This is a genomic window from Streptomyces sp. NPDC006925 (genome assembly GCF_042869575.1).
Classification (GTDB): domain Bacteria; phylum Actinomycetota; class Actinomycetes; order Streptomycetales; family Streptomycetaceae; genus Streptomyces.
Genome location: NZ_JBIAGB010000006.1, coordinates 143184 through 200854, shown reverse-complemented (window position 1 = coordinate 200854; position 57671 = coordinate 143184). Strand labels below are relative to the sequence as shown.

Here is a 57671-nt window from a genome sequence, read left to right as displayed (position 1 = left end):
CTTCGCCGGAATCCAATCGCAGCGTCAGTCCGTCACCGTCGTCCACCCAGTCGGTCACCTGCGTGCCGAATCGCAGGTCCACCCCGGCGCGTCGGTGGATCCCGCCGACCACCTCGCCGACCCGGGAGCCGAGCACCCGGCGGAGCAGCGGGGCGCTGTGCGTCACCAGCGTGACGTCCATGCCCTGCTGGAGTGCTGTACAGGCCAGTTCGCATCCGACGAAGCCACCTCCGAGGACCACGACACGCCGGGCCCGGGCTGCATGCATGGCTCGCTGAACCGTGGCGGCGTCCGCAAGGGTGCGGATCGTCCGTACCCGGTCGCTGAAGACGGGTGCTTCGGGGAGCCGCTTGGCGTCCACACCGGTGGCGATCACGAGTCCGTCGAACGGGAGGCTCTCCCCGCCCCGCAGTTCGAGGGTCTTGTTGTGCACGTCCAAGCCCACCACCGGCGTGTTCAGCAGCCAGTGCGCATCGAGTGTCTCCGCACCCGAGAACGTCAACTGCTCCGCGCGGACCGTCCCGGCGAGGTACTGCTTGGACAGCGGTGGCCGGCTGTAGGGCTGTCGGTCCTCCTCGCTCACCAGGACCACCTCGCCCTCGAAGCCGCGCTCCCGCAGCCGGGTCGCGGCGCTCAACCCTGCGAGACCACCTCCGGTCACCACGATGCGCTGATGGGTGACGCGGGTCGCGGATCCGCTCCGCGGACGCCGCGGCGGCCTGTCCTTTTTCACGGCTGCGGTGCGCCCGCTGATGTCTATCGCCTGCATCGGGCAGCAGCGCACTGCCTGGCGCGCCTGCGCGGCGTAGTCGGCGGGTACGTTGCGGGTGTAGTGCAGCGAACCGCCGCGGGAGATCCGGAAGACCTCGGGCGCCTCCTGCTGACAGATGCCGTAGATGCGACAGCGGTTGTTGTCCACGCTGATCCGCACGGCTTCCGTCTCGGGCACCAGCGTCGGTCCGTGCGGCGGTACCACGTCGGAGCGAATCGGGGCCGTGTCGATACTCCGGTGCGCTGGTGTGTCCGGACCGGCGCCCGGCACAGGGTGGGCGCCCCACTGTTCCGGCGCGTTGGGGAATCGCTCGACCGGTTGGGAGCCGGGAGACTGCTCAGGTCCGGGAGCGGGCGCTCGATCGGGGAAGAGCGGGTGCGGCGGCCGTGGATACGCCCTCGGCGGCGCGGCTCCGGGCGGAATCTGTGACTGTGCGTCCGGGGAGGGCAAGGTCATCGGTAGACCTCCTCAGCGAGCCGTGCGGCCTCCCGTCGCTGTCTGGATCGAGGCGGGAAGACCCGGATCAGGAAGAGCAGCAGACAGGCTGTCGCACCACCGGCCACCAGCACTGCGACGAGCCCGAGATGGCGGGGCTCCGGGTGCACCGTGAAGACGTGCAGCCATACCAGGAAGAATGCTGCGTAGGCGAACTGATGGAACCTCAACCAGCGGTGGTATCCGAGCCACCGCTGCAGCCAGAGCGCACAGGTGACGGCGACGGCCAGTTCGGTGCCGAGGACTCCGAAACCGACCGGGAGGCGTTGCAGTTCCGCGCTGAAAGGCACGATGAGTTCGCTCGCGCCGATGCTCCAGACAGGCTGGTACAGGAACGTCAGACCGTGCATCGCGCCGAAGATCAGCGCGGAGAGGCCCAGGGCCATATGAGCCCCGTAGGCGGTGGATCGTTTGATGGCCCGCTGCAGGAATCTCAGCCGCAGCAGGAAGCCGAACAATACGGTGGCCACCATCAAGGCGTAGGCGACAAGAGCCGTCACCCGGGCGATCTTGTGCACCCCGTCGTCGTACGGGATGTGCTTGCGATGGGCGTCCAGAGGGGAGCCGGGTATGGCATCCGACATCCCGGCGGCGTGCGCGCCGGGAGCCACCAGAAAGGCTGCCACGAAGAGCAGCACCAGCGCCGTGGCACCCAGCCCGAATGAACGGGGTCTTCGCCAACTGCGGGGGGCCGCTGTGAAAGTTCTTCCCATTTCCGAAAACCTCGATCGAGTCCACCCCCGTCGGATATCCGCGGTGAGAATGCGGGCGGGACGCGGAGGTCCCACAGTGCACTCTCGGTACTTCCGGAGCAGGTCGGATCGCCGTCTGATCGGAAGCACCGGCCACGTGGCTTCGAGACCGTACACCATGCGCACCGGCCCGCAAGTGGCATCGAGGGGATCCGCCGCCGCGCAGCGAGAGGTGCCCTCCCCCATGCAGCCCGGCGCCGCGGAGAACCCAAGTTGATCTGTACACCTGCCGGGTGTTGTGCAATCCTCCTGCGGAATCCCCCGCCGGGGGGTGTTGTTGATTCTTCGACCAATGGCTTTCGAGCGGGTCTCCGCGAAGGAACCGCGAGGGAAAGGTACTTACGGCCCGCCCGGTAGATGCCGGCCTCACCGACCTCCGGAACCGGGCCCGCGGGCTACGACGCCTGTGATGTGCGGCAGTTGCCGAGCCGGGCGCCGGAGATGGCCGGGGCGGACTCCCGTGCTGCCCTCGGCAAGCGACGTACCCGCGCCGCGCAAGTGAGCGGCGGCCCCCGGGCTTCGGGCCATACCTGCGGGCAATACGTCGACGATTGGCCCCCATACGCTGGTTGCTGCGCCGCAGTGGTGCGTTTTCGCAGCTGAGCGCCGGTTCTTCGGCGTTCTGCTGCGACGCGCGGCGGCTGACGAACCGCCTGTTGCCGATCCGGCACCCACAAGGGGCGGAAGGGGACCTGATTCCTCGACGTCGGGCCCGTGCCGGTCTCCTCCTCGCGCGAGCGCCGAACGGCTCCGGGCCACGGTTGGGCACACGACGGCGCATTCGACGTGATCACCCCGGTGTGCGGGCTCAGCGGCCGAGTGCCGTCGTGGAGCCCGGCACAGCCGACTGGGCTTGCTGAGCCGACGGCGCTGCGCTTCGCCGTCCACCGGGAACCCGGCGGAGAGGCGACCGGCTACGCCCTCTACCGCTCCAAGGCGGGTGTGGCACGGGTCATCGAGGTCGCGGCGGCCTCGCGGCAGTCGTACGCCGCCCTGTGGCGCTTCCTCATCGACCTCGACGCCCACGACGGTCTCGTCTACGACGGTGCCGTCGACGAGCCGCTGAAGCATCTGCTGACCGATCCGCGCGCCGTCCGCCCCACGGTGACCGACAACCTCTGGGTCCGGCTGGTGGACATCGACCGGGCGCTGACCGCACGCCGCTACGCGACCCCTCTGGATGTGGTGCTGGAGGTCCAGGACACGTTCTGCCCCTGGAACGCCGGACGCCACCGGCTGTGCGCCGACGGCGACTCCGTCACCTGCGAACCCACCCGGGCCCGCCCCGACCTGCGGCTGACCTCAGCGGAACTGGGCGCGGCGTATCTGGGCGGCACCACCCTGTCGGAGCTGGCCGCCGCGCGGCGCGTCGAGGAACTGCGGCCGGGCGCGGTCGCCGCCGTCTCGCTCGCCGCCGTCTCGCTCGCCTTCCGCGGCGAGCGCGCCCCGTTCCACTCGTCGGGCTGGGCCTTTCCCGCCTTCTGACGGCCGGGTGGCCGACGGCCGGCAGCCCGCGGACGTCCGCCCTGTGGCCGCGCGGGGCGAAGCGGTCCGGCGCGCCGTCCGCACCCCGGAGGCCGCGACCGGTCCGCGCGCGGTGTCAGGGCCGGCTGGGGCGGCTCCGTGGGGCGGCGGACGGTTCGAGCATCGGCTCGAAAGCGGACTCCTCCTCGTCCCGGACCTGGGGGAGGAACCCGTCGGGGACAGTGCGGGCGGCCGCGGCGAGCAGGCGGTCCAGGACGTCCTCCTCGGTGGCCGGGGGGAGTCCGAGTGCGGCCAGGAGACGGTCGCGGACGGCGGGATGGTCCGGATGGTCCTCGACGTAGTCGGAGTTGAGGCCCGGGGGGCGGAGGCCGGCCAGGGCGTCGTGCCAGGACGGCAGGACGATGGCGAGGGTCAGGGCCTCGGCGAGGGACTCGGCGATGAGCGCGGCCTGGCCCTCGGAGTCGGTGTGGAGGACGGGGCGGGGGCCGTCGGACGCGGCGGAGCCACACAGGTAGTGGGTGCCGCCCGCGTTGCAGCCGGCGACCGGCTCCACCGGCAGACCGTTGGGCAGGGCGATCGACTCGATCGGGTCGGTGCGGGCGAGGTCGAACTCGCCGTCGCAGGAGAGGTAGGAGGCGGCCTCCGGGTGCGCGGTGATTCTCCGGAGCAGTGCCTCGTCCGAGAAGGCGGCCGGGTCGAGGGCCCTGGCGAGGGCGGGGGTGAGGGGATGTCCGGCGAGGACGTCGCGGATGGCGTCGAGAGGGACGGGACGTTCGTAGTAGTCCTCGAAGTGCGCCTGGACGGCTTCGGGGGAGCGGTCGGTGAGGAGGTGGAAGAGGAAGCCGGAGCCGTCCGGGTCGTCGGTGCCGGTGGGGAAGGCGATGGACGAACCGGTGCGCCAGGCCGTGTCGCCGGTCTCACGCCACAGGCAGGCGGTGATCCGAGGGGCGTCGAGGCCCGCCTCGTGGAAGGCGGGCTCGTCCAGGAGCGGGCGCAGCGCCGTGGGCACCTCGTCGACGACCCCGGGCCAGACCTGCTCGTCCTCCGTGCCGTACGGGCTCATCTCCGACTCGTGGTCGAAGCCGCGTATGAGCACTCCGGCCGGGGTGAAGAGGACGGCGAAGTCGTCCCCCGAGCCGCTGTCCATGAGCGCCGCCGCCGTGTGGGGACTCCAGTCGGGGTCGAAGGTGTATTCGACGAAGTCCGGATCGTCGCCGAGCGCCGCGTCCAGGACGGCCAGCGCGCGCAGATGGGCACGGAGCTGATCGGGGTGGGGGAGAAGGGCGGCGACCTCGTGCACAGTGCTCATGCCGACATCGAAGCAGCGGCCACTGACAATCCGGCCCGGCCGGGAGGGGCCGGGAGGGGCCGGGGGCCGAGCCGGATGCCGGTGCGGTTGTTCGCTGCGGACTCAGGTCTTCCGCGCGGTGCTCGCCGTGCTGGTCACCTGCGCCGTGCCGGTCACCTGCGCCGTGCCGGCCCGGCGCCGGGCGCGGCGCGGGGCGTCCGAGGCCGAAGCCCTGTGCTCCACGTGCCGTCCGGTCGGCGCGCGGCGCTCGGGAATCGCCCCGGATCGACACAGGCACCCGGCCGCGTCCGGACGGGACGTGCGGTCGAACTGGGCGCCCCGCTCTCGGATTTGTGCCTGTGCGTGAGTACGGTGATCCCCCGCGGTCCCCCGGCCGGGAGGTGCCGGTGGTGTCCGCCCGCCCTCCGGAGCCCGGTTTCCGAACCGGCCGGAGCGCGGGCCGGGGCTGGTGCTTCACGTGTCCGTGGCCGCGGCCCGCTTCAGCCGGGGAGCCCCGACCTCGTCCCCTGACGCGCCCGAATTGGAGGCCACGTGACCCTGAGCCGCGCCCCCGAGAGCGGTCTTGCCGTACGCCGACGACTCCGGGCGGACAGCTCCGCACGGTGCGCGGCAGACCCGGCGCCCGGGAGGTCGGAGTGAGCGGGACCGTCGGCGCGGGCGGCCCCGAGCCGACCTCGGCGGCGAGTGGCGAGCCGGGCCGCCAAGGCCGGCAGCGCAAGGATGCGGCGCCGGGGACCCCGGGCCCGGAGTCCACGCCCCCGGGCCCGGAGTCCACCGACCAGGACTCGAAGGCCACGGCCCAAGGCTCGGAGTCCACCGCCCACACCTCGGAACCGGCGGCCGAGGACGGCGTCTCGGCGGCGGAACGGGAGCTGTTCGGGGGACGACTGCGCTGGGACGACGCGTTCGTCGAGCACGAGGGCTCGGTGGCGCGGCTGCGCTTCGGGCAGATGGCGGCCGCGCTGCCGCGCATGATGGGCGTGGTCCTGCGGGCGGGCTGGGAAACCGACCCGCGCGCGTTGGCCGGGGTGGTGGTGGCGCAGGCCGGCCAGGGCCTGACCACCGCGTTCGGGCTCGTGGCGATCAACGGCGTGCTCGGCAGTCTGTTCGCGAACGGACCGACGGACGACAAGCTGCGGGAGTCGATTCCGGCGCTGGCGCTGCTGGCCCTCGTCTCCGTGGGCATGGCGGTGCTGGCGGCCTGGTCGACGGCGATGTCCGGCCGGCTGGAGCCGCAGGTCGAGCGGGCCGTCTCGCTCCGCTACTACCGCGCGGTCACCCAGGTGGAGGTCGCGGCGACGGAGAAGCCGGAGATCCAACGTCACCTGGAGGCGGGCAAGTTCGGCACGGAGTCGGCGCGGCGCATGCTCAGCCTGTCCGTGGGGGCCTCCAATGTCGTGATCGGCATGGTGGCCGCCGCCGTGGTGCTGGCCTCGCTGCACTGGGCGCTGCTGCCGATGCTGCTGGCCATCGCGCTGCCCAAGGCATGGGGGGCGGTGCGTTCGGCACGCCGGGAGTACACCTCGCGGCGGCACTGGGTGGACCACCGCCGGGCGGTCGCCACCCTCCTCCAGTACCTGACGATGCCGCACGCCGCCGGGGAGATCCGGGCGCACGCGGCGGGTTCGCTGCTGCTGCGCGGGTACGAGGAGATGTCCGGGCTGATGGAGACCGAGCAGTGGCGCCTGGCCCGCGCCCAGGCCCGGACCGACCTGGTCGCGGCGGCGTTCTCCGGTCTGGCGTCCCTGGGCTGCTACGGCGTGCTGTGGTGGCTGCTGACCAGCGGCGGCCTCCCGATCGCGGTGGGCGGCACCGCCGTGGTCGCCATCCGCACCTCCACCGCGCGCCTCACCTCGCTGGTGCAGCAGGTGAACCGGATGTACGAGGAGATGCTCCGGCTCGGCGACACCGAGGAGGCCATCCGGCTGGCGGCCGGGCACGCCATCCCCGCCACCGGGAGGCCGCTGCCCTCGCCGGTGCGGGAGATCCAGGTGCGGGACGTCTCCTTCACCTATCCCGGGGCCACGGTGCCCGCGCTGCACCGGGTGGATGTGTCCGTGCGGCGGGGCGCGGTGACCGCGCTGGTGGGCGCGAACGGCTCCGGCAAGTCCACGCTGGCCAAGATCCTGGGCGGGCTGCTGCTGCCCGACAGCGGTGACGTGTGGTGGGTGGGCCCGGAGGGGGAGCGGGTGGAGGTGCGCGAGGCCGCCCGTGCCGACGTCTTCCGGTCGGTCGGGATGCTCACCCAGGACTTCCCCAACTGGCAGATGACGGCTGCCGCGAACATCGCCGTCGGCGCCGGGGACCGTCCGCGGGACATGGCCCGGGTCCGGGAGGCGGCGCGCGGGGCCGATGTGGCCGACCTGATCGAGGGCCTGCCGCACGGCTGGAACTCCATCGTCCTCAAGGGGTACGAACGCGGCGTGCAGCTCTCGGGCGGTCAGTGGCAGAAGCTGGGCACGGCCCGCAGCCTCTACCGGGGCGCGCCGTTCCTGCTGGTCGACGAGCCGACCTCGGCGCTCGACCCGCACGCCGAGATCGAGGCGTTCGACCGGCTGCGGACGCTGGCCGACAGCGGTGTCGCGGTCGTGCTGGTCACCCACCGGCTCGCCGCGACCGCCTCCGCTGACCACATCTACGTCCTGGACCGCGGGCACATCGCCGAACACGGCACCCACGAAGGGCTCATGGGCCGGGACGACGGGCTGTACCGGGGCATGTTCGACGCGCAGGCCGCGCAGTACGGGCTCACGCCGCTCCCGGAGGCGGCCGTCCCCGCGCCCCGCAGCGGCACGGCTGCTCCGCGGCAGGGTGCCGGGGCGGCCGACTGAAGGTGATTTCACCGGAGTTATGCTCACTTCGCATGGTGATCCAGGACAAGGCGGATGAACGGGAATGCGCGTTTCCGCTGTCGGTGCTGTTGCCACGGTTCACTGAACTGGCGGTTGTGTCGTTGTGTCGAGGTCTCCGAACTCCACGCCACCGGAGTACACGACACGGGCTGTGAAACTCTCAAGTGGCGGATGTGGCTGGTGTGTTGACGCTGCTGATGTTGCTCGATTACGTTCCACGAGGCTCCGGGAGGCCCGGCGTGTACAAGCGCCGATCTCGCGGAGAAGTCATTGCTGACCTCTATCCGGAGGGAACGAAATGAACGAAGAACTGCTCGACGACGAGTTCGCCCTGGACCTGCGTGTGGGGCACACCGCGGTCTCCACCAGCTCCGCCGCCGCGACGAACAACGGCGGTTGCGAGACCTCGCGCACCTCGCTCTGCACCGACACGCTCAGCACGTGCTGCTGAGACGCAACATCTGATGTGCTGACACGCCGCACCTGAGGTGACGCACATCCATGGTGAGCCACGCGGAGGGCCCCGCGGTCCGTGCACAGGGGGTCTCAGAGCCCTCCGTCTGGTTGTTCACCGCGAGAGCTGAGATGCACCGAAGAGGCTGAGAGAGGGAACGGCGGCGCTATGGGGTCCGGCTCGGCGGAGAAAGTGACCGACGAAGAGGCTCTGCGGCTGGCTCGCGAGGTGGCCGACCGGCTCATGGAATCGGCCGGCGGCGCCGCGGAGAAGGCGGACCTCGCGGACGGCGCCCCCGGCATCGCGCTCGCCCTCCGGTACGCGGCCGAAGTCTTCGACGAGGAACGCTACTTCAAATCCGGACAGCTCCTTCTGCGGCGCACCGCCGAGGTGAGTGCCGCATCCCCCCTGCAGGCGCCCGGTCTGTACCTCGGCACCGCGGGTGTCGTCTGGGCGGTGACCGAGTACGCCCGTCTGGAGCCGCGCTACCTCCCGACGCTGGCCACGATGACCGACCAACTCGCCCGGCAGACCCGGGCGATCACGCTGAACCCCGCCGCGGGAAGCGTCGCCTCGCACGACTACGACGTCATCGGCGGCGCGGCCGGCTGGCTCGCCGCGCTCCTCAGGGCCGCGGACCTCCTCGGCGGGCGGGCGACGGACGCCACCCGGCAGGCCGCAGACCGCCTCGTCGACTATCTGGTGGAGCTGACCCGGGACGACGGCGGCCCGCTCAGATGGTTCTGCGCACCCTCGCACTTCCCCACCATTCTGGGCCCCGACGGAGAGCCGACGCCTCTGCCGGGATATGTGAAGCAGTTTCCCGACGGCGTGTACAACCTGGGATTCGCCCACGGGCCGCCCGGCATCCTCGCGGCCCTCTGCCGCCCCGACATCGCCCACGCGACCGGCACCCCTGACCAGGAAGCACGCTCGCTCCGGGTACGACAGGGCGTCCGCGAGCTCGCCCGGACACTCGAAGCGCTGCGCATCGACAGCCTCGACTACCCGGCATGGGCCAACCTCCTGCTGCCCCACCCGGATACCGGGCGCCCCGACACCGGCGCCGAGCAGGTACCGGCCAGGAGCGCCTGGTGCTACGGCCCGCCCGGGGTCGCCGCGTCCCTGCTGCCCGCCTCGGCGGCCTGCGGCGAGCCGGAGCCGACCGATCTCGCGGTGGCCACCCTCCTGGGCGTCGAACGCACCCCGGCCGAGCAGCAGCGCATCAACTCGCCCACCCTGTGCCACGGGCTGGCGGGACTGGTGACCGTCTACGGCCGGGCCGCCGCCCAGACCGGCCTGCCGGACCTGCGGCGCATGCACGACGCATTCCTGTCCCGGATGTGCTCCTACGCGGACCCGGAGCACCCCTACCTCTTCCCCGACTACGACCCGTGGGGAGGGCACGAGCACAATCCCGGCCTGCTGACGGGTGCGGCCGGAGTCATGCTCGCCCTCCTCGGTGCCGTCTCCGACACGGCGGCCGAGTGGGACGAGCTGCTGTTCCTGACACCCAGACCTTCCCGCGTACACCAGCCGGGCGGGACCGGGGCGGAGACGGGACCGGACCGAGGCATGGGGGAGACATGACCGAAGAGAGTGCCGACACCTACCGGGCCAGCGGGTTCTTCATGCTCAGGGCTCCGGCCCTGCCCGCGCGCCCGATGCTCGACCTGCTCAGGTCGCTGCCCGCCGCGGACGGCGCGGCCTCCCGCGCCGACGCCTGGCAGGACGATGACGGCGATCACCATGACTACGCCGACCGGCTCCGCAAGCTGTGGTCCACCCCGGGCGTACCGGACGCCGTGCGGGCTGCCTCGCCCCATCTGGCGGACGCCGTCGAGCGGTTCGACAGCCTCGGCGGCAAGGACCGGCGCAAGGCCGTCCGCGGCCTGAGCCGCTATCTGAACCGGATGAGCTTCCGCGCGACGCCGTTCGGCCTCTTCGCGGGCGTCACCACCGGGGTGTTCGGCGAGGAGCAGCGCACCCGGCTCGGCGACACCGCCATCGGAGCGGCCCGCGCACGAGCGGACTCCGGATGGGTCATGCACCTGGTCAAGCGGCTCGCCTTCGGCGGGCAGCAGCCCAGCGACCTGCGGGTGCGGCGCAACGACCTGCTCCACGTGGCCCGCGGCCGGGTGTGGCTGTCCACCGCCGAGGGCTATGGGCTCGATGCCGGAGCCGAGGCCGCCCGCGCCGGCGCACGCGGCGAGGGAGGCCGGTCCGCGCCCAAGGGCCGACGCTCCGTCAGCGTACGGCTCACCGGGCCGATCCGGTCCGTGCTCGACCACACCCGGACGCCGACGACACTCGGCGACCTCACCGCCCGGCTCACCGAGGACTTCCCGACGGCAGGCACCGAGCAGATCGCGACCCTGCTCGACGGCCTTCTCGACAGCGACATCCTCATCACCGCCGAGCGACCCCGGCTGCTGGTCCCGCCGACCGGCCGGACGGACCGCGACGCCTCGCTGCTGCGCTCGATGCTGCCTCCCGTCACCGACCCCGCCGTCGCCGGGGCGATCGACGGGGTGGAGGCCGCGATCGGCGCGTTCAACGAGGGTGAGATCCCGGTGTCCGAACTGCTGGAGGCGGCGAGCGCGCCGATGCCGGAGGCCGTCGGAGGCCACGCGGGCCCGATGCTCCAGATCGACTCGACGCTGAACCTCGACGCGCCTCTCGTCCTTCCCCGTGCCGTGGCCGACCTGGCGGAAGAGGCCGCCCACGTCTTCCGGCGCGTCGGCGCGGAGGACCGCTATCCGATGCATCTGACGGAGTACGCCGACGCGTTCTCCGAACGCTACGGACACCGCTCCGAGATCCCCCTGCTGGAGGCGCTGACCCCGGAGACAGGTCTCGGCCCGCCGCGCCGATACCGCTCCCCGGGGCAGGCATACCCGCTGCCGGGCGTCGTCCCCCGGGCCGTCGACGGAGCGGACCGGCCGGAGGAGCGGCCCCGGGAGACCGTGCTGAACCGGATGGTCTCCGGAGCGCTGGCCCGCCGGGAGCTGAGCGTCCAGCTCGACGACCGAATGCTCGACGAACTCACCGAGGCATCGGCAGCCGAGGACGACCACCGGCCGCCGATGCCGGTCCTCGACCTGTACCTCGGCCTGCTGCCGCCGGGCCCGGACCGGGAGCGCTGGCGCGCTGTCTGCGGCACCGCCGGCGTGGTGATGGGCGGCAGGACCTTCTCCCGCTTCCACGACCTCTTCGACGAGGAGACCCGCGCTTCGCTGCGGGAGCTGGCCGCCGCCGAGGAACAGCGCCAGGGCGACGCCGTCTGCGCCGAGCTGTCATCGCTGCCCCAGCACGCCCGCTCCATCAACGTCACGATCCGCCCCACCGTGCACACCTGGGAGCTGCCGGTCAACGTCACACCCGGCCGGGAGACGGACCGCGTGATCCGGCTGGACGACGTCCTGGTCGGGGTGGCCGACGGGAAGCTCTATCTGCGCAGCCGCACACTGGGCCGCCGACTGCACGTCACCGACCGGGCGATGCTCAACTGGGCGGGTGCGCCCGACCCCTGCCGGTTCATGCTGGAGGTCTCCCAGGGCCTCTCGGGCACGGTCTCATGGTTCAGCTGGGAGAGCCTGACCTGGACCATGCCGTTCCTGCCCCGCGTCGAACGGGGCGATCTGGTGCTGCGCCGGGCGCGGTGGCGGCTGCGTCCCGGCGACCTCGCACCGCCCCCCGGCGGCGGGGGCGACGGGGAGGACGGCGGGGAGGACGCCGCCGCGGCCGCGTTCGCCGAAGCCGTCCGGGCCTGGGCCGACACGTGGCTGGTGCCCCGCCTGGTCAACCTCACCGACAACGACAACGCCCTGCTGCTCGACCTCACCAGCGCCGCCTCGCTGCGCGAGCTGCGCGACAGCCTGGACCGGGCCACCGAGGACGGGATCACCCTGGAGGAGGTCCTGCCCGCACCGGACGAGGGCTTCCTGCGGGACACCGCCGGCGAACCGTACGCCTCCGAGATCGTCGTGCCGCTCGTCCGGACCGGCGAGGACCCGGGCCCCGTGGCCCGGCACATCCGCCCCCGGTCCGTCCCCGACGCCGCCGAGGAGCCCGGGGTACGCAGCAAGCGGATCGGCAGCGACTGGCTGGCCGTGAAGCTCTACGCCGAGCCGGACGCGCACGACACCCTGCTGGGCGTGGGCCTGGCCGGCCTCACCGGACGGCTGGCCGAACAGTACGGCGTGCCCTCCCCGTTCTTCCTGCGCTACGGCGATCCGGCCCCCCACCTGCGGGTACGGTTCCACATACCCGAGGAGTCCGCGCGTGCGGACGTGCTGCGCGAGGTGACCGCCTGGGCGTACGACCTCGCCCGGGGCGGGTACCTCGCGGACCACACCTTCGTCAGCTACCAGCGCGAGGTCGAACGCTACGGCGGCCCCGAACTGATCGCCGACGCCGAGGAATGGTTCCGGCAGGACAGCGCGGCCGTCGTCCAGCTCCTCCGGCAGCTGCGCGCCTCCGGAACCGGACTGCCGGGGCTGCCACCCCTCGGCCTGGACGCGTCCCAGGAGCGCGCCGCGCTGGTCGCCCTCACCCTCGACCGGCTGTGCGGCGCCCTCGTCCCCGATCCCGAGGCGCGGCACGCCCTCGCCCGCCTCGCGGCGCAGCGCAACGCCGGGGGTGACCTCCACCGCACGGTCGGCCGCGGCCTGTGGACCGCCCGCGCGGACGACGGCCCGGCCCGCGAACTGCTCGACGGGGCCGACGCCGTGTGGCGCCCGGCCGCGGAGCGGCTCACCCGGCGGATGGCCGAGCTGGAGCACAGCGGCCAACTCCAGGCGGACCGCGGCGACATCGTCCTGTCCCTGCTGCACATGCACTGCAACCGCATGGGCCTGCGCCCCTCCGACGAGGCGATCGCCTACGGAGTCTGGCGCCGCCTCCTCGACCGCGCGGCACACGCCCCGGGGTGAGCCCCGGGCGGGGCGGCGGACCGCGGCGTACCCAGGGGACGTCGGCCATCGCCTGCGTCCGGAACACCAGCCCGGGCATCACTCCGCGTAGAGCTCGACCGCTCGGCCGTCGGGGTCCGTGACGGTGTGCCGGCCCGGGGGCAGCGGCGGTGTCAGCTCTCCGCCGCTCACACGGAAGCCCAGCCGCACACTGGAGGCCGGGCGCCGGGCGGTCGCGGGATACAACTCCAGCACGCTGCCGTCGGGCAGTGCGGCCGCGTGGTGCACCGGGCCGGTGCCGTGCTGCTCGCGCACGAAGGAGAGCCCCAGCCCGGCGTAGAACGCGCGGCACTCCTCGAGGCGGTCGGCGTAGACGACCACCAGGGAGATACGGGCAGGGGACGGGGGCATCGCTGCCGTCATGGTGGGTGTCCTTCCGTGAAAGAGCGGGGGACCCAGCCGCTCGCCGCAACCGACGATGCCGGACCGGAAGCCCCCGTACCCACGCATCCGAGCAGCGGAGGGCCCCGCGGTGGGGAACCGCGGGGCCCTCCGCGAGGACCCGTGCCGGGCGATCCCCGGTCTAGCGGATGGACTTGATCAGCTCGCCGTCCGGGGTGTCGCCGCTCAGTTCCCAGACGAAGGTGCCGCCCAGCTTCTGCTTCTCGCCCCAGGCGACCTTGCCCCTGAGGGTCTCGGGAGTGTCGTAGCTCCACCACTCGTCGCCGCAGTACGCGTAGGCCGTGCCGCCGACCGTGCCGTTGGCGGGGCAGCGGGTCTTGAGCACCTTGTAGTCCTCGATGCCCTGTTCATAGGTGCCGGGGGCCGGGCCGGTCGCCGTGCCGCCGGGCTCCTGCTGTGTCACCCCGGTCCAGCCGCGGCCGTAGAAGCCGAGCCCCATGAGGATCTTCTCCGGCGGGACACCGTTCCACAGCAGGGCCGCGATGGAGGACTTGGTGTCGAAGAGCTTCTTGGGGATGCCCTCGTAGTCCTCCAGCGCCGAGTGGGGCGCGGTAGGCCCTTCCTTGTCGAAGGCACCGAAGTAGTCGTAGGTCATCGGCAGGTACCAGTCGACGTACTGGGCGGCCTCCCGGTAGTACCCGGACGCCTGCATCTTCCCGCCGTCGGTGGCGTCGGCGCTGATGGCCGCGGTCACCAGCTTGTCCCCGAACTTGCCGCGCAGTGCCTTCATCAGCTTCGCGAAGGCGCCCTCCCCGCTGGTGTCGCAGCTCAGTCCGCAGGCGTTGGGGTACTCCCAGTCGATGTCGATGCCGTCGAAGAGTCCTTTCCAGCGGGGGTCGTCGAGCAGGTCGTAGCAGGACTCGGCGAATGCGTCGGGGTTCTGGGCAGCCTCGGTGAAGCCCTTGGACCAGGTCCAGCCGCCGAACGACCACAGCACCTTCAGGTCCGGGTGCTTCTTCTTGAGCTTCAGGAGCTGGTTGAAGTTGCCGCGCAGCGGCTGGTCCCAGGTGTCGGCCTTGCCGTCGACGCTCTGGGCGGCGGTGTAGGACTTCTCGTAGTCGGCGTAGCTGTCACCGGCGGTGCACTTGCCGCCCTGGACGTTGCCGAAGGCGTAGTTGATGTGCGTGAGCTTGTCCGCCGAGCCCGAGGTCTCGATGTTCTTGACGTGGTAGTCGCGCTGGTAGACGCCCCAGTTGGTGAAGTATCCGACGTTCTTGGGTCCGCCCGTCTCCGAGGCGTGCGTGCCCCCGGCCAGCCCGGCCCGCTCGTCGCTCCCACCGGAGGTGTCGACCGCGAGCAGCGCGGCGACCACGGCTGCCACGCACAAGCCGCTCAGTAGGGCGAAGAGGGCGCGGCGGCGGAGTCCTCCGGCGGCGGGGTAGAAGTCCTGTCTGCTGTCCGATCCGAGCATGGTCACCTCGCGTAGGGGGCGGGGGAAGGTGCCCGGCGTTCACCCCTGGACACGTGAGAACCACACCGGCCCGTCGATGTCGCGGACCGAGGTCGGTTCTGCCGGCACCGGTTCTAGAAACGGGTGCGGTGACCGTCCGGTTCACTTCCGCACGGGGAGTCGGTGCGCGGCCGGGTGGCGCACGTGGGCGTACTCCGTGCGCTTCCGTGAGGAGTCCGACGGACGGCACGGGGCACGGGGGAGTACCGACCGGTCGTCCCGAGGCGCTCGATCCTGGTGGCCGGTGTGTCTCGTTCCGCAAGCCGTGCCCCGGGCCGTGGTTCCCCGGGCGGTCCGCCAGGAATGCTTCGCCCATGACAGGAGATGACAGGAACAGGCGTTCACAGTCCGGTGACGACGGCGGCTCCTCCAGCGGAAGCGACTCGGACGGCGGCGGAGAGTAGCCGACGGTTCGTCCTCGTCCCTGCGCACCACCGGTGTGTGGGGACGAGGTGTCGCACACCTGGGCGGAGACCTCTGGTGCTGAGGGAGCAGCGGCACTCTCGGCGCTGTCGGTCGCGGAGGCGTCCGGCACGCAACTGAGCCGCCTGCAGTGCCCAACGGCACTGAATTCGAGCGGACTTGGGATGCTCTCTCTCCTCCTCCGGAAGGGAAGGGGGTCCTGTGATGATGTCCGATCTCATGGGGCGGCGGCGGAACGGGGAGCGCGGCGCCAGGGTCCAGCCGTACGTGCACTTCGGCGGCTCAGGTGGGCGCGGGAGGGGACGGAAGCTCCAGGCTCCGCTTCTGGGCGCCGACGGTGGCGGCCGCGACGAAGCTGTTGTCCCCGCCCCGCTGTTCGACAAGCGCAAGCGCGCGGTCCTGCAGATCGCCGGCTCCGACCAGGGCTTCGCTCCCACCCGCTCCCGCCAGTTCACCCCCTTGGCTGCCGGAGTGCCGCTGCTGCTGAAGTGACGCAGGACGGGCGCCGGGACCGGAGCCGACCGGCTCCGGTCCCGGTGCGGTGTTCTCGCCCCCCGGTTGCCGTGCGTGGCCCGGTTCCCGCGGCAGCGTCCCTTCCTCGGTCCCGGGCCCCTGGGTGTCCGGCACTCCCGACGGGCCATGCGCGTCGCGTCCGTCCGTGCGCAGGCGCCGCCGCGGACTACCCCCAAAGAAGTATTTGACGGTTGCCTGCGGGTGCCGCACACTCACCACGTGGCCTTCCCTTCCTCCCGCCCCGACCGCGACATACTCCGCGGAGTCCTGCGTCACCGCGCCTTCCGCGCGCTCACGCTGGGCCGGTCCCTGACCTTCTTCGGCAACTCCATGGCGCCCGTCGTCCTCGCCTTCGCGGTGCTGGACCTCGGCGGTTCCGCGGTGGACGTGGGATTCGTCGTCGGCGCCCGGTCCGTCAGCAGCGTGCTGCTGCTGCTCTTCGGCGGGTTGCTGGCCGACCGGCTGCCCCGGGCGCTGGTGCTCCAGGGCGCCGCCGCGTCCGCCGCGCTGGTGCAGACCGGTGTGGGGCTGGCCGTACTGGCCGACCGGGCGCCGATCGGCGTGCTGCTGGTCCTCAGCGTGGTGCAGGGTGCCGTGGCGGCCGTCTCCGTACCGGCGTCCGCCGCGCTGCTGCCCCGCACCGTGCCGCCGGGCGAGCTGCGGCCCGCCAACGCGCTCTCCCGGATGGGGATCAACACGGGGATGATCGCGGGGACCTCGCTCGGCGGCCTGCTGGCAGCCGTCGCCGGCCCGGGCTGGGGCATGGTGCTCGACGGCGTGGCCTTCCTGGGCGCCGCGGCTGCCTACCGTCTGGCCGGGCGCGTCCTGGCTGGACGCGCCGCCGCTCCGTCGCCCGCGACAACCGCGGAGGTTCTCGACCCCGCGACGGCCGCCGGGACCGCCGAGCGGGCGCGGCCCTGGCAGGACATGCGGCAGGGCTGGCGCGAGTTCGCCTCCCGCACCTGGGTGTGGGTGGTGGTGCTGCAGTTCTTCGTGGTGAACGCGGTCTCGGCGGGCGGTATCCAGGTGCTGGGACCGGCCGTCGCCGACGCGACCTTCGGCCGTACCGCCTGGGGCTTCGTCCTCGCCACCCAGATGGCCGGCGCGCTGGTCGGCGGGCTGCTCGTGGCGCGCTCCCGCTCGCGGCACGCGTTGCGGATCGGCGTGGCCGTCGTGGCCCTGGACGCGCTGCCGCTCGTCGCCCTCGCGGAATCGGCCGATCTGGCCCTGCTGCTGATGGCGATGTTCGCCAACGGCATCGCACTCGAGCAGTTCAGCGTGGCCTGGGACCTCTCGCTCCAGGAGAACGTCCCGCAGGAGACGTTGGCCCGCGTCTACTCCTACGACGCTCTGGGGTCCACCCTCGCGCTTCCGCTGGGCGAGATGGCGGCCGGGCCGCTGGCGGAACGCTTCGGTGTGCGTCCCACGCTGCTGTGCGGGGTCGGCCTCGTCCTGCTGGTGACGGCGGGCGCACTCGGCAGCAGCCAGGTGCGGGGGCTGACGGCGGGCGGGCCGGTGCCGGACGAGGGAGCTGCGGAGCGCGCGGCGGTGTGAGGCAGACTGACCGGATGCCGCACTCCCGCTCCGGTCCGACCGACTCGCCCGGCCCGCCCGACCCGACCGACGCGCAGCCCTCCCGTGCCGCTGCCGCTCCAGGCGCCGCCGCCGGTTCCGGGGCCTCCGAAGCGTCCATGGCGGATCTGCGGGTGCTGGCCCATCCGCTGCGGCTGCGACTGCTCTCCCTGCTGACCGGAGAGGCGTACAGCGCGGCGGAGGCGGCCCGGACCCTGGACCAGTCGCAGGCGAACGTCAGTTACCACCTGCGCAGGCTGCACAAGGCCGGACTCGTGGACGCGGTGGGCGAGGTGGCCGTACGGGGCGGCACGGCCAAGCGCTACCGCCACGACCCGGACAGCGGAGACCGCCTGGGCCGCGGCATGCCGCAGGGCGTCGACGCGTATCTCGCTCTGGCCGGCGCGCTGGGCGAGGAGTTGCGGCGGCGTACGGCCCAGCGGGACACCGGGGTGCGGGGGGAGATGACCGACGCGGAGGTCTGGCTGGAGCCGGAGGTGTGGGCCGGGGTGCGCGAGCGCGCCAGAGAAGTGGGGGACGAACTGCACCGCTGTGCGCTGCCGCCCGGTACGGACGGCGCGGTGCGGGTGAGCGCGACGATGGTCCTGTTCGCGATGCGAGCCGCGGAGGGCGCCCCGCCCGCCGAGCCGGCCGACTAGCCGACTGGGTCGCGTCCGGCCGGTCCTGTGCGGACGCCGCGGACGCCGCGGACGGGGCCGCGGCGCGGACGTGCCCGGGCGTTCCGCGGGCGGATGGCGGAACCCTCGCGTTCGGGTACCGCTGTCCGCCCGCCCGCCGGCTCAGCTGGTGTAGTCCTTGATCCAGTAGGAGCAGTCGATCCACCCCGGAAGGCCGCCGCTGAAGTCCTTCGCGCAGGCCTTGATCTGGACCTCGGTGTTGTGCGGGATGTTGCTGATCCTGCAGTACTCGTACCCGTTGTTCGCACCGTTGCGGTCGTCGCACGACGTGATCTCGGAGCGGCCGGGGAGCTTGATGCGGAGCACCATGCTGTAGCCGTCCGCCTTGGTGTCCGCGATCCGGAACTTGTTGTTGTCGCCGCTGTTGAACGCCCCGGTTCCGCGGCCGTTCGACGCGTCCGCGATGTGCCAGGAACCGACTGCGTTCGCCGGGGCCTGCGCCAGGGCGACACAGGCGGCGGCGCCGACCGCCACGCTCAGAGCACGCTTGATACGGGACATACGCCCCCCACTCTCCTCGTTCACGGGTTTCCCGAGCGGCGAGTCCGTCGGGCCGTCCGGAGAGGATCATGCCCCGGACAAGCCCGAATTGCCAGGGTTGCATGGGCACTTCTTTGCCGACGCGGTGTGTGCGGTATGTCGAAGAGATGCGTTCGCGGAGGCATGCATACGAAACGCTCGGACGCGTCTATGTCTGGGGTGTTCTGCGGGCGGGCGGTGCAACCCCGCGCTCTGTACCGCAGCCCGTCGTGCGTGCGGCCCTGCCGGATCGCACCTCCGCGAACGGCCCTCCGGGCTCAGGCGGGTGGCTCGTCCCCGGCCAGGAAGTCCGCCACCGACTCGGGTGGGTTGGCGGAGCGGGTGAGGGCGAACATCGCCTCGGGGTCGAACATGTCGTAGAGGAGGACCGGTACCGGCCGTCCGAGGACGCGCACCAGGTCGCCTTGGGTGTGGAGCAGCCGGGCCAGGTCGACGCAGAGTTCGCGGAACCGGGCGTCGAGGAGTGCTCCGCGCTCGTCCTGCACGTGGCCGGGGGCGTCGTCCTCGTACCAGAGGCCGTCCGCTTCGGCCTCCCGGCGGTGCAGTGCGGTGCCGTGCGGGTCGTGTTCCGTGTGGTGCCCCAGGACACGGATTCCCTCCAGGCCCGATGGGGGGAAGTAGGCGTAGTGCCAGCGGGCTTCCCAGGGGGCCGGTGCGTCCGGCTGTGCGAGCAGCCGGGCCGGCTCGTCTTCCGTGGTGCAGCCGAGTGCCAGGTAGGGGAAGCGCGGGTCCTGGTCGACGCTGTCGATGCGGAACGTGACGGCGTAGACGTCGGAGGCGGGTCTGCCGGTCAGCTCCGGCAGGGTGCTGACCGTCCGTTGCCTCATGTGCTGCCGGAACGTCATCGGGTGCGCTCTCCAATGGGGAGGGGTGTGCCGTCGTCGCTGCGGAGCGACTCGGGCGGCGGCTGTGGCCTCGGCGTGTGGGGCGCATCCGGCCCGAGTGGCCGGTGATGCAGCAGATTATCGGCTCCGCGTACCGTGCCGTTCCTCGGCCACGGCGTCGTTCCCGTTCCCGGGACCGCCGACGGCCCGCCCCGTGCCGCGCTGTCGAGGGCGGGTCGGGGCGGGCCTGAGCAGGTGCTCATCACATCGGGTGAAACGTTGGCCGACCGTTGCGGCCAACAACACTCTGTTGTCAAGCTGTTGCTGACCGTCAGTATCGCCCGGTACCAGTCAGCTTCACTCAGCATCTGGCCGAAACGGGGAGGGCACACGTGCCATTCGGTGAGCAACCCGCGTATCTGCGCGTGGCCTCGGATCTGCGCAGCAAGATCGCGGACGGATCCCTTCCGCCGCACACCCGCCTCCCCTCGCAGGCCCGCATCCGCGAGGAGTACGGCGTCTCGGACACGGTCGCGCTGGAGGCGCGCAAGGTGCTGATGGCGGAGGGGCTGGTCGAGGGCCGTTCCGGCTCCGGGACCTATGTGCGGGAGCTGCCTGCCGCCCGCCGGGTCTCCCGCACCGGCTACCGCTCGCTGGGGGAGTGCACGCCCTTCCGTCAGGAGCAGTCCGACGAGCGGGTGCGGGGCACCTGGGAGTCGCGGAGCGAGCAGGAGGACGCCTCGGCCGACATCGCCGAGCGGCTGTTCATCGAGCGTGGCGACCGGGTGATGTGCACCCGCTACGTCTTTCATGTCGGGGGCGACCCGGTGATGCTCTCCGTCTCCTGGGAGCCGCTGGCGGTGACGGGTCGGACGCCGGTGATGCTGCCCGAGGAGGGGCCGCTGGGCGGCCGGGGGGTGGTGGAGCGGATGGGGGCGATCGACTTGGTGGTGGACAACGTCACCGAGGAGGTCGCGAGCCGCCCCGGCCGGGCGGGGGAGATGACGGCGCTGGGCGGCGTCCCGGGGCACGCGGTGCTGGTGATCGCGCGGACCTATTACGCGGGGAAGCGTCCGGTGGAGACGGCGGACGTGGTGGTGCCCGCCGACCGATTCAAGCTGGCGTACCACCTGCCGGTGAAGTAGCCGCCCCGGCGCGTACGGTGCGGTTCTGCTTCCGCGGTGCGCCGGGGCGCCGCCGCTCGGCGGGCGAACGCCTGGCCGAAATGTTGACCGCAATGTGCAAAGCCGAATGCGGTGCGTGAGGGCCGGGCGTAAGCTCCGGCATATGCGAAGTGCGAGCGGCGACAGTGACGCGGTGCTGCCCTGGCAGCTCATCCGCCAGGACCGCCACGGCAACCGCTACCGCGTCGGCAGCTATGCCACCCGGGCCGAGGCGCAGCATCTCGCCGAACGGCTGAGCGAACAGGCCGAGGGGTACCTGGTGGAGCACCGGGACCGGCTGGCCGCGCACCCGGAGCACGCGGAGGGCGGTCGCGGCTGACGCCGTACGCGCGCCCCCGCTCCGTTCCCCGCCGCCCCGGCGCCGGGTGCGGCGCTCCGCGTGCCCCTCCTTCGCACCTCGTGTCCGATATGTGGATAATGACCCCACGTCGTAGGTATCCAGTTCCCGACCAGGGGCGTGGGCCGTGTGAGCACCGAACCCGCCGACGAGGCGACCTCGCTCCTGGACACCCTCCGCGTCGGTGTCGTCATGCTGGACGGGGACGGCACCGTCCTGGTCTGGAGCCCGACCACCCAGGAGATCCTGGGCTGGTCGGCCGAGGACACCGTCGGCCGCTCGATCGAGGACTTCGTCGAGAGCGACGAGGCCGAGCGCCGTGCCCGCCGCAACAGCCTCGGGCGCACCGGAAGCTGGCAGGGCATCCTGCACATCCGCCACCGGGCGGGGAGCGTGGTCGAGGTCGAGGGCCGCGGCTCGATGCTGCGGGACACCGAGCAGCGCCCGTTCGTCCTGGCCAGCATCATGGAGACCAGCCGGCTGCGTGCCGTCGAGCACGATCTGGCCGTGCTCGACGCCCTGTTCGCCTCCTCGCCGCTGGGCATCGCGGTCTTCGACACCGACCGGCGCTTCGTCCGCTTCAACGACGCACTCGTACGACTGAACAACGCCACCCGCGCCGAGCTCATCGGCCACACCGTCGCCGACCTGCTCCCGGCCGCCATGGCCGAGGAGGTGCTGCAGATCCAGTCCAGGGTGCTGGAGACCGGGCGCTCGGTCGTGGACCTGGTGACCACCGCGCCCGACGGCAGGGGAGCCCGCTCCCTCTCCTACGCCCGGATCACCGACCGCAGCGGCACGGTGCGCGGGGTGAGCTGCACGGTCATGGACATCACCGAGCGGCTGGAGGCGCTCAACAAGGCGGAGGCGGCACGGCAGCGGCTCGCCCTGCTCGACGAGGTCGGCGTGGCGCTCGGCAACCTGCTGGACGTGCACGCCATTGCGCAGGCGCTGGCCGAGGTGCTGGTGCCGAGGTTCGCCGGCTACGCCGGGATCATGCTGCGCGACGAGGTCGCCGTCGGGGGAGAGCTGCCCGAACCGGTGATTCCCGTCGGCACGCCGCTGCGCCTCTTCGGGTTCGCCGCCCGGGAGAGCGGCGAGCGCGTGGAGCGACTGCTGCGGCTCGGCAGCGAGATCCGCTACGAACGGGAGTCGCTGCTCGGCCGGGCGCTGGACAGCGGAATGCCGCAACTGGCCGGTACGCCCGAGGAGATCCTGCGCGCGACCCGGTCCGGCGACCCCCGGGTCGGGGCCACCTTCGAACTGGGGGTGCACTCGCTGATGGCGGTGCCGCTGCGGGCGCGCGGCACCGTGCTCGGGCTGCTGCTGGTGAGCCGGGCGCAGGAGGACGAGCCGTACGGGGACGACGACCGCGCGCTCGCGACGGAGGTGGCCGACCGCTCCGGCACCTTTCTGGACAACGCCCGGCTGTACGCGCGCGAGCGGGAGGGCGCGCTGATGCTCCAGCGCAGCCTGCTGCCGCAGCGCATCCCCGAGCCGCCCGGAGTCGACCTCGCCTACCGCTATGTTCCGGGAAGCAGTGGTACGGAGGTGGGCGGCGACTGGTTCGACGTCATCCCGCTGCCGGGCGGCCGGGTCGCCTTCGTCGTCGGCGACGTGATGGGGCACGGGCTGCACGCGGCGGTCACGATGGGACGGCTGCGTACCGCCGTCCGCACGCTGGCGGGCCTCGATCTGCCGCCGGACGAACTGCTCGCCCGGGTCAGCACGGTGGGGGACGACCTCTCCCACGGGCCCGACGACCCCCTGATGGCCACCTGTCTGTACGCCGTCTACGAGCCGGCTCCCACCTCGGCGGGCTCCCGCTGCGGGGTGCTGACCATGGCGAGCGCGGGTCATGTGCCGCCGTTGCTGGTCACCCGCGAGGGTGAGAGCGGGTGCCGGGTCCGGCCCGTCGACGTGCCCTCGGGCGTCCCGCTCGGCGTCGTCGGACCCGAACCGGACCAGGAGTACCCGCTGACCGAGGTCGAGGTCGAGGAGGGGAGCATCCTGGTGCTGTACACCGACGGCCTGGTCGAGAGCAGGGGCGAGGACATCACCGAGGGCATCGACCGGGTCTGCGCGCTGCTCGCCGGTCCCGGCTCCCGCCGGTCGGCATCCGAGGACGCGTGCACCTGGAACGGCGCGGGCGCCTACGTCTCGACGGGACCCGTCGGCGTCACCGGCTGCGGCGCGCTGGAGAACTCCTGCGACCTGCTCATCGACTCGCTGCGCGGGCGGCGCTCCGGGGCCCCGGGCCGGCCGGGCACGGGGGACGACGTCGCGCTGCTGATGGCCAGACTCGGCGGACTGCCCGGGCACACCGCCGCCTCCTGGTCCTTCACCCCCGGCAGCTACGCCGTGCGCAGGGCGCGCGAAGCCGTACGGAAGACACTGCGCGAGTGGCGGCTCAGCGCTCTGGAGGACACCTGTGTGCTGCTGGTGAGCGAACTGGTCACCAACGCCTTGCGGTACGCGCACGGTCCCGTCGGAGTACGGGTGGTACGCGACATCGGCCGCGATCCGGCCGGGCCGGCCGGAGTGCTGATCGTGGAGGTGTCCGACCTGCTCCCCGAACCGCCCCGCGAGCGCATCGTCACCGAGGAGCAGGAGGGCGGCCGGGGGATCCAGATGGTGGCCAGCGAGGCCCGCCACTGGGGCACCCGGCACGGCCCCGACGGCAAGACGGTGTGGTTCGAACTGCCGCTGCCCTGACCGGAGCAGGAGGGTGCCGGTCATCCCGTCCGCAACAGCAGCACCGGACGCGGCTCGGGTGGCGCGGGGTGGCGCGAAACCCCGGCGCGGCCCGGTCCGTGGCCGGTGCGCACTCCTGGGGTTCGATCCGGCCTTCCCTGGTTAGGAGTCAGGGGTGACTCCCGTGAACAGCGGGGGTGTGCGCGTATTGCCTCGTCGTGACAAGGAAGACTTGTGGCGATCGGGAAGAGCGGGCTCCGGATGGCTCTCCGGCCTGCCACACTTCTCGGACCGGAGGCGAGCACCGGCAGTGGAAGGGGCGGCATTGAGCGATATCCCGGTGGAGGCGGCCGGTAAGCAGGACGACGTACGTCGTGCCCTGGCCCTGCTGAACGCCGCGGGCGCGCGGATCGGCAACTCACTGGATCTGGAGACCACGGCCCGCGAACTGCTGGACGTGGCGGTGCCCCAGTTCTGCGATCTGGCCTCCGTCGACCTGTACGAGAGCGTGCTGGCCGGGGACGAACCCCGCCCCGTCGGACCGACGCCTCCCGAGGACACCGACGGCGCCGAGGGCCTCGGCGGACCGGAATCCGCTCGGTGCGAGGCGGCCGGGGGCCGCCTCGCCGGCGGGCTGCCCCGGCGGCGCCGGGAGCCGGTCGGCTCGCCGCGCGGCGAGCTGCGCCGGGTCGCCTTCGCCAGCGCCGTAGCCAACACCCCCTACGGGTACGTACTTCCCGACGAGGAGGCGCGGGCCGGCGAAGCCGTGGTCCGCCCGCGCGGCGCCGCCCAAGGCGGAACCGCACCGGACGGCGCGGACCCGGCGCGGGGCGCGGCTCGCGCCCGGGCAGGCGGTGCCGCGCCACCAGCCGGGCAGCCGGGGCAGCCCGCGGAGGTGGGCTCCACGCACTGCTACGCCGAGCACTCCCCGTTCGCCACGGCGCTGCGCACCGGCCGGGTGCAGAACATCCCCGGCCAGGACGGCACCGTACCGGCGCAGTTCGGCGCCGTCGTGCAGTCCACACTCGCCGTGCCCATGGTCGCCCGCGACCGGGTGCTGGGCCTCGCGCAGTTCTCCCGCGCCAAGGGCAGCGAGCCGTTCGGCGAGCGTGACGGCGCCCTCGCCGCCGAGCTGGCGGCCCGCGCCGCCGTCTGCATCGACAACGCCCGCCTCTACCGCCGGGAGCACGAGCGCGCCCTCATCCTGCAGCGCAGCCTGCTGCCGCCGGGCGACCCGGAGGCCGCCGGGCTGGAGATCGCCTGCCGCTATCTGCCGGGCAACCCGGCCACCGAGGTCGGCGGCGACTGGTTCGACGTCATCGAACTGCCCGGCCACCGCACCGCCATCGTCGTCGGCGACGTGATGGGGCGCGGGCTGCGGGCCGCGGTCGCCATGGGTGAACTCCGCACCGCCGTACGCACTCTCGCCCTCACCGACATGGAACCCGCCGAGGTGCTGGGCGCGCTGGACGAGATCGCGCGCGGTCTGGGCGATCCGCGCAAGCAGCACTCCCAGCGGGGCCAGCGGGGCAGTGACACGGACCTGTCCGAGGTCTACCTGGCCACCTGCATCTACGCCGTCTACGACCCGGTCTCCCGGCGCTGCACCTTCGCCAACGCCGGGCATCTGCCGCCCATCATGGTCGAGCCGGGCGAGCCCGCGCTGCTGCTGGAGGTGCCCAAGGGTGTGCCGCTCGGTGTGGGCGGCGAGCCGTTCGAGGAGATCGAGATCGAGCTGCCGGAGGGGGCGATGCTGTCCCTCTACACCGACGGCCTGGTCGAGTCCCGGGACCATCCGCTGGACGAGGGGCTGGACCGGTTCCGCTCGGCGCTCACCGACGCCGCCGAGCCGCTGGAGGACACCGCGGACCGCGTGCTGCGCACCCTCAACGTGCACCACGGCGAGGACGACATCGCACTCCTCGTCGCCCGGGTGCAGGGCCTGGACCCCGAGCACGTCGGCGACTGGACGCTGCCGCCCGAGCCGCGGTCGGTCGCGCGGGCCCGCGAGCTGATGTGCGAGCAGCTCGCCGCCTGGGACCTGGAAGCGCTCAGCGACACCGCCGAGCTGCTGGTCAGCGAACTGGTCACCAACGCGCTGCGGTACGGCGAGGGGAACATCCGGCTGCGACTGCTGCTGGAGCGGACGCTGGTGTGCGAGGTGTGGGACGCGGGGCAGGTCCAGCCGCGCAGGCGCCGGGCCCGGGACACCGACGAGGGCGGCCGGGGACTGCAACTGGTCGACCTGCTCTCCACCGGCTGGGGAAGCCGCCGGGTGCCCTCCGGCAAGGCCGTCTGGTTCCAGTTGTCCCGCCCCGAGGAAGGGGGAGCGGCGCCGGACCCGACCGAGGCGCTGCTGAACCTGTTCTGAGCCGCTCCGAGTCCCCTGCCCGCCATCCGTGAGCGGGCGGTGGCCGCCTTCGGACGGTGGGGCCCGAACGGCCTGCGGACGGCTGGGGCCCGAACGCGCGAGACGGCCGGTGGCGCGGCGGATCCCGCCGCGCCACCGGCCGCCCCGAAGCGCCCGGCCCGTCAGCTCGTCCGGCGGCGGATCTTGTTGCCCAGCCAGACCAGCGGGTCGTACTTGCGGTCGGCGGCGCGTTCCTTGAGCGGGATCAGCGCGTTGTCCGTGATCCTGATGTGCTCGGGGCAGACCTCCGTGCAGCACTTGGTGATGTTGCAGTAGCCGAGCCCGTGCTCCTCCTGCGCCGTGGACTTGCGGTCCAGGCCGGTCTCCTCGGCGGCGTCCAGCGGGTGCATGTCCAGCTCGGCGACCCGCATCAGGAAGCGCGGCCCGGCGAAGGCCGTCTTGTTCTCCTCATGGTCGCGCACCACATGGCAGGTGTCCTGGCACAGGAAGCACTCGATGCACTTGCGGAACTCCTGCGAGCGCCCCACGTCCTCCTGCTGCATCCGGTACTCGCCCGGCCCCAGATCCTGGGGCGGCACGAACGCGGGTACCTGCCGCGCCTTCTCGTAGTTGAAGCCGACGTCGGTCACCAGGTCCCGCACCACCGGGAAAGCGCGCAGCGGAGTGACGGTGAGGGTCTCGTCGCGGTCGAAGACCGACATGCGGGTCATGCACAGCAGCCGGGGCCGCCCGTTGATCTCCGCGCTGCACGAACCGCACTTGCCCGCCTTGCAGTTCCAGCGGACCGCGAGGTCCGGGGCCTGGGTCGCCTGGAGGCGGTGGATGATGTCGAGGACGACCTCGCCCTCGTTCACCTCGACGGTGAAGTCCTCCAGGCCGCCGCCGTCCACATCGCCGCGCCAGACCTTGAAGTGCGCGTCGTAGCTGGTCGTGTCCGGTGCGGTAGTCACTCGCTCGTCAGCTCCTCGTCGGTCAGATATTTGATCAACTCCTCCTTCTCGAACAGCTCAAGGAGGTCCTTGCGGATCGGCGGCATCTCGCGGCGCCGCAGCGCGATCCGGCCCGCGCGGCCCGCCGCCGCCTCGGTCCCCGCCTCGGCCCCGGCCTCGGTACCGGCCGGTTCCGGGGCGGTGGCGGCGAGGGTGCAGACCAGGTTGGCGCGGCGCCACTCGCGGTCCATCTCGGGATGGTCGTCGCGGGTGTGCCCGCCGCGCGACTCGGTACGGTTCAGCGCGGCGCGGGCCACGCACTCGCTCACCAGCAGCATGTTGCGCAGGTCGAGCGCCAGGTGCCAGCCCGGGTTGAACTGCCGGTGCCCCTCCACCTTCGCGCGGCGGGCCCGCTCGCGCAGTTCGGCCAGCCGCTCCAGCGCCTCGGACATCTCCTCCTCGCGGCGGATGATGCCGACCAGCTCGTTCATGGACCGCTGCAGGTCCTGATGGACCGTGTACGGGTTCTCGGCCGCCGCCGGCTCCTGCGCGCGCTCCTCCTCCGACGCCGATCCGACGCCGAAGGGGCGCAGCGCCTCGGCCGCCGCCGCGTCGATCTGCGCGTCGCCGACCCGCGGGCGCTCACCGGTATGGCCGCGCGCGTACTCCGCGGCGTGCAGCCCGGCCCGGCGGCCGAAGACCAGCAGGTCGGAGAGGGAGTTGCCGCCCAGCCGGTTGGAGCCGTGCATCCCGCCGGCCACCTCGCCCGCCGCGAACAGCCCCGGGACGCCGCGGGCCGCCGCGGTGTCCGAGTCGACGTCCACGCCGCCCATCACGTAGTGGCAGGTCGGGCCGACCTCCATGGGTTCGGCCGTGATGTCGACGTCGGCCAGCTCGCGGAACTGGTGGTGCATGGAGGGCAGCCGGCGCTTGATCGTCTCGGCGGGCATCCGGGTGGAGACGTCCAGGAAGACCCCGCCGTGCGGGGAGCCGCGCCCGGCCTTGACCTCCGCGTTGATGGCCCGTGCCACCTCGTCGCGGGGCAGCAGCTCGGGCGGGCGGCGGTTGCTGTCCGGGTCCTCGTACCAGCCGTCGGCCTCCTGCTCGGACTCGGCGTACTTCTCCTTGAAGATGTCCGGGACGTACTCGAACATGAACCGCTTGCCCTCGGAGTTGCGCAGCACCCCGCCGTCGCCGCGCACCGACTCGGTGACCAGGATGCCCTTCACCGACGGCGGCCAGACCATCCCCGTGGGATGGAACTGCACGAACTCCATGTTGATCAGCGAGGCGCCGGCCAGCAGCGCCAGCGCGTGCCCGTCCCCGGTGTACTCCCAGGAGTTGGAGGTCACCTTGAACGACTTGCCGATGCCGCCGGTCGCCAGCACCACGGCGGGCGCTTCGAGGACGAAGAACCGGCCGCTCTCGCGCTCGTAGCAGAAGACCCCGGAGACCCGGTCGTCCTCCTTGAGGACCTGGGTGACGGTGCACTCCTGGAAGACCTTGATCCGGGCCTCGTAGTCGCCGCTCTCCTTGAAGTCCTCCTGCTGGAGCGAGACGACCTTCTGCTGGAGCGTGCGGATCAGCTCCAGGCCCGTGCGGTCGCCGACGTGGGCCAGCCGCGGGTACTCGTGCCCGCCGAAGTTGCGCTGCGAGATCCGGCCGTCCGGCGTGCGGTCGAACAGCGCGCCCCAGGTCTCCAGCTCCCACACCCTCTCGGGTGCCTCGCGGGCGTGCAGTTCGGCCATCCGCCACTGGTTGAGGAACTTGCCGCCGCGCATGGTGTCGCGGAAGTGCACCTGCCAGTTGTCGCCCTCGTTGACGTTGCCCATGCTGGCGGCGATGCCGCCCTCGGCCATCACCGTGTGGGCCTTGCCGAAGAGTGATTTGCAGATCACCGCGGTGCGCAGCCCCTGCTCCCGGGCCTCGATCGCGGCCCGCAGTCCGGCGCCTCCCGCGCCGACGATGACGACGTCCCATTGCTGACGTTCGACGTGTGCCATGTCGCTGGTGTCCCTCTCAGAAGAGCCGCGGGTCGGTGAAGGTGCCGGTGGCGAGCAGGTAGACGTAGAAGTCCGCCAGCGCCACGCTGAGCAACGAGGCCCAGGCGAGCAGCATGTGCCGCTCGTTGAGCTTTCCGACCCAGCCCCACATCCGGTAGCGCACCGGGTGCTTGGAGAAGTGCCGCAGCCTGCCGCCGATGATGTGCCGGCAGGAGTGGCAGGAGAGGGTGTACGCCCAGATCAGCAGGATGTTGACGAGGAAGACCAGCGTGCCCAGGCCCATGTGGCCCCACTCGTACTGCTCGTTGCGGAAGCCGAGCACGGTGTCCCAGGTGAGGATCGCCGCCACCAGCAGTGCCGCGTAGAAGAAGTAGCGGTGGACGTTCTGCAGGATCAGCGGGAAGCGGGTCTCGCCGGTGTACTTCCTGTGCGGCTCGGCGACCGCGCAGGCCGGGGGAGAGGCCCAGAAGCCGCGGTAGTACGCCTTGCGGTAGTAGTAGCAGGTGAGCCGGAAGCCCAGCGGGAAGATCAGGATGAGCAGCGCGGGGGAGAGCCCCCACCACTCGCCGAACAGGCCCCAGTTGGGCCCGCCCTTCATCGTCGAGCAGTTGTCCGCCAGACAGGGCGAGTAGAACGGCGAGACGTACGGTGCGTGGTAGTAGTCGGCGTTCGCGAACGCGCGCCACGTCGAGTAGACGACGAACGCCAGCAGGCCGAGCGCCGTCGCGGCGGGGGCGAGCCACCACCGGTCCGTGCGCAGATGCGGCGCGTCGATGGCGGCGCGGGTGCCGGCGCGCACGCCGGTGGATCCCGGGTCCACGGGAGGGCGGGACCCGGTGTTCGGTCGGGGTTCGGTGCCAGTGGCCAACGGTTTCTCCGGATGAGACGGCTGGGGTCAGGGCAGGCCCGGGCAGCAAGGGCGTGCCTTCAACGACTCGCTGTCCAACGAGTCACGGTGCGTGCCGGTCGCGCGCTCCGAGCCCCTCGTCGTCGACATCCGTCCACAGGCCCGGGTCGTAGGGCTGGTCCGGGATGGTCACCATCTCGGCGGGCGGCTCGGCCCTCGGCGGCGGAGCGGTGGCTCTCAGCAGGGAGAGCGACTCCTTGAGGTGTTCGGCGTCGCTGCGTACCCGCCTGATCTCCAGGCCGGTGCCGACGTGTTTCTCCAGTCGGCCCACGCAGCGCGCGAGATCGTCCAGGCAGCGCTGAGCGGCTGTCAGTTCGTCGTGCAGAGACATGACTTGCCCACCTCCGCGGTGGTGGCGGCTGGCGCGGTCCATGCGCGTGGCGAGTGTTGCGCGTCACACTCCCGCTTGTGAAGGGTGCGGTACGCCTTTCCGCCGTACGGGCCACCCCGGCGGCCCCCGGGACCCGCGGCCACCGGTCCGGGGGTGCCGTCGGGCCGCTGGTTCCGGCGCCCTGGCCGGCCGCCGGTTCCGGGGCGGTGTCCGAGGAGCGTCGGCCCCGGCTCGCTCGAATGCCCGTACGGGATCGTCGCCCGGGTCAGCCCGTCCGGGCGACCGGGGGCGCGGGATCCGGACTGCGCGCTCCCCGCGTGCCGCACCGGAGTGCTCCGCACGGGTGGCGTGTGTACTCCGTAGGCCGTGTTGCCCGCCTCCCGGGTGTGCGGGCGCCCTCGGCGGGGCGAAAAGATGTGATGAACCGCCAAAGCCGCCGAAAGTGGACGTACGCGGGCGCGGTCAGCCCCGGAGGTTTCAGCATGCGAGCCGTCCCAGCCGAATCACCCAGGCCCTCGAGGCCGCCCCGGTCGGAGAGGAACACCGGCCGGTACGCCACCCTCCCGCTGAGCAGGAACCGGCGCCGCACCCGGCGCTGGGTGGCCGCACTGACCGCCGGAGTGCTGCTGCCGCTGCCACTCGCCGCGTGCGGGGGGTCGGACTCGCAGGACGCCGAGGCCGGGAACGTCGGCTCGGCCCGGGCCGGCGGCGACGTACGGGCCGCCGCGCGGCAGCAGATCGCCTCCGGCGGCACTCTGCGCTGGGCGGTGGACGCGCCGCCCAGCACGTTCAACGTCTTCCAGCCCGACTCGACCGAGGCGACCCAGCGGGTTGCCGGGGCCACCCTGCCCTCGCTGTTCGACCTCGACAAGCGCGGCCGCCCGCAGACCGACCCGGACTTCCTGCGCAGCGCCGAGGTCACCGACACCGACCCGCGGCAGACCGTCGTCTACAAGCTCAACCCCAAGGCCCGCTGGAGCGATGGGCGGCGGCTGGGCGCGGCGGACTTCCGCGCCCAGTGGAAGGCGCTGCGCGGCAAGAACAACGCCTACTGGACCGCGCGGAACGCCGGATACGACCGGATCCGCAAGATCACCAAGGGTGCCGGGGACGACGAGGTGAAGGTCGTCTTCAACAAGCCCTACGCGGACTGGCGGTCGCTGTTCACACCGCTGTACCCGAAGCAGGCCATGCGCAGCCCTAAGGTCTTCAACGACGGTCTCCGCACCTCGCTGCCCGCCGCCGCGGGTCCGTTCCGGGTGGCCAAGGCGGGCAAGGACCGCTCCCGCACCCTGCTCAAGCGCAACCCCCGCTGGTGGGGCGACCGGGCGAAGCTGGACCGCATCGTGCTGACGGCCGTGCCTCGCGACGAGCGGACCGCGGCCCTGGCCAAGGGCACGGTGGACGTCGCCGACATCGGCGCCTCGACGGCCCAGCGGATCGGCGCGGCGAACGGGCTGGGCGGCCCGCAGCGCCCCGACGCGGCCGAAGGCGCCAAGAACGCGGCGGAGGCCCGCAAGCAGGAGGCGAAGCGGCGCGAGGCGCGCAAGCGCAAGGCCCGGGAACGGCTGGGCGCCGCCACCGCGCGGGCGCTGGGCGGCTACGAGGTCCGCCGGGCCCTCGACCCTGCCTACACCCAGCTCACCCTGAACGCCTCCGGCGGCCCGCTCGCCGACGAGCGGGTGCGCCGCGCGGTGGCGCAGGCCATCGACCGGGACGAGCTGGCGGAGAAGGCGCTCGCGGGCACCGGGCTGCCGGACGATCCGCTCGGCAGCCATCTGCGGATGGCCGACCAGGACGGCTACCGGGACAACAGCGGGGCCTTCGGCAGCGCGGATCTCGACTCCGCGCAGTCCCTGCTGGCCGACGCGGGCTGGAAGACCGGCGGCCTCGCCGGGCCGAACGCCGACGGAAGCGCCGGGAAGGCGGACGGCGAGCAGAAGAAGGGGGAGAAGGGCAAGAGCGGGGAGCAGGCGGACCGGGCCGAAGGCGGGCCCGCCGAGCCGCCCGCGGCGGCCGGCTCCCCCGACGCGGGCGGCCGCGCCCCCCACCGCGCCGCGGCCGAGGCATCCGTCGTGCGACTGACCGCCGCACAGATCGCCCGGGTCGTGGACCGGCCGTTGGGTCTGGCGGCCTCGACCACCGCTCAGCGCGGCGCCGTCCTGGCGCAGGCCGCGCACTCCAGCCTGGCCTCCGCCGAGCGGACCGGCTCGGAGCGCGAGCTCAGCCGGGCCAAGGCCGCGCTCGAGACGGCCGAGAAGGTGCAGGCCACGGCCCGGGAGATGCGGCTGCTGGCGGGCGACCCGGCCAGCGCGGTGCGCAGCAAGGACGGCAAGCCGCTCGCGCTGCGGTTCGTGCTGCCGAGCGGCAAGGGCTCGGCGCAGCTGCGGGCCACCGGCAAGCGCATCGCCCGGATGCTGAACGAGGTCGGCATCCGCACCCAGATCAAGGAAGTGCCCGGCGACAGCTACTTCAAGGACCACATCGCGGCGGGCGACTACGACCTGGCGCTGTTCTCCTGGCCGGCGACGGCCTTCCCCGCCACCGAGGCGCGGCCGATCTTCGCCAAGCCGCGGGCGGCGTCCGACGGCTCGCTGCTGGTCGAGCAGAACTACGCGCGCGTCGGCACCGACCGGATCGACCAGCTCTTCGAGCAGGCGGCGGGCGAGCTCGACGACGGGCGCCGCAAGGAGCTGATGGAGAAGGCCGACCGGCGGATCTGGGCGGTGGCCGGTTCGCTGCCGCTCTACCAGCGCCCGCAGCTCGTGGCGGTCAAGCGGGACCTGGCCAACGTCGGCGCCTCCGGTTTCGCCTCTCCCGCGTACGAGGACATGGGCCGCCGGAAGAGCTGAGCGAGGTCGCCGGGCCTCGGTTCTCCGGGGCCGCCGGGGCCTCGTGCCGCCGGGGGCCGCCGACCGCCCGGGGACGAGGTGCAGCCCGCCCCCGCCCGCCCGCCGCCGCGGGCGGCCCGCGGCCCCGGGAGCCCGCTACCACGGCCCCGTCCGGCACTCGGCGGACGGGGCCGTACCATGGTTGACGAGGCCGCGGCGAGCCGTGCCCGGCGTCAGGGACCGCGGCCGGTCGCACAGGGCCGGGCACCACCGGCCGGGAGGCCGGGGAAGCGCGGCCCGATCCGTCAACCCGGGAGACACCCCCCAGTGCCCACGCGCCACGACATCCGCAACGTCGCTATCGTCGCCCACGTCGACCACGGCAAGACAACCCTGGTCGACGCCATGCTCAAGCAGGCCGGAGCCTTCGCGGCCCACCAGCTCGAATCCGTCGACGACCGGGTGATGGACTCGAACGACCTGGAGCGCGAGAAGGGCATCACCATTCTCGCGAAGAACACCGCGGTCCGGTACCACCCCAAGGACGGCGGCGACCCGGTCACCATCAACATCATCGACACCCCCGGCCACGCCGACTTCGGCGGCGAGGTCGAGCGCGGGCTGTCGATGGTGGACGCGGTCGTCCTGCTGGTCGACGCCTCCGAGGGGCCGCTGCCGCAGACCCGCTTCGTGCTCCGCAAGGCGCTCCAGGCGCGGCTCCCCGTGATCCTCTGCGTGAACAAGACGGACCGCCCCGACGCCCGGATCTCCGAGATCGTGGACGAGACCTACGACCTCTTCCTGGACCTGGACGCGGACGAGGAGCAGATCGAGTTCCCCATCGTCTACGCCTGCGCCCGCGACGGTGTCGCTTCGCTGACCCAGCCCGCCGACGGCGCGGTGCCCGAGGACAGCACCAACCTGGAGCCGTTCTTCACCACCCTGCTGGAGACGGTGCCCGCGCCCGTGTACGAGGAGGGCGCGCCGCTGCAGGCGCACGTCACCAACCTGGACGCGGACAACTTCCTGGGCCGGATCGCGCTGCTGCGGGTCAAGGAGGGATCGCTGAAGAAGGGCCAGACCGTGGCCTGGATGAAGCGGGACGGCACGGTGCACAACGTGCGGATCACCGAGCTGCTGATGACCGAGGCCCTGACCCGCAAGCCCGCCAGCGAGGCCGGGCCGGGGGACATCTGCGCGGTCGCCGGTATCCCCGACATCATGATCGGCGAGACGCTGGCGGACGCCGAGAACCCGGTGGCGCTGCCGCTGATCACCGTCGACGAGCCCGCCATCTCGATGACGATCGGCACCAACAACTCCCCGCTGGTCGGCAAGGGCGGCAAGGGCCACAAGGTCACAGCGCGGCTGGTCAAGGACCGGCTGGACCGGGAGCTGATCGGCAACGTCTCGCTGCGGGTGCTGCCCACCGAGCGCCCCGACACCTGGGAGGTGCAGGGCCGTGGTGAGCTGGCGCTGGCCATCCTGGTGGAGACGATGCGGCGGGAGGGCTTCGAGCTGACCGTGGGCAAGCCGGAGGTCGTCACCCGCGAGGTCGAGGGCAAGCTGCACGAGCCGGTCGAGCGGATGACCATCGACGCCCCGGAGGAGCACCTGGGCGCCATCACCCAGCTCATGGCGACCCGCAAGGGCCGGATGGAGACCATGACCAACCACGGCTCCGGCTGGGTGCGCATGGAATGGCTCGTCCCCTCGCGCGGGCTGATCGGCTTCCGTACGGAGTTCCTGACCGAGACCCGCGGCACCGGCATCGCGCACTCGATCTTCGAGGGGCACGAGCCGTGGTTCGGCGAGCTGCGTACGCGGCGCAGCGGGTCGCTGGTCGCGGACCGCTCCGGGGTGGCGACGCCGTTCGCCATGATGAACCTCCAGGAGCGCGGCACGATCTTCATCGAGCCCGGCACCGAGGTGTATGAGGGCATGCTCGTCGGCGAGAACTCCCGTTCCGACGACATGGACGTCAACATCACCAAGGAGAAGAAGCTCACCAACATGCGGGCGGCCTCCGCGGACACGACGGAGAACCTGGTGCCCCCGCGGCGGCTCTCGCTGGAGCAGGCGCTGGAGTTCTGCCGCGAGGACGAGTGCATCGAGGTGACGCCGGAGACGGTACGGATCCGGAAGGTGAACCTCGACATGAAGGAGCGTGCGCGCGCTGCGGCCCGCGCCAAGCGCTGACCGCAGGAGCGTTCCGGCGCTGTGACGGCTGTGTGACGCGCTGTCCGGCCTTCGCGTCCGGTCGCGCTCCGTAGTGGTCCGATCGCACGTACAGGGGCCCCACCCGTCGGGTGGGGCCCCTTCGTGCATCGTGGGATGCGCGCCGCGCTTCACTCGTGTCCGGTGAGCAGAGAATCCTCCCAGGGGATTGTCCATTTGATCCGCATTAGTGCACTACCACTCTCCGAATAACGGATAAGAAGTTGCATGTGTAATCAAAATGAAACTCGTTGACCCTGGTTCAACAGGGGGGTGAAGGCGGATAGTGAAGTCATCGAGCTCGGGTTAGAGAGTCACGCACCGTCATGTGGGCGCCGACTCCGCGAGCGTGGGGGCGTGTTGTGCAGATCCGGCAGAACTGTCGGATCCGGGCACCGCCCCTCTTTTCTTGGCGAAAACTCTGAGGAGGACGCCCCATGCGCGGCGCGAAGACGATGCAGTGGTCCGCTCTCGCGGCGGCGGTGGCCCTGGCGGCCACGGCCTGCGGCGGTTCGGACGGCGGCGGCTCGGCCGCCGGGAAGCCCGCCGGGTACGTCTCTATGTTCAACGGCGAGCCCCAGCACCCGCTGATGCCGTCCAACACGAACGAGAAGTTCGGCGGCTACGTCATCGACGCGCTGTTCACCGGGCTGGTCGGGTACGACGCCAAGGGCGGCCTGATCGACATGAACGCCGAGTCGGTCGACACCAAGGACAACAAGACCTGGACCGTCAAGCTCAAGAAGGGCTGGAAGTTCCACGACGGCACGGACGTGACCGCCGAGTCCTACGTCAAGGCGTGGAACTGGATGGCCAACGTCAAGAACAAGCAGGCCAACAGCTACTGGTTCGGCGACATCAAGGGCTACGAGGACGTCCACCCGGAGAAGGGCGACCCGAAGAAGGACGAGATGTCCGGGCTGAAGGTCGTCGACGACCGGACCTTCACCATCGAGCTGTCCGAGCCGGTCCCGTACTTCGAGTACAAGCTGGGCTACAAGACCTTCACCCCGCTGCCCGAGTCGTTCTACAAGGACCCCAAGGGCTTCGGCCAGAAGCCGGTGGGCAACGGCCCCTACGAATTCCAGAAGTGGACCCACAACAAGCTGATCCAGGTCAAGGCCGTGGACAGCTACAAGGGGTCCAACAAGGCCAAGAACAAGGGCATCCAGTTCAAGAACTACTCCAAGCTGGAGTCCGCCTACCAGGACGCCCTCTCCGGCAACCTGGACCTGGTCGACGGCGTCGGTCCCAAGGACCTGCCCAAGCGCAAGGCCGACTTCGGCGACCGCGCCCTGGACGTGCCCTACGCCGGCACCCAGAGCATCGTCCCGGCCCTCTACTCCAAGCCGTTCAAGGACATCGACCCCAAGGTGATCCAGGGCCTGTCGATGGCCATCGACCGCAAGACGATCACCAAGACGGTGCTCCAGGGCACCCGTATACCCTCCAAGAGCTTCACCCCGCCCCAGGTCAAGGGCTACCAGAAGCTCGACACCGATGTGCTGTCCTACAACCCGAAGAAGGCCAAGCAGTACGTCGAGGACGGCGGCGGCGTCCCGGGCAACAAGATCTGGATCCAGTACAACGCCGACGGCGGCCACAAGGAATGGGTGACCGCGGTCTGCAACAGCATCACCAAGGCCACCGGGGTCAAGTGCGTCGGTGACTCCAAGCCGGACTTCCAGACCGACCTCGAGGCGCGCCAGGCCAACAAGGTCAAGGGCACCTACCGCGGCGGCTGGCTCGCGGACTACCCGCTGAACATCAACTTCATGCAGGACCTGTACAAGACCGGCGCCTCCACCAACTACGGCCGGTTCTCCGACAAGAAGGTCGACGAGCTCTTCACCAAGGGCGACCACGCCGACTCCCTCGACGCCTCCGTCAAGGACTACCAGGCGGCGGAGAAGGAACTGCTGAAGAAGATGCCGGCCATCCCGCTGTGGGACTACGCGGCCAACATCGTGCACGGCGAGGACATCGACGGCGTCAAGGTCGGCTTCGACGGCAACGTCCTCATCACCGACATCACCGTCAAGTAGCAGCACGTCGCTGACGCCGGGGCTGCCCGCACGGACGCGGGCGGTCCCGGCCGTCGCCTGAATCCTCTTTCCGTTACGGAGGCACTATGGGGCGCTATGTCGCGCGGCGACTGCTCCAGATGATCCCGGTCTTCATCGGGTCGACTCTGCTGATCTTCAGCATGATGTACGCGCTGCCCGGCGACCCCGTGGCGGCGCTCTACGGTGAAAAGCGGCCGGACCCCGCACAGATCGCGGCCATCAAGCATCAGCTCGGGATGGACCTGCCCCTGTGGCACCAGTACTGGAACTACCTCACCGGTCTGTTCCAGGGGGACTTCGGTACCCAGATAGCCACCCAGCGGCCGGTGGCCGAGGTGATCGAGCAGGCGTTCCCGGTGACGATCCGGCTCACGCTCTTCGCGTTCGTCTTCACCGTCGTGGTGGGTGTGCTGCTCGGCATGGTCTCCGGCCTGTTCGCCGACAAGGCCTTCGACCGGATCGTCCTGATCTTCACGCTGCTGCTGATCTCGATCCCCAGCTTCGTGCTCGGATACCTCTTCCAGTATCTCTTCGCCTTCCAGCTCGACTGGCTCACCCCCACCGTGCAGGACTCCCGAGATATCGGGCAGCTGCTGCTGCCGGCCATCGTGCTGGCTGCGCTCTCGCTGGCGTATGTCACCCGGCTCACCCGCACCTCGGTGGCGGAGAACCTGCGGGCCGACTACATACGCACCGCCATCGCCAAGGGGCTGCCGCGCCGCCGGGTGGTCGGAATCCACCTGCTGCGCAACTCGCTCATCCCGGTGGTCACCTTCCTCGGTACCGACATCGGCGCGCTGATGGCCGGTGCGGTCGTCACCGAGGGCATCTTCAACGTGCACGGCGTCGGCAACACCATCTTCGAAGCGCTCAACCGGCGCGAGGGCTCCACGGTCGTCGGCATCGCCACGCTGATCGTCATCGTCTATCTCGTCGCCAGCCTGCTCGTCGACCTGCTTTACGCGGTCCTGGACCCGAGGATCCGTTATGACTGAGACCCTGAACGTGCCCGCATCGGCGTCCACGGATCCGCAGCCCGACCCCTCGGGCGCGGACGCCAAGCCGGCCAAGGGCCGCAGTCTGTGGACAGATGCCTGGCAGGACCTGCGCCGCAACCCGATGTTCGTCATCTCGGCCGTGCTGATCGTGCTGCTGCTCACGATGGTCGCCTTTCCCGGCTGGTTCACCTCCGCCTCTCCGACGGTGGGCGACCTGACGCACCACTACCAGGGCGAGCCCCGCTACACCCACTTCTTCGGCGAGGACTGGTTCGGGTACGACACCCAGGGTCGTTCCGTGTGGGCTCGCATGGTCCACGGCGCCCGGGCCTCCGTGCTCGTCGGTGTACTGGTGACGCTGTCGGTGACGCTGGTCGGTGGCATCGTCGGCCTGGTCGCCGGGTACTTCGGCGGCTGGCTGGACAGCGTGCTCTCCCGGATCACCGACATCTTCCAGGGCATCCCCTTCCTGCTCGGTGCCATGGTCGTGCTCACCACCTTCACCAAGAGCAACCTGTGGGTCGTCATCGCCGCCTTGCTCTTCCTCGGCTGGACGCAGATCGCCAGGGTGGCGCGGGGTTCGGTGATCACGGTCAAGCAGAGCGACTACGTGCATGCGGCGAAGTCACTGGGCGCGAGCACGGTACGGATCATGTTCCGGCACATCGTGCCCAACGCGCTCGCTCCTGTGGTGGTCGTCGCGACGACGGCGCTCGGCGGCTACATCGCGGCCGAGGCGACCCTCTCCTACCTGGGCATCGGCCTGGCCGCACCCGCGGTCTCCTGGGGTGTGGACGTCTCCAACGGCAAGGACGCGCTGCGTACCGCGCCGCACATTCTGATTTCCCCCGCCGTCATGGTGTCCCTCACTGTGCTGGCGTTCATCATGCTCGGCGATGCGGTCCGCAACGCCCTCGATCCGAAGAGCCGTTGAGGGAGGCGGGAGAAGACATGACCCTCCTCGAAGTGCGCGACCTGCACGTCGATTTCCAGACCCGGGACGGTGTCGTCAAGGCCGTCAACGGCGTCAACTACAGCGTCGAGGCCGGTGAGACGCTGGCGGTGCTGGGCGAGTCCGGTTCGGGCAAGTCGGTGACCGCGCAGGCGGTCATGGGCATCCTCGACATGCCGCCGGGGCGCATACCCAAGGGCGAGATCCTCTTCCACGGCGATGACATGCTCACCATGTCCAAGGAGGAGCGGCGTAAGATCCGCGGCGCCCGGATCGCGATGATCTTCCAGGACGCGCTCTCGTCGCTGAACCCGGTGCTGACCGTGGGCTACCAGCTGGCCGAGATGTTCCGCGTCCACCAGGGGCTGGGCCGCAAGGAGGCCAAGGCCCGGTCGATCGAGCTGATGGAGCGGGTGAAGATCCCCGCGGCCAAGGCCCGGGTGAACGACTATCCGCATCAGTTCAGCGGGGGTATGCGACAGCGGATCATGATCGCGATGGCGCTGGCGCTGGAGCCGGATCTGATCATCGCGGACGAGCCGACGACGGCGCTGGACGTCACGGTGCAGGCCCAGGTGATGGCCCTGCTCGCCGATCTGCAGCGCGAGTACAACATGGGGCTCATCCTGATCACGCACGACCTGGGCGTGGTGGCGGACGTGGCCGACAAGATCGCGGTGATGTACGCGGGCCGGATCGTGGAGACGGCGCCGGTCAAGGAGCTCTACCGGGCCCCGGCGCACCCCTACACCAAGGGCCTGCTCGAATCCATCCCGCGGCTCGACCGCAAGGGCCAGGAGCTGTACGCCATCCAGGGGCTGCCGCCCAACATGGCCAAGGTGCCGGAGGGCTGCGCCTTCCATCCGCGCTGCCCGGCGGCGCGGGACATCTGCCGCACCGAGCTCCCCCCGCTCGCCGAGGTCGACGACGCCCGCGGCAGCGCGTGCCACTTCTGGAAGGAGACGATCGATGCCTGAGCGGCGCGAGAATTCCGAGCCGATCCTGGAGGTGCGGGATCTGGCCAAGCATTTCCCGCTGACGCAGGGCATCCTCTTCAAGCGGCAGATCGGCGCGGTGAAGGCCGTGGACGGTATCTCCTTCGATCTGTACCCGGGCGAGACGCTGGGCATCGTGGGGGAGTCGGGCTGTGGCAAGTCGACGGTGGCCAAGCTGCTGATGAACCTGGAGCGGCCGACTTCGGGGACCATCCGGTACAAGGGTGAGGACATCTCGAAGTTGTCGGGTCGGGCGTTGAAGGCGGTGCGGCGGAACATTCAGATGGTGTTCCAGGATCCGTATACGTCGTTGAATCCGCGGATGACGGTGGGGGACATCGTCGGGGAGCCGTTCGACATTCATCCTGAGGTGGCGCCGAAGGGGGACCGGCGGCGTCGGGTGCAGGAGTTGTTGGATGTGGTCGGGTTGAATCCCGAGTACATCAACCGGTATCCGCATCAGTTCAGTGGTGGTCAGCGGCAGCGGATCGGGATCGCGCGGGGGCTGGCGCTGCGTCCGGAGATCATCGTGGCGGACGAGCCGGTCTCGGCGCTGGATGTGTCGGTGCAGGCGCAGGTGGTCAATCTGATGGAGCAGTTGCAGGACGAGTTCGGGCTCTCCTACATGTTCATCGCGCACGACCTGTCCATCGTCCGGCACATCTCCGACCGCGTCGGCGTGATGTACCTCGGCAGGATGGCCGAGATCGGGTCGGACGAGCAGATCTACGAGCACCCCACGCACCCCTACACCCAGGCGCTGCTGTCGGCGGTGCCGGTGCCCGACCCGGAGGCGGAAGGGAAGCGGGAGCGGATCGTGCTGGAGGGCGACGTGCCCTCGCCGGCCAGCCCGCCCTCCGGATGCCGGTTCCGCACCCGCTGCTGGAAGGCCACGGACAGGTGTGCGGAGGAGGTGCCGCTGCTGGCGGTGCCCTCGGTGTTCGAGGGGTCCGGGTCCGGCGCGGAGCACCCCTCGGCCTGCCACTTCGCGAAGGAGGACGCCGCGGTGGTCGCCGCCTGACACCGCGCTCCTTTCACCGTCCGGAGGGGAGAGGACACCGCCGGCGCCGGTCGGCGGTGTCCTCCGAACGGGTTCCAGCCCGTTCCACGGCGGGCAGGGCAGCCAGGCATATGGTGTCAAAAGGTGTTATGTGGATCTGAGGCGTACTCGGACCCCAGCGCACCAGGAGGCACCATGCGTGCAGCCACCCGCACCACCGTGATCCGGCGGGCGCTCGCCGCCGCAGGGGTGGTCGCTCTGACGGCGACAGCGTGCGCCGGCAGCTCGGACGGCGGCGGGGGCGGTTCGGCGGACGGGGTCGTACGCGCGTTCTGGACCGATCCGCAGCACCCCGTGGAGCCCGCCAACACCAACGAGGTGCAGGGCGGCAAGGTCCTGGACATGATTTCCCGGGGTCTGAAGAAGTACAACCCGAGCACGGGCGCGGCCGAGAACGCCGTGGCCGAGTCCATCGAGAGCGACGACCAGCGGAACTTCACCGTCAAGCTGAAGAAGGGCTGGAAGTTCTCCGACGGCACCGCCGTGACGGCCAAGTCCTTCGTGGACGCCTGGAACTACGGCGCGCTCGTCACCAACAAGCAGATCAACTCGTACTTCTTCCAGTACATCGAGGGCTATCAGGACGTCCACCCGGACAAGGGCAAGCCGACGGCGAAAACCCTCTCCGGGCTCAAGGTGAAGGACGCCCGCACCTTCACCGTGAAGCTCAACCAGAAGTTCTCCCTCTGGCCGCAGACTCTCGGGTACAGCGCCTACGCACCGCTGCCGAAGTCCTTCTTCACCGACCACAGCGGCTGGCTGGAGAAGCCCGTCGGAAACGGCCCGTACAAGGTGGACTCCTACACCAAGGGCCAGTCGATGAAGCTGTCCCGGAACACCCACTACGCCGGGGACGACAAACCCCGCAACAAGGGTGTCGAACTGAAGGTCTACACCGACCAGAACACCGGCTACACCGACCTCCAGGCCGGAAACCTGGACGTGGTCGACGAACTTCCGGCCGGGCAGCTCAAGAACGCCAAGCGGGATCTGGACGGGCGCTACATCAACCAACCCGCGGGCATCATCCAGACCATCTCCTTCCCCATGTACGACAAGGCGTGGCAGAGCGAGAAGGCCGTCAAGGTGCGCCGCGGACTCTCCATGGCGATCAACCGCAAGCAGGTGACCGAAAAGATCTACCACGGCACCCGGGAGCCGGCGACCGACCTCACCTCGCCCGTGCTCAAGGCCGCCGGCGGCTACAAGCCGGGCCTCTGCGGCGATGTGTGCAGCTACGACCCGAAGCAGGCCAAGAAGCTCATCGAGGAGGGCGGCGGGCTGCCCGGCGGGAAGATCACCCTGACCTCCAACGTCGACACCGGCTCGCACCGGCAGTGGATGGAGGCCGTCTGCAACAGCATCAACCGCACGCTGGGCCGGAACAGCGCCTGCACCGTCAACCCGGTGCCCACCTTCAGCGAGTTCCGCTCCGACATCACCGACCGGAAGATGACGGGGATGTTCCGGACCGGCTGGCAGATGGACTACCCGCTCATCCAGAACTTCCTCCAGCCCATCTTCTACACCGACGCCTCCTCCAACGACTCCGGCTACTCCGACCCCCAGGCCGACAAGCTGATGGACAAGGCGAACTCCGCCACCGACGAGAAGGCCGCCATCGGTCTCTTCCAGCAGGCCGAGAAGCGCATCCTGGACACCTTCCCCGCGATCCCGCTGTGGTACCAGAACGGGAACGCCGGCTATTCCAGCCGGGTCAGCCACGTCGAACTCAACCCGTTCTCCGTCCCGGTCTTCACCGACATCAAGGTCAAGTGAGCCGCCGTGGAGCGCTACGTCGTCAGACGACTGCTCCAGATGATCCCGGTCTTCATCGGGACGACCTTTCTCATCTTCGTGATGGTGTACGCCGTCGGGGACCCGGTCAACGCGATGTTCGGGGAACGGGCCCCCGACCCGGCCACGGCCGAGCAACTGCGCGAGGAATTCAACCTCGACAAGCCCATCTGGCAGCAGTACGTGCTCTACATGGGCAACATCTTCACCGGTGACTTCGGAAACGCCTTCAACGGCCAGCCGGTGACCGAACTGATGTCGACCGCCTTCCCCATCACGATCCGGCTCGCGGTGCTCGCCATCGTCTTCGAGATCCTCGTCGGCATCACCCTGGGGGTGCTGACCGGGCTCCGCCGCGGGCGGCCCATCGACAGCGGGGTGCTGATGCTGACCCTCGTCGTCATCTCCGTCCCCACGTTCGTGACCGGCAGCCTCGCGCAGTACCTGCTCGGCGTGAAGTGGGGCTGGATCTCCCCGGCCGTCTCACCCGCGGCGCCGGCCCGCGAACTGCTGCTGCCCGCGCTGGTCCTCGCCCTCGTCTCGCTGGCCTACGTCACCCGGCTCACCCGGACCTCGATCGCGGAGAACGCCCGCGCCGACTACGTGCGCACCGCCGTGGCCAAGGGGCTCTCCCGGCGCCGGGTCACCGTGCGGCACCTGCTGCGCAACTCGCTGATCCCCGTCGTCACCTTCCTCGGGACGGACGTCGGCAACCTGATGGCCGGGGCGCTGGTCACCGAGCGGATCTTCAACATCCACGGGGTCGGCTTCCAGCTGTGGCAGGGCATCGTCCGGCAGAACTCACCCACCGTCGTCGGCTTCGTGACCGTCCTCGTCATCGTCTTCCTCCTCGCGAACCTGCTCGTCGACCTCCTGTACGCGGTGCTCGACCCGAGGATCCGCTATGCCTGACCCGCCCCGCTTCCGCCGGGGAGACACCTCCGACACCGCCGGGGACTGCCCGGCCCCCGCCGCGCCCGTGGCAGCCGGCGGTGCGCCCGCGGGAAGAGAGGGGAGCGCATGACCGGGACGCCGGCCATCGAGGGGCCCGGCGGGGCCATGGAGGAGCTGGCCGAGGAAGGGGGAGGGGGACTCCAGGGCGCGCCCCCGTCCGGGCGCGGACGGCCCGCGCGGGGGCGCAGCATGTGGTCGGACGCCTGGCACGAGCTGCGGCGCAACCCGGTGTTCGTGATCGCCGGACTGATCATCGCCTTCCTGGTGCTGATCTCCCTGTGGCCGGGCCTGATCGCCACCCGGGATCCGCTCTCCTGCCGGCTCGGCCGCTCGCTGGACCCGTCCTCGGCCGGGCACTGGTTCGGGTTCGACACCCAGGGCTGCGACGTCTACACCCGGGTCGTCTACGGGGCCCGCACCTCGGTGACGGTCGGTGTCTGCGCCACCGCCGGAGTGGCGCTGCTGGGCAGCCTGCTGGGCGGCCTCGCCGGGTTCTTCGGCGGCGTGTGGGACGCTCTGCTCTCCCGCCTCACCGACATCTTCTTCGGTATCCCCATCGTCCTGGGCGGCCTGGTCTTCCTCTCGATGACCGGCAGCCGGTCCGTCTGGACGGTCGTCACCTTCATCGTGCTGCTCGGCTGGCCGCAGGTCGCGCGGATCGCGCGCGGCTCGGTCATCACCGTCAAACAGAACGACTACGTACAGGCCGCCCGGGCGCTGGGCGCGGGCAACGCCCGGATGATGGTGCGGCACATCCTGCCCAACGCCGTCGCGCCGGTGATCGTGACCGCGACCATCGCGCTGGGCACCTACATCTCGCTGGAGGCCACGCTCAGCTACCTCGGCGTCGGGCTCCAGCCGCCCACGGTCTCCTGGGGAGCGGACATCTCCGCGGCCTCCCAGGGCATGCAGTTCCGCAACGCGCCGCACATCCTGCTGTACCCGGCCGCCGCGCTCAGCCTCACCGTGCTGGCCTTCATCATGCTCGGCGACGCCGTCCGCGACGCCCTCGACCCGAAGCTGAGGTGAGTGCGGTGAGTCTGCTCGAAGTCCGCGACCTGTTCGTCGAGTTCCGCACCCGGGACGGGGTGGCGCGCGCCGTCAACGGAGTGAGCTACACCGTCGAGGCAGGTGAGACGCTGGCGGTGCTGGGCGAGTCCGGGTCCGGCAAGTCCGTGACCGCGCAGGCCGTGATGGGGATCCTCGACATGCCGCCGGGCCGGATCACCGGGGGCGAGATCCTCTTCCAGGGGCGGGACCTGCTGAGCCTCCCCGAGGAGGAGCGGCGGCGGATCCGCGGCTCGAAGATGGCGATGATCTTCCAGGACGCGCTCTCGTCGCTGAACCCGGTACTGACCGTGGGTTTCCAGCTGGCCGAGATGTTCCGGGTCCACCAGGGCCTGGGCCGCAAGGAGGCCAGGGCGCGGGCCGTGGAGCTGATGGAGCGGGTCCGCATCCCGGCCGCGCGGCAGCGGGTCGGGGACTTCCCGCATCAGTTCAGCGGGGGTATGCGGCAGCGGATCATGATCGCGATGGCGCTGGCGCTGGAGCCGGACCTGATCATCGCGGACGAGCCGACGACGGCGCTGGACGTCACGGTGCAGGCCCAGGTGATGGAGCTGCTGGCGGAACTCCAGCGGGAGTTCACGATGGGGCTCATCCTGATCACGCACGACCTGGGCGTGGTGGCGGACGTGGCCGACGAGATCGCGGTGATGTACGCGGGCCGGATCGTGGAGACGGCGCCGGTCAAGGAGCTCTACCAGGCGCCCGCACACCCCTACACCAAGGGCCTGCTCGATTCCATCCCGCGCCTGGACCAGAAGGGGCAGCAGCTCAACGTGATCCGCGGGATGCCGCCCAGCCTGCTGGACATCCCGCCCGGCTGTGCCTACAACCCGCGCTGTCCGATGGCGCGTGCGGTCTGCCGCACGGACGAGCCGCCGCTGTACGAGGTGTCGGCACAGCGGCACAGCGCCTGCCACTTCTGGAGGGAGATGTTCGATGGACGCTGACCGCTCGGGGCACGGCGCGGCCCGGGAGGCGCGGAACCCTGCGACGGGACCGCACCGGGGCACCGGACACCCGGCGGGCGAGCCGATCCTGGAGGTGCGGGATCTGGCCAAGCATTTCCCGCTGACGCAGGGCATCCTCTTCAAGCGGCAGATCGGCGCGGTCAAGGCCGTGGACGGCGTCTCCTTCGACCTGCACAAGGGCGAGACGCTGGGCATCGTGGGCGAGTCCGGCTGCGGCAAGTCCACGGTCGCCAAGCTGATCACCCATCTCGAACAGCCCACCTCGGGGACCATCCGGTACCGAGGCGAGGACGTCACGAAGTTGTCGGGTCGGGCGTTGAAGGCGGTGCGGCGGAACATTCAGATGGTGTTCCAGGATCCGTATACGTCGTTGAATCCGCGGATGACGGTGGGGGACATCGTCGGGGAGCCGTTCGACATTCATCCTGAGGTGGCGCCGAAGGGGGACCGGCGGCGTCGGGTGCAGGAGTTGTTGGATGTGGTCGGGTTGAATCCCGAGTACATCAACCGGTATCCGCATCAGTTCAGTGGTGGTCAGCGGCAGCGGATCGGGATCGCGCGGGGGCTGGCGCTGCGTCCGGAGATCATCGTGGCGGACGAGCCGGTCTCGGCGCTGGATGTGTCGGTGCAGGCGCAGGTGGTCAATCTGATGGAGCAGTTGCAGGACGAGTTCGGGCTCTCCTACATGTTCATCGCGCACGACCTGTCCATCGTCCGGCACATCTCCGACCGCGTCGGCGTGATGTACCTCGGCAAGATCGTGGAGATCGGCACCGAGACCGAGATCTACGAGCACCCCACCCACCCCTACACCCAGGCGCTGCTGTCGGCCGTTCCGGTGCCCGACCCCGAGACGGAGGACGCCCGCGAGCGGATCGTGCTGGAGGGCGACGTGCCCTCACCGGCCGACCCGCCCTCCGGATGCCACTTCCGCACCCGCTGCTGGAAGGCCCAGGAGCGCTGCGCCGTCGAGGAACCGGCGCTGGCGCTGCCGGAGAACTTCGCCGACACCCTGCCCGGCCAGCCCGTGCACCACCCTTCCGCGTGTCACTTCGCGGCCGAGCGCACTGCGGTGATCCCTCCGTCGAACCGCTGAGCGACGCGCGCTCCGGACGGCCGCCTCCGGTGCGCGGACGGCCGGGCGACTGTGCCGTCGCCGTCGCGCGGACGGGCGGTTCCCGGTCCGGTCAGGAGGTGGTCAGGTGCCGGTCCGGAGAGGGGGAGGCGGCGGGGGAGTCGCGGACCGTGCCCTTGGTGAGGGCCAGCAGCACGGCGAGCCCGGCGGCCGCCTCGAACACGTTCGTCAGCACATGGAGCCGGCTCTCGATACCGAGGTCGTCGAGGTGCCGGAAGAAGTCCAGCTTGAGGCCGAAGGCCACCCCGAACACCCCGAGGGCGAGCAGCGGCGCGGCGGCGATCAGGCCGAGCGGGCGGGAGAAGGGCGCACCGCCGAGGGCCGCCGTCGCCGTCACCAGGCTGAGCACGACGACGGCCCACAGCGTCCAGCCGGTCGGTGCGTCCAGCAGCCGGACGATCCCGCGCTCGCCGGTGAGCGTGTGCGCGTAGCGCTCCCAGCCGTACTGCTGCCAGGTGCGTATCTCCCATGCGGCGAGCACCACACCGCAGGCTCCCAGCAGCAGGAAGGCGGCGACGGCTCCGCTGCGGGTGGGCCCTGCCGGGGGGCCGTCGGCGGGGTCGGGCTCGTCCCGGCCGCCGAGGCCGTAGGTGCCGGGGCCGTATCCGTCGAGGCCGGCGTGGGCGGGGCGGCGGCCCACTATCGCCGTGACGACCAGGACGGCCCCGATGACGACCGCGGCGATGGTGCTGAAGAGCACCTTGCTCAGCAGCCGGTCCGGGACGCCCTGCATCCAGTCGGCGTTGAGGTTCCACAGGCCCGGCATGCGCACGGCGACGGTCAGCAGCCCGGTGCAGGCGAGTATCGCCGCCGACGAGGAGGACCGGAACGCGGTCACGGCGGCGACGGAGTACAGCAGTACGAGCGTCGGTTCGAGATACGAGGTGACCCATACGCCGTCCTCGGCGCGGGCGGGGAGTCCGGCCCAGTTCCACCAGACGTCGACGACCTCGTGGGCCTCGGTGAAGTCCCGGGCGATCCATCCGAGGCTGATCAGCGCGAGCGCGGCCGTCAGCAGGGCCCCGAAGGCGCGCGCCCCGCGCGAGAGTGTCCTGTCCTGGCCCATGGCTCGGCCCCCCGTGTGTGCGGTGTAGCGATGTCCCCGGATCCGTCCGTGTCTACCCGTGATCGCCGTCCGGCTACAAGCTCCCCCTGGCGCCGCACGGCACTCCGACCGCCCGCCCATCTTCGCACGATGTGCATCGCTCGCGCGTGGGAACTCCAAGTGATCACCCATACGAAGGAGTTGGATTCCGTACGCACTTCAGGGCGGCTGCTTCGGATATCGGTGAGAAGACGGCCGTGTTGCGGAACCGTTAAGGCGATTCCTGGCGTCCTGGACGGCTTTGCCCGGTACCGTGATGTGATGTCAAGCACGTTGCCACCTCGATCTGCGCAACGTTCGCTCAAGAAAGCGGTGGACAGCATCGAGCCTGCCCAACACCCCTTGACTGGCACGTAACCCGCTTGCCAAAGTCCGGCTCAACCCACCCGCATCACGCCCAACGATTCGGGTTCCGGCGAGATTTGAGCGCGGGAGCACACACGCGATGACGAGTACTTCCCAGGCTGCGGCAGCCGGGGCCGACACCCCTGGCCCCGAGGACGCCGGTCTGAGTTCTACGCGAGTTGCCAAGAAGGACGAACTCGCGGGCCGGTCCCCTGGCCGGCTCATGTGGATGCGCTTCAAGCGCGACCGCACGGGCGTGATCTCGGCGTGCATCGTGCTCGCCTTCTTCCTGATCGCAGCCCTGGCACCGGTGATCGCCAAGCTGTACGGCAAGGACCCCTACACCCGCTACGGGCAGTTGCGGCCCGGACTGCTGAACGAGAACTTCTACCCGATGAAGCCCAACGGCGGCATCGACGGCGAATTCTGGTTCGGACTGGAGCCGGGCCTGGGCCGGGACGTCTTCACCCAGCTCATCTACGGGATCCGCACCTCGCTCTCGCTCGCGATCATCATCACCCTGCTGTCGGTGCTCACCGCCATCGTGATCGGGGTTGTGGGCGGCTACTTCGGCGGGAAGGTCGACTACTTCCTCGGCCGGTTCACCGACCTGATGATGTCCTTCCCCAACCAGCTCTTCTTCGTGGCCTTCACCCCGGTCGTCGCGGCGCTGCTGGTGGACCCGCGGGACGAGATGCCCACCTGGCTGCGCGCCTGCGTGCTGATCTACGTGATGTGGCTGCTGGGCTGGATGACACTGGCGCGGCTGCTGCGCGGCCAGACGCTGTCCCTGCGGGAGCGGGAGTTCATCGAGGCCGCGAGGGTCGCCGGGACCCCGCCCGGCCGCATCGTCCGCAAGGAACTGCTGCCGAACCTCGTCACGCCGATCCTGGTCCAGGCCACCTACATGCTGCCGAACAGCGTGACCGCCATCGCGGGACTCTCCTTCCTCGGCGTCGGCCTGCAGGAACCCACCCCCGACTGGGGCCGGATGTTCGCTACGGGCGCCGAGATCTACCAGAGCGACATCACCTACATGTTCTTCCCGGGCGGTGCGATGGTGATCTTCATCCTCGCATTCAACCTGCTCGGAGACTCGGTCAGGGACGCGTTCGACCCGAAGTCCGGCCGATGAGGGCCCGGCGCGACCGAGTGGTGGGGGGTGCTGCCACCCCGTACGGCATCAGTCAGGCAGCGACGGACAACCGACAGGCAGGTGCAGACACCACCATGAGCAGAGTGAGCATACGCACGGCGCGTGCCTCCCTCGCGGCGCTCGCCGCCGGAGCGCTGTTCCTCACCGGCTGCAGCAGCGGCGGCGGGGGCGACGACGGCAAGGACAAGGACGAGAAGACCAAGCAGCAGGGTTCGGACGTCTCCTACACCTTCGCCGACGCGGCCGGCTCCAAGGGCCCGGCGAAGGAGGTCGACGGCGGCCGCAAGGGCGGCACCATCAAGGTGCTGCAGCGCGACAGCTTCGCCCACCTCGACCCCGCGCAGATCTACGTCAGCGACGAGGGCGCCCTCGCCACGCTGATCCACCGCGGTCTGACCACCTACAAGCGGGTCAGCGGCGACAAGTACGCGGTCGTGGGCGATCTGGCCACCGACAGCGGCCAGCAGTCCGACGGCGGCAAGACCTGGACGTACAAGCTCAAGGACGGGGTCAAGTTCGAGGACGGCTCGGCCATCACCTCGAAGGACATCCGGCACACCATCGAGCGGACGTTCGCCCCCTTCATCACCGAGGGCCCGACCTTCGTCCAGCAGTGGCTGGCCGACACCGGCGGCGCAAAGTACCGCGACATGCTCAAGGACGGCCCCTACAAGGGCAAGCACCTGCCCGATGACGTCCTGGAGACCCCGGACGACAAGACGATCATCTTCCACTTCAAGAAGCCGCAGGCCGAGCTGCCCTACGCGCTGGCCATGGCGGGCTACGCGGCGGTGTCCGAGAAGGAGGACACCAAGGAGAAGTACGACAAGAAGCCGCTGTGCAGCGGCCCGTACAAGATCGCGTCGTTCAAGTCCGGCAAGAGCATGAAGCTGGTCCGCAACAAGGAATGGGACGCCAAGACGGACCCGGCGCGGCACCAGTACCCGGACGCGTTCAACATCCAGTTCGGTGTCTCCTTCGAGGACTCCACCAAGCGGCTGATGTCGGACGCCGGTGAGAACCAGACCGCCACCAGCTTCACCAACCAGGTCGACGCCTCCAGCCTGCAGAAGGTGCGCACCGACCCGGAGATCAAGAAGCGCTCGGTGTCCGGCTACCAGTCCTACGTGAGCTACCTGAACATCAACATGGACCGGATCAAGAACAAGAAGGTCCGGCAGGCCATCGCCTACGCGATCCCCAACCAGTCCATCGTCTCGGCCTTCGGCGGCGCCGGCGGCGGCGAGATGGCGGGCAACTACATCAGCCCGACCCTGGTGGGTCACGAGAAGACCGACCCCTTCGACAAGCTGAAGAACCCGCAGGGCGACGTCAAGAAGGCGGCCAAGCTGCTCAAGGAGTCCGGCAAGAAGGGCATGAAGCTCACCTTCGCCTACCAGAACTCCCCCGAGTGGCAGAAGTTCGCCGTCGCCGCGACGCAGAACCTGGAGAAGGCCGGATTCGACGTCCAGAAGAAGGACATCATCCAGGACACCTATTACGACCAGATCGGCAAGGTCAAGAACGGCTACGACATCTACCACAACTCGTGGGGTGCCGACTGGCCGAGCTCCTCGACCGTCATCCCGAACCTGTTCGACGGGCGCCAGGTGCAGGACGGCTCCGCCAACTACTCGCACCACAAGAACCCGAAGTTCGAGAAGGAGATGGACCGCATCCGGTCCCTGTCCGACGCGGACAAGGCGGCCGAGGAGTGGCAGAAGCTCGCGGACAAGATCCTCACCGAGGACGTGCCCGCCGTGCCGATGCACTACTACAAGGCCGTTCAGCTCTCCGGTTCCAACATCGGCGGCATGTACTACGACGAGCAGCTGCACGACATCCAGCCGACGTCGCTGTACGTGAAGAAGTAGCACTCGCCCGGCGCCGGTAGGCGCCGTCTCCGCCGCCCGGCCCGCAGGGCCGGGCGGCGGAGCCCGGAGTCCGCCGGCCCGGACTCCGTCGTCCCGCACGTCTCGATTCCGCTGTCGCACGAGAGCTGCGTTCCGTCATGCTGCGATTCCTCATCCGCCGGTCGCTCGGCGCCGTGGTGATCCTGCTGATCATCAGCGCCGTCACCTTCTTCCTCTTCTACGCCGTCCCACGGGACCCGGCGACGCTGGCCTGCGGCAAGAACTGCACGCCGGACGCGCTCGCGGTCATCCGCAAGAACATGGGCATCGACGAACCGATCCCCATGCAGTACTGGCACTTCATGGTCGGCATCGTCGCCGGCCGCCAGTTCAACGTCGGGGACTGCCCCGCACCGTGTTTCGGCTACTCCTTCGCCAACCAGGACCCGGTCTGGCAGACCATCCTGGACCGCTTCCCGACCACCGTCTCGCTGACCATCGGCGGCGCCGTGGTCTTCCTGCTGATCGGGCTGGGCGCGGGCATGATCGCCGCCTGGCAGAAGGGCACGCTCATCGACAAGGCGTTCAGCTCGATGTCGCTGCTGCTCTCCTCGATGCAGATCTACTTCATCGGTCCGCTCGTGCTCGCGTTGGTGGTCTACAACCTGGAGCTGCTCGACCAGCCCAAGTACGTGCCGCTGACGCAGGATCCGGTCGGCTGGTTCCTGGGACTGCTGCTCCCCTGGCTGGTCATCCAGATCATCTTCACCGCGAACTACACCCGTCTTTCCCGGTCCTCGATGATCGAGCAGCTGCAGGAGGACCACGTCAAAGCCGCGCGGGCCAAGGGCATGTCGGGGAAGTACGTCTTCTTCCGCTACGCCTGGCGCGGCTCGCTCATCCCCATCGTCACCATCTTCGGCGTGGACCTCGGCTCGCTGTTCGGCGGCGCGATGATCACGGAGTGGACGTTCTCGCTGCCCGGGCTCGGCACCCTCGCGGTGAACTCGGTGCAGAACACCGACCTGCCCATGGTGATGGGCGTGATGCTCTTCGCGGCCACCTTCATCATCCTCTTCAACATCATCGTGGACGCCGCCTACGCGTTCATCGACCCGCGCGTGCGGCTGTCCTAGGAGAACCGGCACATGACCACCCTGACCAAGGAAGCCGACGTACCGGGCCCGCGCGGCGCCGGCGACGGGGACGCCTTCCTCTCGGTGCGCGATCTGTACGTGCACTTCGACACCGAGGACGGCACCGTCAAGGCAGTCGACGGGCTCTCCTTCGCCGTGGAACGCGGTCGCACCCTCGGCATCGTGGGTGAGTCCGGCTCCGGCAAGTCGGTCACCAACCTGTCCATCCTCGGACTGCACAACCCCCGCACCACCGCGGTCTCCGGCGAGATCATGCTGGACGGCCAGGAGCTGACCGGCGCACGGGAGAAGACCCTGGAGTCGCTGCGCGGCAACAAGATGGCGATGATCTTCCAGGACGCCCTCACCGCGCTCTCGCCCTACTACACCATCGGGCGGCAGATCGCCGAGCCCTACCGCAAGCACACGGGCTGCTCCAAGCGGGAGGCGCAGCTGCGCGCCGTCGAGATGCTCGACAAGGTCGGCATCCCGAACGCGAAGATGCGGGTCAACGACTACCCGCACCAGTTCTCCGGCGGCATGCGGCAGCGCGCGATGATCGCCATGGCGCTGGTGTGCAACCCGGACCTGCTGATCGCCGACGAGCCCACGACCGCGCTCGACGTCACCGTGCAGGCGCAGATCCTGGACCTGCTCAAGGACCTCCAGCAGGAGTTCGGCTCCGCGATCATCTTCATCACCCACGACCTCGGCGTCATCGCCAACGTCGCGGACGACATCCTGGTGATGTACGGCGGCCGGGCCGTCGAGCGGGGCTCCGTCGCGGAGGTGCTGCGGGCGCCGCAGCACCCCTACACCTGGGGCCTGCTCACCTCGATGCCCCGGCTGACCGGGGACGTGAACGAGGAGCTCACACCGATCCTCGGCACCCCGCCCAGCCTGCTCGCACCCCCGCCCGGCTGCCCTTTCCACCCGCGCTGCACCTTCGTGGACGAGGTCGCCGGTGCCTCCTGCACCGCCGACCGGCCGCAGCTTCCGGACGGCCGGGGCGCCGCCTGCCACCTGACGGCGGAGCAGAAGCGGACGTTCTTCGTCGAGCAGATCAAGCCCAGGCTGAGCTAGGCCGGGCAGAGGGAGACCCAGACCAATGAGCGATGACGGCACCCTGACCGAGCCGGGCGGGGGCGAACCGCGGGAGCAGCGGCCCGCGCGCACGGGCGAGCCGCTGCTGAAGGCCGAGAACCTGGCCAAGCACTTCCCGATCATGGGCGGCTTCCCCTTCAAGCGGAAAGTGGGCGAGGTCCAGGCCGTCTCCGGGGTCGACCTCGCCGTGCACGCGGGCGAGAGCTTCGGACTCGTCGGCGAGTCGGGCTGCGGCAAGTCCACGACGGGACGGCTGCTGACCCGGCTGCTGGAGCCCACCGCGGGTTCCCTCAGCTACGCCGGGCAGGACATCACCCACGCGACGCGCAAGCAGTTGGCCCCGGTCCGCTCCGAGATCCAGATGATCTTCCAGGACCCGTACTCGTCGCTGAACCCGCGGCACACCGTGGGCGCCATCATCGGCGGGCCCATGGAGGTCAACGGCATCAACCCACCCGGCGGCCGGGAGAAGCGGATCCGCGAGCTGCTGGAGACCGTCGGCCTCAACCCCGAGCACTACAACCGGTTCCCGCACGAGTTCTCCGGCGGCCAGCGCCAGCGGATCGGCGTCGCCCGCGCCCTGGCACTGGAGCCGAAGCTGATCGTGGCCGACGAGCCGGTCTCGGCGCTGGACGTCTCCATCCAGGCACAGGTCGTCAACCTGCTCCAGCAGGTCCAACGGGATCTGGGGATCGCCTTCGTCTTCATCGCCCACGACCTGGCGATCGTGCGGCACTTCTCGGAGCGGGTCGCGGTGATGTACCTCGGCAAGATCGTCGAGGTGGGTGAGCGCGAGGCCATCTACAACCGGCCCCGCCACCCCTACACGCACGCGCTGCTCTCGGCGGTGCCGGAGGCGGTGCTGCACGAGGAGGACGACGAGGACGGCGAGGGCATGGCGGGCGGCGAGGCCAGGGAGCGCATCCGGCTGGAGGGGGACGTGCCGTCGCCGGTCAACCCGCCCTCGGGCTGCCGCTTCCGCACCCGCTGCTGGAAGGCCCAGGACAAGTGCGCCACGGAGGAGCCGCCGCTGGTCCAGATCCCCGGGAACACCGGCGGCCACCTGACCGCCTGCCACTTCCCCGAGGAGCCGACGACCGCGGCCCGTACGCAGGACGCCGCCCTGGAGGCCGGCCGGTAGTGCGGAGGGTTCCGGGACCGGCCCCGGAACCCGCCGTGCCGGGCTCTCCCGCCCGGGCCGCAGCGGTCGGCCCGGCCGACCGCCGCAGCCCGGGCGGCGTCGGGTGTCAGCCGCCCGTCCCCAGCGACCGCTTCAGGAAGTCCACCTGGAGCAGCAGCAGGTTCTCCGCCACCTCGGCGCCGCCGGCCATGTGCGTGACGCCCGACAGCGGCAGCACCTCGTGCGCACGCCCGGCGGCCAGCAGGGCGGAGGAGAGCCGCAGCGCGTGCGCGACCACGACGTTGTCGTCGGCCAGCCCGTGGATGATCATCATCGGCCGGTGCGGAGCGTCCCCGTCCACCCCGGCCAGTCCCGCGTCGGTGATCAGCGACGACTCGGCGTAGACCTCGGGGTCGTCCTGCGGGGTGCCGCAGTACCTCTCGGTGTAGTGGGTGTCGTACAGCCGCCAGTCGGTCACCGGGGCACCGGCGACCGCGGCGTGGAACACGTCGGGCCGCCGCAGCACCGCGAGCGCCGCGAGATATCCGCCGTAGGACCAGCCGCGGATGCCGACCCGGGAGGTGTCCAGCGGATACTCCTCGGCCAGTGACTGCAGCGCCGCCACCTGGTCGTCCAGCGTGACGGGGGCCAGCCGGCGCGAGACGGCCTTCTCCCAGCCGGGGCTGTGCCCGGGGGTGCCGCGGCCGTCCGCTGTGACCACGGCGAAGCCCTGGTCGGCGAACCACTGGGCCGTCAGATGCGCGTTGTGCGCGGCCACCACCCGCTGCCCGTGCGGCCCGCCGTAGGGGTCCATCAGCACCGGCAGCGGTCCGTCCCCCTCCCGGTATCCGGTGGGCAGGACGACGGCGGCCGGGATGCGCCGCTGCCCGGCGTGCACCAGGCGAGGCGCGGTGCCGAGCACCGGCTCCTCGGCGAACGACGCGATGGCGGCGGACTCGCGGCCCTCGGGCGGAGTGCCGTCCTCGCGCAGCAGGACGGCTCGGGAGCCCGGCCGGGACAGGGTCGCGGTCGAGAGCACCAGCGTCCCGCCGCCGCGCACAGCGGACGCCACGTGGGGCTCGTCCCCGTCGGTGATCCGCACCGGCTCGCCCCCGGTCAGCGGTACCCGGTAGACCCCGATGTCGCCGGGGCGGGACCGGGGCGCGCCGTCGCCCTCGGAGGCGGAGAAGAGGACGTCCTCGTCGCCGATGTCGAGTACGGCCCGGACATGCAGGGTGGCAGGGGTCAGCCGCCGTGCGCCCGCCATGAGCACCCGTGCGCCCGGGGTGCCGGCCGCCCCGTCCGGCTGACCGGTGTCGTCGGTGATCCGGACCAGGCTGCCGTCCGGCGCCCAGGCCGGGACCCCGCCGAAGAGTTCCAGCCAGATTGGATCATCCTCGGTGAGAGTGACGGACGTCGCACCCGTCGCGGTGTCCACGCTCAGATACGCCGCCTCGCGCTGGTCCCTGCTCTGTACGAGCAGCAGCGGCGGCCCGCCGGACGACCAGTGCACACGGGCCAGGTAGGGGTAGCGCTCGCGGTCCCAGACCACCTCGCACCGGGCCCCGTCGAGATCGAGCAGATACAGCGTGACCTCGGCGTTCTCGGTCCCGGCCGCCGGGTAGGCGATCCGCGCCGGCTCCTCGTGCGGGTGCGCGGGGTCGGCGATGGTCCAGCGGCGCACGGGCGCGTCGTCGACCCGTGCGACCAGCAGCCGGTCCGAGTCCGGCGACCACCAGTGGCCGCGTGTCCTCGACATCTCCTCGGCGGCGACGAATTCGGCCAGGCCCCAGGTGACGGTCTCGGCCTCGGGCTCGGCCAGCGCGCGGTCGTCCGCGCCCGCCGCCGTCACCACCCGCAGCGCCCCGCCGGTTGCATAGGCCACATGCCGGCCGTCGGGGGAGGGGCGCGGGTCGACCACCGGCGTCGGTACCGGAAGCTCCCGCGCCTGCCCGGAGAGCAGATCGACGGTGAAGAGCCGACCCGAAAGAGCGAAAGCGGCGCTGCTCACGGACGTGTCGGTGGCATATCCCACGACACCCGCGGTGCCCTCGCGGCTCCGCTCGCGCCGGGCCCGCTCCTCCGCCGACAGCTCTTCGGCGGCGCCGCCGAGCAGCGCTTCGGGGTCGGCCGCGATCCGCTCGGCGCCGCACGCCACCTCCCGCACCCAGAGCAGGTGAGCCAGGTCGGAGCCGCTACGGGAGCGAAGGAAGACAACTCGTGAGCCGTCTGGGGCGACAGTGAAAGACCTCGGAGCCCCGAGTGTGAATCTGTGGGTACGGGCGTGCTGCCGCGGGAAAGTCGTAGCCATGCGGCCGACCGTACTGCGCACGCGCCGAGCCGCGGTCCGCTCCGGAGGTGTGGGCCGGAACGATCGTCCGGTGGTGTGCAGTTGGCTGGAACTGAATATGCGCCCCTCGTCTGCACCTGTGCACCGAGCCGTGCGGTCACCCGGATAATTATGATCCGTTGCGCATGGTGAGGGCTGGGTATGAAGCCGGTGGCTCCTCCATGCCGGAGGCGTGCTGCCGTGTCCGTGCG

The 57671-nt window shown here is 70.8% G+C and carries 42 protein-coding genes (1 of these 42 only partly in view); 29 read left to right on the top strand and 13 right to left on the bottom strand.

From position 1 onward, the window contains the following. Together ACFYNS_RS11580 and ACFYNS_RS11575 are read right to left on the bottom strand one after the other, a co-directional pair. On the bottom strand, positions 1-949 hold the 5' portion of the coding sequence (locus tag ACFYNS_RS11580) for an FAD-dependent oxidoreductase (RefSeq protein WP_360289627.1). It extends 560 nt beyond the left edge of the window; only the first 949 of its 1509 coding nucleotides appear in the window; it begins with the start codon at positions 947-949; its stop codon lies beyond the left edge, outside the window. A gap of 275 nt (positions 950-1224) precedes the next feature. Next, entirely contained in the window at positions 1225-1980 is a 756-nt protein-coding gene (locus ACFYNS_RS11575; protein ID WP_360289625.1) for a ferric reductase-like transmembrane domain-containing protein, read from the bottom strand. 825 nt (positions 1981-2805) lie between these two features. Between ACFYNS_RS11575 and ACFYNS_RS11570 the strand changes: the two genes are divergently transcribed. Continuing rightward, positions 2806-3504, top strand: a complete 699-nt coding sequence (locus ACFYNS_RS11570; protein WP_388602280.1) for a sterol carrier protein domain-containing protein — start codon at positions 2806-2808, stop codon at positions 3502-3504. A 115-nt stretch (positions 3505-3619) separates the two neighbouring features. Here ACFYNS_RS11570 and ACFYNS_RS11565 read toward each other — a convergent pair whose 3' ends face one another. Then, entirely contained in the window at positions 3620-4813 is a 1194-nt protein-coding gene (locus ACFYNS_RS11565; RefSeq protein ID WP_388602279.1) for a hypothetical protein, read from the bottom strand. An 872-nt stretch (positions 4814-5685) separates the two neighbouring features. Here ACFYNS_RS11565 and ACFYNS_RS11560 point away from each other — a divergent pair. The 4 genes from ACFYNS_RS11560 (at position 5686) to ACFYNS_RS11545 (ending at position 13053) form a co-directional block, all read left to right on the top strand. Then, positions 5686-7644, top strand: coding sequence for an ABC transporter ATP-binding protein (locus ACFYNS_RS11560; protein ID WP_388602381.1), 1959 nt, complete (start codon positions 5686-5688; stop codon positions 7642-7644). 319 nt (positions 7645-7963) lie between these two features. Further along, positions 7964-8116, top strand: a complete 153-nt coding sequence (locus ACFYNS_RS11555; RefSeq protein ID WP_019357929.1) for a hypothetical protein — start codon at positions 7964-7966, stop codon at positions 8114-8116. A gap of 195 nt (positions 8117-8311) precedes the next feature. Next, a complete protein-coding gene (locus ACFYNS_RS11550) occupies positions 8312-9709 on the top strand; it encodes a lanthionine synthetase C family protein (protein ID WP_388602277.1) in 1398 nt (465 codons plus the stop codon). Continuing rightward, positions 9706-13053: a lantibiotic dehydratase gene (locus ACFYNS_RS11545; protein WP_388602276.1), complete on the top strand. Its 3348-nt coding sequence runs from the start codon at positions 9706-9708 to the stop codon at positions 13051-13053. The genes ACFYNS_RS11550 and ACFYNS_RS11545 overlap by 4 nt, the downstream gene beginning before the upstream one ends. Before the next feature lie 78 nt (positions 13054-13131). Here the strand turns inward: ACFYNS_RS11545 and ACFYNS_RS11540 are convergent, their stop codons facing one another. Together ACFYNS_RS11540 and ACFYNS_RS11535 are read right to left on the bottom strand one after the other, a co-directional pair. After that, a complete protein-coding gene (locus ACFYNS_RS11540; protein ID WP_360289614.1) occupies positions 13132-13455 on the bottom strand; it encodes a glyoxalase/bleomycin resistance/dioxygenase family protein in 324 nt (107 codons plus the stop codon). A gap of 160 nt (positions 13456-13615) precedes the next feature. Next, entirely contained in the window at positions 13616-14905 is a 1290-nt protein-coding gene (locus ACFYNS_RS11535) for a glycoside hydrolase family 18 protein (protein ID WP_388602273.1), read from the bottom strand. 666 nt (positions 14906-15571) lie between these two features. Here ACFYNS_RS11535 and ACFYNS_RS11530 point away from each other — a divergent pair. From ACFYNS_RS11530 to ACFYNS_RS11520, 3 genes are all read left to right on the top strand, one after another. After that, positions 15572-15859, top strand: a complete 288-nt coding sequence (locus tag ACFYNS_RS11530) for a hypothetical protein (protein ID WP_388602270.1) — start codon at positions 15572-15574, stop codon at positions 15857-15859. 240 nt (positions 15860-16099) lie between these two features. After that, the gene (locus ACFYNS_RS11525; RefSeq protein WP_388602267.1) at positions 16100-17434 is read left to right on the top strand and encodes an MFS transporter; all 1335 of its coding nucleotides are present in this window, start codon (positions 16100-16102) and stop codon (positions 17432-17434) included. Positions 17435-17448: 14 nt separating this feature from the next. Further along, the gene (locus ACFYNS_RS11520; RefSeq protein WP_388602264.1) at positions 17449-18111 is read left to right on the top strand and encodes a helix-turn-helix domain-containing protein; all 663 of its coding nucleotides are present in this window, start codon (positions 17449-17451) and stop codon (positions 18109-18111) included. Between the two features lie 141 nt (positions 18112-18252). On the opposite strand, the gene ACFYNS_RS11515 is transcribed toward ACFYNS_RS11520, so the two are convergent. After that, a complete protein-coding gene (locus ACFYNS_RS11515; protein WP_388576123.1) occupies positions 18253-18651 on the bottom strand; it encodes a hypothetical protein in 399 nt (132 codons plus the stop codon). Between the two features lie 296 nt (positions 18652-18947). Beyond that, complete coding sequence (locus tag ACFYNS_RS11510) at positions 18948-19517, bottom strand: hypothetical protein (protein WP_360289604.1); 570 nt, start codon at positions 19515-19517, stop codon at positions 18948-18950. Between the two features lie 389 nt (positions 19518-19906). Here ACFYNS_RS11510 and ACFYNS_RS11505 point away from each other — a divergent pair, with 389 nt between their 5' ends. The 4 genes from ACFYNS_RS11505 (at position 19907) to ACFYNS_RS11490 (ending at position 26100) form a co-directional block, all read left to right on the top strand. Beyond that, positions 19907-20659: a GntR family transcriptional regulator gene (locus ACFYNS_RS11505; RefSeq protein WP_388602261.1), complete on the top strand. Its 753-nt coding sequence runs from the start codon at positions 19907-19909 to the stop codon at positions 20657-20659. A gap of 142 nt (positions 20660-20801) precedes the next feature. Then, positions 20802-21017: an SPOR domain-containing protein gene (locus ACFYNS_RS11500; RefSeq protein ID WP_360289600.1), complete on the top strand. Its 216-nt coding sequence runs from the start codon at positions 20802-20804 to the stop codon at positions 21015-21017. 147 nt (positions 21018-21164) lie between these two features. Next, positions 21165-23750, top strand: a complete 2586-nt coding sequence (locus ACFYNS_RS11495) for a SpoIIE family protein phosphatase (protein ID WP_360289598.1) — start codon at positions 21165-21167, stop codon at positions 23748-23750. A 304-nt stretch (positions 23751-24054) separates the two neighbouring features. Then, complete coding sequence (locus tag ACFYNS_RS11490) at positions 24055-26100, top strand: SpoIIE family protein phosphatase (RefSeq protein WP_388602258.1); 2046 nt, start codon at positions 24055-24057, stop codon at positions 26098-26100. Positions 26101-26261: 161 nt separating this feature from the next. Here the strand turns inward: ACFYNS_RS11490 and ACFYNS_RS11485 are convergent, their stop codons facing one another. The 4 genes from ACFYNS_RS11485 to ACFYNS_RS11470 form a co-directional block, all read right to left on the bottom strand. After that, on the bottom strand, positions 26262-27050 hold the full coding sequence (locus ACFYNS_RS11485; RefSeq protein WP_360303004.1) for a succinate dehydrogenase/fumarate reductase iron-sulfur subunit: 789 nt from the start codon (positions 27048-27050) through the stop codon (positions 26262-26264). Continuing rightward, positions 27047-29032 (bottom strand): fumarate reductase/succinate dehydrogenase flavoprotein subunit, encoded by a 1986-nt coding sequence (locus ACFYNS_RS11480; protein WP_388602256.1) that lies wholly within the window; start codon positions 29030-29032, stop codon positions 27047-27049. The genes ACFYNS_RS11485 and ACFYNS_RS11480 overlap by 4 nt, the downstream gene beginning before the upstream one ends. Positions 29033-29048: 16 nt before the next feature. Continuing rightward, complete coding sequence (locus ACFYNS_RS11475) at positions 29049-29900, bottom strand: hypothetical protein (RefSeq protein ID WP_388602254.1); 852 nt, start codon at positions 29898-29900, stop codon at positions 29049-29051. 82 nt (positions 29901-29982) lie between these two features. Continuing rightward, positions 29983-30270 (bottom strand): hypothetical protein, encoded by a 288-nt coding sequence (locus ACFYNS_RS11470; protein ID WP_027759094.1) that lies wholly within the window; start codon positions 30268-30270, stop codon positions 29983-29985. 599 nt (positions 30271-30869) lie between these two features. Between ACFYNS_RS11470 and ACFYNS_RS11465 the strand changes: the two genes are divergently transcribed. The 12 genes from ACFYNS_RS11465 to ACFYNS_RS11410 all read left to right on the top strand — a co-directional run bounded on the left by ACFYNS_RS11465 (position 30870) and on the right by ACFYNS_RS11410 (position 47272). Further along, a complete protein-coding gene (locus tag ACFYNS_RS11465; protein WP_388602252.1) occupies positions 30870-33122 on the top strand; it encodes an ABC transporter family substrate-binding protein in 2253 nt (750 codons plus the stop codon). Between the two features lie 306 nt (positions 33123-33428). After that, positions 33429-35300, top strand: a complete 1872-nt coding sequence (gene typA, locus ACFYNS_RS11460) for a translational GTPase TypA (protein ID WP_388602249.1) — start codon at positions 33429-33431, stop codon at positions 35298-35300. 455 nt (positions 35301-35755) lie between these two features. Next, positions 35756-37363, top strand: coding sequence for an ABC transporter substrate-binding protein (locus ACFYNS_RS11455; protein ID WP_388602247.1), 1608 nt, complete (start codon positions 35756-35758; stop codon positions 37361-37363). Positions 37364-37449: 86 nt separating this feature from the next. Next, positions 37450-38379: an ABC transporter permease gene (locus ACFYNS_RS11450; protein WP_388546832.1), complete on the top strand. Its 930-nt coding sequence runs from the start codon at positions 37450-37452 to the stop codon at positions 38377-38379. Beyond that, positions 38372-39316 (top strand): ABC transporter permease, encoded by a 945-nt coding sequence (locus ACFYNS_RS11445; RefSeq protein ID WP_019354459.1) that lies wholly within the window; start codon positions 38372-38374, stop codon positions 39314-39316. The genes ACFYNS_RS11450 and ACFYNS_RS11445 overlap by 8 nt, the downstream gene beginning before the upstream one ends. 17 nt (positions 39317-39333) lie before the next feature. Next, the gene (locus tag ACFYNS_RS11440; RefSeq protein WP_360295393.1) at positions 39334-40311 is read left to right on the top strand and encodes an ABC transporter ATP-binding protein; all 978 of its coding nucleotides are present in this window, start codon (positions 39334-39336) and stop codon (positions 40309-40311) included. Continuing rightward, positions 40304-41350: a dipeptide ABC transporter ATP-binding protein gene (locus ACFYNS_RS11435; protein WP_360295390.1), complete on the top strand. Its 1047-nt coding sequence runs from the start codon at positions 40304-40306 to the stop codon at positions 41348-41350. Before ACFYNS_RS11440 ends, ACFYNS_RS11435 begins: the two co-directional genes overlap by 8 nt. Positions 41351-41524: 174 nt before the next feature. Further along, positions 41525-43168 (top strand): ABC transporter substrate-binding protein, encoded by a 1644-nt coding sequence (locus ACFYNS_RS11430; protein WP_360295387.1) that lies wholly within the window; start codon positions 41525-41527, stop codon positions 43166-43168. A gap of 6 nt (positions 43169-43174) precedes the next feature. After that, the gene (locus ACFYNS_RS11425) at positions 43175-44098 is read left to right on the top strand and encodes an ABC transporter permease (protein WP_360295384.1); all 924 of its coding nucleotides are present in this window, start codon (positions 43175-43177) and stop codon (positions 44096-44098) included. A gap of 108 nt (positions 44099-44206) precedes the next feature. Continuing rightward, positions 44207-45169, top strand: coding sequence for an ABC transporter permease (locus ACFYNS_RS11420; RefSeq protein WP_360295382.1), 963 nt, complete (start codon positions 44207-44209; stop codon positions 45167-45169). A 5-nt stretch (positions 45170-45174) separates the two neighbouring features. Next, the gene (locus ACFYNS_RS11415; RefSeq protein WP_388602243.1) at positions 45175-46155 is read left to right on the top strand and encodes an ABC transporter ATP-binding protein; all 981 of its coding nucleotides are present in this window, start codon (positions 45175-45177) and stop codon (positions 46153-46155) included. Further along, positions 46145-47272 carry an ABC transporter ATP-binding protein gene (locus ACFYNS_RS11410; protein WP_388602241.1) on the top strand — a complete coding sequence of 376 codons (1128 nt, stop codon included), beginning with the start codon at positions 46145-46147 and terminating at the stop codon, positions 47270-47272. The genes ACFYNS_RS11415 and ACFYNS_RS11410 overlap by 11 nt, the downstream gene beginning before the upstream one ends. Positions 47273-47363: 91 nt before the next feature. On the opposite strand, the gene ACFYNS_RS11405 is transcribed toward ACFYNS_RS11410, so the two are convergent. Then, complete coding sequence (locus tag ACFYNS_RS11405) at positions 47364-48377, bottom strand: hypothetical protein (protein WP_388602239.1); 1014 nt, start codon at positions 48375-48377, stop codon at positions 47364-47366. Positions 48378-48861: 484 nt separating this feature from the next. Between ACFYNS_RS11405 and ACFYNS_RS11400 the strand changes: the two genes are divergently transcribed. The 5 genes from ACFYNS_RS11400 (at position 48862) to ACFYNS_RS11380 (ending at position 55151) form a co-directional block, all read left to right on the top strand. Beyond that, complete coding sequence (locus ACFYNS_RS11400) at positions 48862-49896, top strand: ABC transporter permease (protein ID WP_388602238.1); 1035 nt, start codon at positions 48862-48864, stop codon at positions 49894-49896. 95 nt (positions 49897-49991) lie between these two features. Continuing rightward, complete coding sequence (locus ACFYNS_RS11395) at positions 49992-51791, top strand: ABC transporter substrate-binding protein (RefSeq protein ID WP_388602237.1); 1800 nt, start codon at positions 49992-49994, stop codon at positions 51789-51791. Between the two features lie 137 nt (positions 51792-51928). Next, positions 51929-52906: an ABC transporter permease gene (locus tag ACFYNS_RS11390; protein ID WP_388602236.1), complete on the top strand. Its 978-nt coding sequence runs from the start codon at positions 51929-51931 to the stop codon at positions 52904-52906. A 12-nt stretch (positions 52907-52918) separates the two neighbouring features. Continuing rightward, positions 52919-53989 (top strand): ABC transporter ATP-binding protein, encoded by a 1071-nt coding sequence (locus tag ACFYNS_RS11385; RefSeq protein ID WP_388602234.1) that lies wholly within the window; start codon positions 52919-52921, stop codon positions 53987-53989. Positions 53990-54014: 25 nt separating this feature from the next. Beyond that, entirely contained in the window at positions 54015-55151 is a 1137-nt protein-coding gene (locus ACFYNS_RS11380; protein ID WP_360295362.1) for a dipeptide ABC transporter ATP-binding protein, read from the top strand. Between the two features lie 106 nt (positions 55152-55257). Here the strand turns inward: ACFYNS_RS11380 and ACFYNS_RS11375 are convergent, their stop codons facing one another. Beyond that, positions 55258-57441: a prolyl oligopeptidase family serine peptidase gene (locus tag ACFYNS_RS11375; RefSeq protein ID WP_388602231.1), complete on the bottom strand. Its 2184-nt coding sequence runs from the start codon at positions 57439-57441 to the stop codon at positions 55258-55260. Positions 57442-57671 lie beyond the last annotated feature (230 nt).

Excerpts from the sequence above, each read along its gene's own strand:
- ACFYNS_RS11575 (WP_360289625.1), bottom strand. The coding sequence starts at position 1,980 with ATGGGAAGAACTTTCACAGCGGCCCCCCGCAGTTGGCGAAGACCCCGT.
- ACFYNS_RS11565 (WP_388602279.1), bottom strand. The coding sequence starts at position 4,813 with ATGAGCACTGTGCACGAGGTCGCCGCCCTTCTCCCCCACCCCGATCAG.
- ACFYNS_RS11555 (WP_019357929.1), top strand. The coding sequence starts at position 7,964 with ATGAACGAAGAACTGCTCGACGACGAGTTCGCCCTGGACCTGCGTGTG.
- ACFYNS_RS11545 (WP_388602276.1), top strand. The coding sequence starts at position 9,706 with ATGACCGAAGAGAGTGCCGACACCTACCGGGCCAGCGGGTTCTTCATG.
- ACFYNS_RS11540 (WP_360289614.1), bottom strand. The coding sequence starts at position 13,455 with ATGACGGCAGCGATGCCCCCGTCCCCTGCCCGTATCTCCCTGGTGGTC.
- ACFYNS_RS11535 (WP_388602273.1), bottom strand. The coding sequence starts at position 14,905 with ATGCTCGGATCGGACAGCAGACAGGACTTCTACCCCGCCGCCGGAGGA.
- ACFYNS_RS11530 (WP_388602270.1), top strand. The coding sequence starts at position 15,572 with ATGATGTCCGATCTCATGGGGCGGCGGCGGAACGGGGAGCGCGGCGCC.
- ACFYNS_RS11520 (WP_388602264.1), top strand. The coding sequence starts at position 17,449 with ATGCCGCACTCCCGCTCCGGTCCGACCGACTCGCCCGGCCCGCCCGAC.
- ACFYNS_RS11515 (WP_388576123.1), bottom strand. The coding sequence starts at position 18,651 with ATGTCCCGTATCAAGCGTGCTCTGAGCGTGGCGGTCGGCGCCGCCGCC.
- ACFYNS_RS11510 (WP_360289604.1), bottom strand. The coding sequence starts at position 19,517 with ATGAGGCAACGGACGGTCAGCACCCTGCCGGAGCTGACCGGCAGACCC.
- ACFYNS_RS11500 (WP_360289600.1), top strand. The coding sequence starts at position 20,802 with ATGCGAAGTGCGAGCGGCGACAGTGACGCGGTGCTGCCCTGGCAGCTC.
- ACFYNS_RS11480 (WP_388602256.1), bottom strand. The coding sequence starts at position 29,032 with ATGGCACACGTCGAACGTCAGCAATGGGACGTCGTCATCGTCGGCGCG.
- ACFYNS_RS11470 (WP_027759094.1), bottom strand. The coding sequence starts at position 30,270 with ATGTCTCTGCACGACGAACTGACAGCCGCTCAGCGCTGCCTGGACGAT.
- ACFYNS_RS11455 (WP_388602247.1), top strand. The coding sequence starts at position 35,756 with ATGCGCGGCGCGAAGACGATGCAGTGGTCCGCTCTCGCGGCGGCGGTG.
- ACFYNS_RS11450 (WP_388546832.1), top strand. The coding sequence starts at position 37,450 with ATGGGGCGCTATGTCGCGCGGCGACTGCTCCAGATGATCCCGGTCTTC.
- ACFYNS_RS11445 (WP_019354459.1), top strand. The coding sequence starts at position 38,372 with ATGACTGAGACCCTGAACGTGCCCGCATCGGCGTCCACGGATCCGCAG.
- ACFYNS_RS11440 (WP_360295393.1), top strand. The coding sequence starts at position 39,334 with ATGACCCTCCTCGAAGTGCGCGACCTGCACGTCGATTTCCAGACCCGG.
- ACFYNS_RS11435 (WP_360295390.1), top strand. The coding sequence starts at position 40,304 with ATGCCTGAGCGGCGCGAGAATTCCGAGCCGATCCTGGAGGTGCGGGAT.
- ACFYNS_RS11430 (WP_360295387.1), top strand. The coding sequence starts at position 41,525 with ATGCGTGCAGCCACCCGCACCACCGTGATCCGGCGGGCGCTCGCCGCC.
- ACFYNS_RS11420 (WP_360295382.1), top strand. The coding sequence starts at position 44,207 with ATGACCGGGACGCCGGCCATCGAGGGGCCCGGCGGGGCCATGGAGGAG.
- ACFYNS_RS11410 (WP_388602241.1), top strand. The coding sequence starts at position 46,145 with ATGGACGCTGACCGCTCGGGGCACGGCGCGGCCCGGGAGGCGCGGAAC.
- ACFYNS_RS11405 (WP_388602239.1), bottom strand. The coding sequence starts at position 48,377 with ATGGGCCAGGACAGGACACTCTCGCGCGGGGCGCGCGCCTTCGGGGCC.
- ACFYNS_RS11400 (WP_388602238.1), top strand. The coding sequence starts at position 48,862 with ATGACGAGTACTTCCCAGGCTGCGGCAGCCGGGGCCGACACCCCTGGC.
- ACFYNS_RS11395 (WP_388602237.1), top strand. The coding sequence starts at position 49,992 with ATGAGCAGAGTGAGCATACGCACGGCGCGTGCCTCCCTCGCGGCGCTC.
- ACFYNS_RS11390 (WP_388602236.1), top strand. The coding sequence starts at position 51,929 with ATGCTGCGATTCCTCATCCGCCGGTCGCTCGGCGCCGTGGTGATCCTG.
- ACFYNS_RS11385 (WP_388602234.1), top strand. The coding sequence starts at position 52,919 with ATGACCACCCTGACCAAGGAAGCCGACGTACCGGGCCCGCGCGGCGCC.
- ACFYNS_RS11380 (WP_360295362.1), top strand. The coding sequence starts at position 54,015 with ATGAGCGATGACGGCACCCTGACCGAGCCGGGCGGGGGCGAACCGCGG.
- ACFYNS_RS11375 (WP_388602231.1), bottom strand. The coding sequence starts at position 57,441 with ATGGCTACGACTTTCCCGCGGCAGCACGCCCGTACCCACAGATTCACA.